The 55,147-nt window shown below is 72.0% G+C and carries 52 protein-coding genes and 1 pseudogene (2 of these 53 only partly in view); 28 read left to right on the top strand and 25 right to left on the bottom strand.

All coding sequences use genetic code 11. The features are described from left to right. Positions 1 to 17, top strand: partial view of a lysophospholipid acyltransferase family protein gene (locus ABZ956_RS07350; protein ID WP_361888297.1) — the 3' end only. It extends 712 nt beyond the left edge of the window; 17 of the gene's 729 nt are visible here — the last part of the coding sequence; its start codon lies beyond the left edge, outside the window; its stop codon occupies positions 15 to 17. A 90-nt stretch (positions 18 to 107) separates the two neighbouring features. Here ABZ956_RS07350 and ABZ956_RS07345 read toward each other — a convergent pair whose 3' ends face one another. The 3 genes from ABZ956_RS07345 to ABZ956_RS07335 are packed head-to-tail and all read right to left on the bottom strand — an operon-like array spanning position 108 to position 3,393. Beyond that, positions 108 to 1,175, bottom strand: a complete 1,068-nt coding sequence (locus ABZ956_RS07345) for a low specificity L-threonine aldolase (protein WP_361889382.1) — start codon at positions 1,173 to 1,175, stop codon at positions 108 to 110. A 20-nt stretch (positions 1,176 to 1,195) separates the two neighbouring features. Next, the gene (locus ABZ956_RS07340) at positions 1,196 to 1,957 is read right to left on the bottom strand and encodes an SDR family NAD(P)-dependent oxidoreductase (RefSeq protein WP_361889379.1); all 762 of its coding nucleotides are present in this window, start codon (positions 1,955 to 1,957) and stop codon (positions 1,196 to 1,198) included. A 38-nt stretch (positions 1,958 to 1,995) separates the two neighbouring features. Further along, positions 1,996 to 3,393 carry a DUF6421 family protein gene (locus tag ABZ956_RS07335; protein WP_361888294.1) on the bottom strand — a complete coding sequence of 466 codons (1,398 nt, stop codon included), beginning with the start codon at positions 3,391 to 3,393 and terminating at the stop codon, positions 1,996 to 1,998. Positions 3,394 to 3,753: 360 nt separating this feature from the next. Here ABZ956_RS07335 and ABZ956_RS07330 point away from each other — a divergent pair, with 360 nt between their 5' ends. The 3 genes from ABZ956_RS07330 to ABZ956_RS07320 are packed head-to-tail and all read left to right on the top strand — an operon-like array spanning position 3,754 to position 6,343. After that, on the top strand, positions 3,754 to 4,653 hold the full coding sequence (locus ABZ956_RS07330) for an ABC transporter substrate-binding protein (RefSeq protein ID WP_361888291.1): 900 nt from the start codon (positions 3,754 to 3,756) through the stop codon (positions 4,651 to 4,653). After that, positions 4,650 to 5,585 (top strand): amino acid ABC transporter permease, encoded by a 936-nt coding sequence (locus ABZ956_RS07325; protein ID WP_361888288.1) that lies wholly within the window; start codon positions 4,650 to 4,652, stop codon positions 5,583 to 5,585. Before ABZ956_RS07330 ends, ABZ956_RS07325 begins: the two co-directional genes overlap by 4 nt. After that, positions 5,582 to 6,343: an amino acid ABC transporter ATP-binding protein gene (locus tag ABZ956_RS07320; protein ID WP_361888285.1), complete on the top strand. Its 762-nt coding sequence runs from the start codon at positions 5,582 to 5,584 to the stop codon at positions 6,341 to 6,343. The genes ABZ956_RS07325 and ABZ956_RS07320 overlap by 4 nt, the downstream gene beginning before the upstream one ends. A 20-nt stretch (positions 6,344 to 6,363) precedes the next feature. Here the strand turns inward: ABZ956_RS07320 and ABZ956_RS07315 are convergent, their stop codons facing one another. Continuing rightward, a complete protein-coding gene (locus tag ABZ956_RS07315; RefSeq protein ID WP_361888282.1) occupies positions 6,364 to 6,912 on the bottom strand; it encodes a GNAT family N-acetyltransferase in 549 nt (182 codons plus the stop codon). Positions 6,913 to 7,001: 89 nt separating this feature from the next. Here ABZ956_RS07315 and ABZ956_RS07310 point away from each other — a divergent pair, with 89 nt between their 5' ends. The 7 genes from ABZ956_RS07310 (at position 7,002) to ABZ956_RS07280 (ending at position 14,227) form a co-directional block, all read left to right on the top strand. After that, positions 7,002 to 7,394: a VOC family protein gene (locus ABZ956_RS07310; RefSeq protein WP_361888279.1), complete on the top strand. Its 393-nt coding sequence runs from the start codon at positions 7,002 to 7,004 to the stop codon at positions 7,392 to 7,394. Positions 7,395 to 7,574: 180 nt separating this feature from the next. After that, entirely contained in the window at positions 7,575 to 8,168 is a 594-nt protein-coding gene (locus ABZ956_RS07305) for a DUF5134 domain-containing protein (RefSeq protein ID WP_361888276.1), read from the top strand. A gap of 82 nt (positions 8,169 to 8,250) precedes the next feature. Further along, on the top strand, positions 8,251 to 9,189 hold the full coding sequence (locus ABZ956_RS07300; RefSeq protein ID WP_361888273.1) for a M56 family metallopeptidase: 939 nt from the start codon (positions 8,251 to 8,253) through the stop codon (positions 9,187 to 9,189). Positions 9,190 to 9,260: 71 nt separating this feature from the next. Next, entirely contained in the window at positions 9,261 to 10,232 is a 972-nt protein-coding gene (locus ABZ956_RS07295; RefSeq protein ID WP_361888270.1) for a pirin family protein, read from the top strand. Between the two features lie 487 nt (positions 10,233 to 10,719). Further along, the gene (locus ABZ956_RS07290; protein WP_361888267.1) at positions 10,720 to 12,009 is read left to right on the top strand and encodes a hypothetical protein; all 1,290 of its coding nucleotides are present in this window, start codon (positions 10,720 to 10,722) and stop codon (positions 12,007 to 12,009) included. A 308-nt stretch (positions 12,010 to 12,317) separates the two neighbouring features. Next, complete coding sequence (locus ABZ956_RS07285) at positions 12,318 to 12,851, top strand: hypothetical protein (RefSeq protein WP_361888264.1); 534 nt, start codon at positions 12,318 to 12,320, stop codon at positions 12,849 to 12,851. Between the two features lie 14 nt (positions 12,852 to 12,865). After that, positions 12,866 to 14,227 (top strand): FAD-dependent monooxygenase, encoded by a 1,362-nt coding sequence (locus ABZ956_RS07280; protein WP_361888261.1) that lies wholly within the window; start codon positions 12,866 to 12,868, stop codon positions 14,225 to 14,227. Here ABZ956_RS07280 and ubiG read toward each other — a convergent pair. Then, complete coding sequence (gene ubiG / locus ABZ956_RS07275) at positions 14,203 to 14,901, bottom strand: bifunctional 2-polyprenyl-6-hydroxyphenol methylase/3-demethylubiquinol 3-O-methyltransferase UbiG (protein WP_361888258.1); 699 nt, start codon at positions 14,899 to 14,901, stop codon at positions 14,203 to 14,205. The two genes, ABZ956_RS07280 and ubiG, sit on opposite strands and share 25 nt — an antisense overlap. 378 nt (positions 14,902 to 15,279) lie before the next feature. Here ubiG and ABZ956_RS07270 point away from each other — a divergent pair. The 3 genes and pseudogenes from ABZ956_RS07270 to ABZ956_RS07260 all read left to right on the top strand — a co-directional run. Further along, positions 15,280 to 15,999 (top strand): annotated as a pseudogene (locus ABZ956_RS07270) (CHAT domain-containing protein); the annotation flags it as partial. A 100-nt stretch (positions 16,000 to 16,099) separates the two neighbouring features. Beyond that, entirely contained in the window at positions 16,100 to 16,963 is an 864-nt protein-coding gene (locus ABZ956_RS07265; protein ID WP_361888256.1) for a WD40 repeat domain-containing protein, read from the top strand. Positions 16,964 to 17,143: 180 nt separating this feature from the next. Further along, the gene (locus tag ABZ956_RS07260) at positions 17,144 to 17,719 is read left to right on the top strand and encodes a hypothetical protein (RefSeq protein WP_361888253.1); all 576 of its coding nucleotides are present in this window, start codon (positions 17,144 to 17,146) and stop codon (positions 17,717 to 17,719) included. On the opposite strand, the gene ABZ956_RS07255 is transcribed toward ABZ956_RS07260, so the two are convergent. The 3 genes from ABZ956_RS07255 to ABZ956_RS07245 all read right to left on the bottom strand — a co-directional run bounded on the left by ABZ956_RS07255 (position 17,688) and on the right by ABZ956_RS07245 (position 19,164). After that, positions 17,688 to 18,284, bottom strand: a complete 597-nt coding sequence (locus tag ABZ956_RS07255; protein WP_361888250.1) for a hydrolase — start codon at positions 18,282 to 18,284, stop codon at positions 17,688 to 17,690. The two genes, ABZ956_RS07260 and ABZ956_RS07255, sit on opposite strands and share 32 nt — an antisense overlap. 27 nt (positions 18,285 to 18,311) lie before the next feature. Continuing rightward, positions 18,312 to 18,437, bottom strand: a complete 126-nt coding sequence (locus ABZ956_RS07250; protein ID WP_361888248.1) for a hypothetical protein — start codon at positions 18,435 to 18,437, stop codon at positions 18,312 to 18,314. 364 nt (positions 18,438 to 18,801) lie between these two features. Next, complete coding sequence (locus ABZ956_RS07245) at positions 18,802 to 19,164, bottom strand: MarR family transcriptional regulator (protein WP_361888245.1); 363 nt, start codon at positions 19,162 to 19,164, stop codon at positions 18,802 to 18,804. A gap of 120 nt (positions 19,165 to 19,284) precedes the next feature. Here ABZ956_RS07245 and ABZ956_RS07240 point away from each other — a divergent pair, with 120 nt between their 5' ends. Beyond that, positions 19,285 to 19,986: an HAD-IA family hydrolase gene (locus tag ABZ956_RS07240; RefSeq protein WP_361888243.1), complete on the top strand. Its 702-nt coding sequence runs from the start codon at positions 19,285 to 19,287 to the stop codon at positions 19,984 to 19,986. A gap of 27 nt (positions 19,987 to 20,013) precedes the next feature. On the opposite strand, the gene ABZ956_RS07235 is transcribed toward ABZ956_RS07240, so the two are convergent. From ABZ956_RS07235 to ABZ956_RS07200, 8 genes are all read right to left on the bottom strand, one after another. Then, positions 20,014 to 20,631: a GH25 family lysozyme gene (locus ABZ956_RS07235; RefSeq protein ID WP_361888241.1), complete on the bottom strand. Its 618-nt coding sequence runs from the start codon at positions 20,629 to 20,631 to the stop codon at positions 20,014 to 20,016. Positions 20,632 to 20,731: 100 nt separating this feature from the next. Then, positions 20,732 to 21,562, bottom strand: a complete 831-nt coding sequence (locus ABZ956_RS07230; RefSeq protein ID WP_361888238.1) for an alpha-L-glutamate ligase — start codon at positions 21,560 to 21,562, stop codon at positions 20,732 to 20,734. Continuing rightward, complete coding sequence (locus tag ABZ956_RS07225; RefSeq protein WP_361888235.1) at positions 21,559 to 22,434, bottom strand: hypothetical protein; 876 nt, start codon at positions 22,432 to 22,434, stop codon at positions 21,559 to 21,561. The genes ABZ956_RS07230 and ABZ956_RS07225 overlap by 4 nt, the downstream gene beginning before the upstream one ends. A gap of 113 nt (positions 22,435 to 22,547) precedes the next feature. Next, the gene (meaB, locus tag ABZ956_RS07220; protein ID WP_361888232.1) at positions 22,548 to 23,537 is read right to left on the bottom strand and encodes a methylmalonyl Co-A mutase-associated GTPase MeaB; all 990 of its coding nucleotides are present in this window, start codon (positions 23,535 to 23,537) and stop codon (positions 22,548 to 22,550) included. A gap of 13 nt (positions 23,538 to 23,550) precedes the next feature. After that, positions 23,551 to 25,752: a methylmalonyl-CoA mutase gene (scpA, locus tag ABZ956_RS07215; protein WP_361888229.1), complete on the bottom strand. Its 2,202-nt coding sequence runs from the start codon at positions 25,750 to 25,752 to the stop codon at positions 23,551 to 23,553. Beyond that, positions 25,752 to 27,638: a methylmalonyl-CoA mutase small subunit gene (mutA, locus tag ABZ956_RS07210; RefSeq protein WP_361888227.1), complete on the bottom strand. Its 1,887-nt coding sequence runs from the start codon at positions 27,636 to 27,638 to the stop codon at positions 25,752 to 25,754. The genes scpA and mutA overlap by 1 nt, the downstream gene beginning before the upstream one ends. A gap of 115 nt (positions 27,639 to 27,753) precedes the next feature. Further along, positions 27,754 to 28,779, bottom strand: coding sequence for a CinY protein (locus ABZ956_RS07205; RefSeq protein WP_361888225.1), 1,026 nt, complete (start codon positions 28,777 to 28,779; stop codon positions 27,754 to 27,756). Positions 28,780 to 28,873: 94 nt separating this feature from the next. Further along, entirely contained in the window at positions 28,874 to 30,961 is a 2,088-nt protein-coding gene (locus ABZ956_RS07200; RefSeq protein ID WP_361888222.1) for a SpoIIE family protein phosphatase, read from the bottom strand. Between the two features lie 80 nt (positions 30,962 to 31,041). Here ABZ956_RS07200 and ABZ956_RS07195 point away from each other — a divergent pair, with 80 nt between their 5' ends. Then, positions 31,042 to 32,478: a lipase maturation factor family protein gene (locus ABZ956_RS07195; RefSeq protein ID WP_361888219.1), complete on the top strand. Its 1,437-nt coding sequence runs from the start codon at positions 31,042 to 31,044 to the stop codon at positions 32,476 to 32,478. Positions 32,479 to 32,495: 17 nt separating this feature from the next. Here the strand turns inward: ABZ956_RS07195 and ABZ956_RS07190 are convergent, their stop codons facing one another. Next, the gene (locus ABZ956_RS07190) at positions 32,496 to 33,920 is read right to left on the bottom strand and encodes an FAD-dependent monooxygenase (protein ID WP_361888217.1); all 1,425 of its coding nucleotides are present in this window, start codon (positions 33,918 to 33,920) and stop codon (positions 32,496 to 32,498) included. 112 nt (positions 33,921 to 34,032) lie between these two features. Between ABZ956_RS07190 and ABZ956_RS07185 the strand changes: the two genes are divergently transcribed. After that, positions 34,033 to 35,040, top strand: coding sequence for a PHP domain-containing protein (locus tag ABZ956_RS07185; protein ID WP_361888214.1), 1,008 nt, complete (start codon positions 34,033 to 34,035; stop codon positions 35,038 to 35,040). Further along, positions 35,022 to 35,996: a non-homologous end-joining DNA ligase gene (ligD, locus tag ABZ956_RS07180; protein ID WP_361888211.1), complete on the top strand. Its 975-nt coding sequence runs from the start codon at positions 35,022 to 35,024 to the stop codon at positions 35,994 to 35,996. The genes ABZ956_RS07185 and ligD (ABZ956_RS07180) overlap by 19 nt, the downstream gene beginning before the upstream one ends. A 3-nt stretch (positions 35,997 to 35,999) precedes the next feature. On the opposite strand, the gene ligD (ABZ956_RS07175) is transcribed toward ligD (ABZ956_RS07180), so the two are convergent. Beyond that, the gene (ligD, locus tag ABZ956_RS07175; RefSeq protein WP_361888208.1) at positions 36,000 to 36,923 is read right to left on the bottom strand and encodes a non-homologous end-joining DNA ligase; all 924 of its coding nucleotides are present in this window, start codon (positions 36,921 to 36,923) and stop codon (positions 36,000 to 36,002) included. A gap of 32 nt (positions 36,924 to 36,955) precedes the next feature. Between ligD (ABZ956_RS07175) and ABZ956_RS07170 the strand changes: the two genes are divergently transcribed. After that, positions 36,956 to 37,969 carry a Ku protein gene (locus ABZ956_RS07170; protein ID WP_361888206.1) on the top strand — a complete coding sequence of 338 codons (1,014 nt, stop codon included), beginning with the start codon at positions 36,956 to 36,958 and terminating at the stop codon, positions 37,967 to 37,969. A 23-nt stretch (positions 37,970 to 37,992) separates the two neighbouring features. On the opposite strand, the gene ABZ956_RS07165 is transcribed toward ABZ956_RS07170, so the two are convergent. Then, positions 37,993 to 40,722, bottom strand: coding sequence for an AAA family ATPase (locus tag ABZ956_RS07165; RefSeq protein ID WP_361888203.1), 2,730 nt, complete (start codon positions 40,720 to 40,722; stop codon positions 37,993 to 37,995). 380 nt (positions 40,723 to 41,102) lie between these two features. Between ABZ956_RS07165 and ABZ956_RS07160 the strand changes: the two genes are divergently transcribed. From ABZ956_RS07160 to ABZ956_RS07140, 5 genes are read left to right on the top strand one after another with little or no spacing between them, the layout of a single operon-like run. After that, on the top strand, positions 41,103 to 42,677 hold the full coding sequence (locus ABZ956_RS07160) for an ATP-binding protein (protein ID WP_361888200.1): 1,575 nt from the start codon (positions 41,103 to 41,105) through the stop codon (positions 42,675 to 42,677). 28 nt (positions 42,678 to 42,705) lie between these two features. Continuing rightward, a complete protein-coding gene (locus tag ABZ956_RS07155; protein ID WP_190109753.1) occupies positions 42,706 to 43,092 on the top strand; it encodes a roadblock/LC7 domain-containing protein in 387 nt (128 codons plus the stop codon). Further along, the gene (locus ABZ956_RS07150) at positions 43,089 to 43,463 is read left to right on the top strand and encodes a DUF742 domain-containing protein (protein ID WP_361888197.1); all 375 of its coding nucleotides are present in this window, start codon (positions 43,089 to 43,091) and stop codon (positions 43,461 to 43,463) included. Before ABZ956_RS07155 ends, ABZ956_RS07150 begins: the two co-directional genes overlap by 4 nt. Then, positions 43,444 to 44,067 carry an ATP/GTP-binding protein gene (locus tag ABZ956_RS07145; protein WP_361888194.1) on the top strand — a complete coding sequence of 208 codons (624 nt, stop codon included), beginning with the start codon at positions 43,444 to 43,446 and terminating at the stop codon, positions 44,065 to 44,067. The genes ABZ956_RS07150 and ABZ956_RS07145 overlap by 20 nt, the downstream gene beginning before the upstream one ends. Further along, entirely contained in the window at positions 44,064 to 45,500 is a 1,437-nt protein-coding gene (locus tag ABZ956_RS07140) for a cytochrome P450 (protein ID WP_361888191.1), read from the top strand. The genes ABZ956_RS07145 and ABZ956_RS07140 overlap by 4 nt, the downstream gene beginning before the upstream one ends. A 105-nt stretch (positions 45,501 to 45,605) precedes the next feature. Here the strand turns inward: ABZ956_RS07140 and ABZ956_RS07135 are convergent, their stop codons facing one another. Next, a complete protein-coding gene (locus ABZ956_RS07135; protein ID WP_361888188.1) occupies positions 45,606 to 46,628 on the bottom strand; it encodes a hypothetical protein in 1,023 nt (340 codons plus the stop codon). Positions 46,629 to 46,743: 115 nt separating this feature from the next. Further along, positions 46,744 to 47,544 (bottom strand): polyprenyl diphosphate synthase, encoded by an 801-nt coding sequence (gene uppS / locus ABZ956_RS07130; protein WP_361888185.1) that lies wholly within the window; start codon positions 47,542 to 47,544, stop codon positions 46,744 to 46,746. A gap of 755 nt (positions 47,545 to 48,299) precedes the next feature. On the opposite strand from uppS, the gene lnt reads away from it, so the two are divergent. Then, positions 48,300 to 49,847, top strand: coding sequence for an apolipoprotein N-acyltransferase (lnt, locus tag ABZ956_RS07125; protein ID WP_361889376.1), 1,548 nt, complete (start codon positions 48,300 to 48,302; stop codon positions 49,845 to 49,847). On the opposite strand, the gene ABZ956_RS07120 is transcribed toward lnt, so the two are convergent. Both ABZ956_RS07120 and ABZ956_RS07115 read right to left on the bottom strand, forming a co-directional pair. Continuing rightward, positions 49,822 to 50,724, bottom strand: a complete 903-nt coding sequence (locus ABZ956_RS07120; protein ID WP_361888182.1) for a Gfo/Idh/MocA family oxidoreductase — start codon at positions 50,722 to 50,724, stop codon at positions 49,822 to 49,824. The genes lnt and ABZ956_RS07120 overlap by 26 nt on opposite strands. 34 nt (positions 50,725 to 50,758) lie before the next feature. Continuing rightward, the gene (locus ABZ956_RS07115; protein WP_361888180.1) at positions 50,759 to 51,934 is read right to left on the bottom strand and encodes an FAD-dependent monooxygenase; all 1,176 of its coding nucleotides are present in this window, start codon (positions 51,932 to 51,934) and stop codon (positions 50,759 to 50,761) included. Positions 51,935 to 52,005: 71 nt separating this feature from the next. On the opposite strand from ABZ956_RS07115, the gene ABZ956_RS07110 reads away from it, so the two are divergent. The 3 genes from ABZ956_RS07110 to ABZ956_RS07100 all read left to right on the top strand — a co-directional run bounded on the left by ABZ956_RS07110 (position 52,006) and on the right by ABZ956_RS07100 (position 54,054). Further along, positions 52,006 to 52,611 carry a TetR/AcrR family transcriptional regulator gene (locus ABZ956_RS07110; RefSeq protein WP_361888177.1) on the top strand — a complete coding sequence of 202 codons (606 nt, stop codon included), beginning with the start codon at positions 52,006 to 52,008 and terminating at the stop codon, positions 52,609 to 52,611. A 43-nt stretch (positions 52,612 to 52,654) separates the two neighbouring features. Next, complete coding sequence (locus ABZ956_RS07105; protein ID WP_361889374.1) at positions 52,655 to 53,167, top strand: DinB family protein; 513 nt, start codon at positions 52,655 to 52,657, stop codon at positions 53,165 to 53,167. Between the two features lie 152 nt (positions 53,168 to 53,319). Continuing rightward, positions 53,320 to 54,054 (top strand): hypothetical protein, encoded by a 735-nt coding sequence (locus ABZ956_RS07100; protein WP_361888174.1) that lies wholly within the window; start codon positions 53,320 to 53,322, stop codon positions 54,052 to 54,054. Positions 54,055 to 54,151: 97 nt separating this feature from the next. Here the strand turns inward: ABZ956_RS07100 and ABZ956_RS07095 are convergent, their stop codons facing one another. Then, on the bottom strand, positions 54,152 to 54,838 hold the full coding sequence (locus ABZ956_RS07095; RefSeq protein WP_361888171.1) for a uracil-DNA glycosylase: 687 nt from the start codon (positions 54,836 to 54,838) through the stop codon (positions 54,152 to 54,154). 121 nt (positions 54,839 to 54,959) lie between these two features. Beyond that, positions 54,960 to 55,147, bottom strand: partial view of an SDR family oxidoreductase gene (locus tag ABZ956_RS07090; RefSeq protein WP_361888168.1) — the 3' end only. The gene runs 574 nt beyond the window's last position; 188 of the gene's 762 nt are visible here — the last part of the coding sequence; the start codon falls outside the window, past its right edge; it ends in the stop codon at positions 54,960 to 54,962.

Raw genomic sequence — 55,147 nt, 5'->3', positions numbered from 1 at the left:
CCACGGACCGGCGCTAGTACGCAGAACGCGGATGAGCCCCCGGCCGCTCGATGAGCGGCCGGGGGCTCTGGCGTCTCCACGGTCGTACGTCGCCGGGGGGAGGGCTGCTACTGCTTGGCCATCTCCTCGGCGATGGCCGCGGTGAAGGCGTCCACATCGGCCTCGGTGGTGTCGAAGGCGCACATCCAGCGCACGTCGCCGGCCGCCTCGTCCCAGAAGTAGAAGCGGTAGCGCTTCTGCAGGCGCTCGCTCACGTCGTGCGGCAGCCGGGCGAAGACGGCGTTGGACTGCACCGGGTGCAGCACCTCGACGCCTTCCACGCCCCGTACGCCCTCGGCCAGCCGCGCCGCCATGGCGTTGGCGTGCGAGGCGCTGCGCAGCCACAGGTCGCCCGAGAGCAGGGCCTCGAACTGGACGGAGACGAAGCGCATCTTCGAGGCGAGCTGCATCGACATCTTGCGCAGGTGCTTCATCGCCCGCACCGCGTCCGGGTTGAGGACGACGACGCACTCGCCGAAGAGCAGGCCGTTCTTGGTGCCGCCGAAGGAGAGCAGGTCCACGCCGGCGTCCGTGGTGAAGGCCCGCAGCGGCACGCCGAGGGTGGCCGCCGCGTTGGCGATGCGGGAGCCGTCGAGGTGGACCTTCATGCCGCGCTCGTGGGCGTGGTCGCAGATCTCCCGGATCTCCTCGGGCGTGTAGCACGTGCCCAGCTCGGTGGTCTGGGTGATCGAGACGATCTGCGGCTGGGCCCGGTGCTCGTCGTCCCAGCCGAAGGCCTCGCGGTCGATGAGCTGCGGGGTGAGCTTGCCGTGCTCGGTGGGCACGGTCAGCAGCTTCAGGCCGCCCACGCGCTCGGGAGCGCCGCACTCGTCGACGTTGATGTGCGCGCTGGCGGCGCAGATCACCGCGCCCCAGCGCTCGGTGGCGGCCTGGAGGGCGACGACGTTGGCGCCCGTGCCGTTGAAGACCGGGAAGGCCTCGGCCGTGGGCCCGAAGTGGGCCCGCATCACGTCCTGGAGGTGGGCGGTGTAGTCGTCCTCGCCGTAGGCGACCTGGTGGCCGCCGTTGGCGAGGGCGAGCGCCGCGAGGATCTCGGGGTGCGCGCCGGCGTAGTTGTCGCTGGCGAAGCCGCGCACCGCGGGGTCGTGGCGGCGTATCGCGTCGGTGGTCGGCACGGTGGTGCCGGGGTTCTCGGTCAGACGTGCGGGGTGAGCCACTGACGGGTTCCGTTCACTTCCTGGGCGGGCTTGTCCCAGAGGCCGGTGATGGCCTGGGCGAGGTCCTTGACGTCGGTGAAGCCCGCGAACTTGGCGGTGGGTCGTTCGGCCCGCATGGCGTCGTGCACCAGCGCCTTGACCACCACGATGGCGGCCGCGGCGGGCGGCTCCTGGTCGCCGCCGGCCTTGCGGAAGGAGTCCGCGAGGGCGAGCGTCCACGCCTCGGCGGCGGCCTTGGAGGCGGAGTAGGCGGCGTTGCCCGCGGTGGGCTTGCTCGCGCCGGCGGCGCTGACGAGCACGTAGCGGCCGTTGCCGCTGCGGGCCAGGGGGGCCTCGAAAGCCAGCGAGGTGTGCTGGACGGTGCGGATGAGGAGCTTCTCCAGCAGGTCCCAGTCCGCGAGGTCGGTCTCGGCGAAGGTCGCCGAGCCGCGCCAGCCGCCCACCAGGTGGATCAGGCCGTCGATGCGGCCGAATTCCTTCTCGGTGCGGTCGGCCCAGGCGCGGGCGGCGTCGAGGTCGAGCAGGTCCACGGTGTCGCCGGTGACGGTGGCGCCGCCGTGGGCGTAGCGGGCGGCGTCGACGGCCTCGGCGAGGCGGGCCGCGTCCGCGTCGGCGGCGACGACGGTCGCCCCGGCCTCCGCCAGGCGCAGCAGGGTCGCCCGGCCCGCCGGGCCGGCCGCTCCCGCCACCGCCACGACGGCACCCTCCAGCGGGCCGTTGCCGTTGGTCGGAGTGCTCATGCTCGTCGCCTCCTCCTGTTGCCCGGTCTCGTTCTCGCTCACGCTGCCACCTGCGCCATGTCCGCAGCCGTGATCCCCTTGGTCGAGGCGATCACGCCACGCAGCTTCTTGGCAAGGGCCTCGTAGAACATGCTGAGCGGGAACTCGTCCGGAAGCACGTCGTCCACCAGCTTGCGCGGCGGAAGGGAGAGGTCGAGGGCCTCGGGGCCCTTGGCCCACACGGATCCGGGGTGCGGGGCGAGGTAGGTCGAGACGAGTTCGTAGGCGGCGAACCAGTGGACCAGCTTGGGGCGGTCGATACCGTCGCGGTAGAGCTTCTCGATCTCGCCGCACAGCTGGTTGGTGACCTGCGGAGCACGCTCCCAGTCGATGTGCAGAGTGTTGTCCGTCCAGCGTACGACGTCGTGCTTGTGGAGGTAGGCGAAGAGCAGCTGGCCGCCCAGGCCGTCGTAGTTGCGGACGCGCTCGCCGGTGATCGGGAAGCGGAACATCCGGTCGAAGAGCACGGCGAACTGCACGTCACGGGCCTGGGCGTAGCCGTCGGCCTCCAGCTTCACGGCCTCCTTGAAGGCCGTGAGGTCACAGCGCAGCTCCTCCAGGCCGTACATCCAGAACGGCTGCCGCTGCTTGATCATGAAGGGGTCGAACGGCAGGTCGCCGTGGCTGTGGGTGCGGTCGTGGACCATGTCCCACAGGACGAACGCCTGCTGGCAGCGGTCCTGGTCGCCGATCATCTCGGCGATGTCGGCCGGCAGCTCAAGACGGAGCGTCTCGACGGCGGACTCGGTGATGCGGCGGAAGCGGGCCGCCTCGCGGTCGCAGAAGATGCCGCCCCAGGTGAAGCGCTCGGGGGCCTCGCGGACGGCGATGGTCTCGGGGAAGAGGACCGCGGAGTTGGTGTCGTAGCCCGCGGTGAAGTCCTCGAAGGTGATGCCGAGGAAGAGCGGGTTGTCGTAGCGGGTGCGCTCCAGCTCGGAGAGCCACTCGGGCCAGACCATGCGCAGGACGACGGCCTCGAAGTTGCGGTCGGGGTTGCCGTTCTGGGTGTACATGGGGAAGACGACCAGGTGCTGGCGGCCGTCCTCGCGGTGGGCGGCGGGCTGGAAGGCCAGCAGCGAGTCGAGGAAGTCCGGCACGCCGAAGCCGGCGTCGGCCCAGCGGCGCAGGTCCCTCACCAGCGCCGCGTGGTACTCCGCGTCGTGCGGTACGAGCGGCGACAGCTGCTCGACCGCGGCTATGACCGTCTCGACCTGGGCGCGGACCGTCGCGCCCGGTGGTGCGCCCTCGGTCTCGAGGTCGATGGAGCCGTCGGCGGACTGCCACGGCCGGATCGTCTCCACCGCTGCCTTGAGCTCGGCCCAGGCCGGGTGCTCCACGACGCGATCAACAGACAAAATGTCGGATTTTGCCGCTGCCGACGTAAGAATTTCCGTCACGACTGCCCCTCCTCGGGAGAACCTGGCGTTAAGACACCGTATCCATGCGGAGTTCTTCACCTCAAGGGTTTGAGCCATAAATTATCCTGTCGAGCCCCCGCCGAACGGCTTTTTTTCCTGTTGGCCTGGGCCGTTCAGGGGACTGCCACCGCTCAACCCTCACTCGTGGCGCCACAGGCCCTCCCGTCGCACCGGCTGTTTCCGGCCATCCCCGCGGCCCTTCCGCCGGGCCGTACGCAGGCGGTCCCTCGCATCGTCCCGCCCGCGGCGCGTTCACGCACCCGCAACAACCATCCGCCATTCGGACGGTTCATGGCCTTGACCTGGACAGATCACAGCGCGCGCTGCCAGTCTCACGCCATGCCCGTCGCCACCAGGCCCAGACGTCCGGCCGCAGCCCTCGCCCTCCTCCTCGCCGCGGCCGCGGGCTGCGCCCCGCAGGAGGACACCGACACCGCGAAGCCCCCCGGCTCCCCCGCCGCGCAGGCGGCCGCCTGCGCCAAGGGACGGCTGGCGACCCGTACCGCCGGGAAGCTCACCGTGGGCACGGACAAGCCCGCCTACGCCCCCTGGTTCTCGGGCGACCCCGCGAACGGCAAGGGCTTCGAGTCGGCCGTCGCCTACGCCGTCGCCGACAAGCTCGGCTACGGCCGGTCCGAGGTGGTCTGGCAGACCGTGCCCTTCAACACCTCCGTCGCGCCCGGGGCGAAGAAGTTCGACTTCGACATCAACCAGGTCTCCATCAGCGACGAGCGCCGCCGGGCCGTGGACTTCTCCTCCGGCTACTACGACGTACGCCAGGCCGTCATCGCGCTGAAGACCTCGGACGCGGCCAAGGCCACCACCGTCGCCGGCCTGCGGCACGCCAGGCTCGGCGCCCAGGTGGGCACCACCAGCCTGGACATCGTCGACGACGTCATCAAGCCCGACCGCAGGCCCGCCGTCTTCCAGAAGAACGACTACGCCAAGACCGCGCTCAAGAACGGCCAGGTCGACGCGATCGTCGTCGACCTGCCCACCGCCTTCTTCATCACCTCCGCGGAGGTCCCCGAGGCCAAGATCGTCGGCCAGTTCGACCCGAAGGACGCCCAGCGCGCCGCAGGCGGACGGCAGGAGCGGTTCGGGCTCGTCCTCGACAAGGGCAGCCCCCTCACCGGCTGCGTCAGCAACGCCGTCGACGCGCTGCGCGAGGAGGGCACGCTCGCCCGGCTGGAGAAGCGGTGGCTGGCCGAGAGCGTCGGCGCGCCGGTGCTCTCATGACGGCCGGAGAGACGGTGCCCCAGCCACACGGGACAAAGGGGCCGCGGAAGGCACAGGACGCACCGCCCGCACCGGCGGCCGAGGACGGGTACGTGCCGTCCGCGCGCCGCCTGGAGCGGGAGCGGTTCAAGCGGGCACGGGCCCGCCGGGCCACGGCCGTCGCGGCCGTCAGCACCCTGGTCACCGGCGTCGTGCTCTTCCTCGTCATCGTCAACTCCCCCGGCTGGCCGCGCACCCGCGAGACGTTCTTCAGCGTTCATTACGCGCGCGAGGCCCTGCCGGAGATCCTCGACGGGCTCTGGCTCAACTTCCGGCTGCTCCTCGTCTGCGGGGCGGCCGTGCTCGTCCTCGGCATGCTGATCGCCGTCGCCCGCACCCTGCGCGGCCCGGTGTTCTTCCCGCTGCGCGCCCTGGCCACCGCCTACACCGACTTCTTCCGCGGGCTGCCGCTCATCATCTGCCTGCTCATGGTCGTCTTCGGCATCCCGGCGCTGCGGCTGCAGGGCGTGACCACCGATCCGGTGCTGCTGGGCGGCACGGCTCTGGTGCTGACGTACTCCGCCTATGTGGCCGAGGTGTTCCGCGCCGGCATCGAGTCCGTCCACCCCAGCCAGCGCGCCGCCGCCCGGTCGCTGGGGCTCGGCAGCGGGCAGACGCTGCGCTTCGTGGTCCTGCCGCAGGCCGTGCGGCGCGTCGTGCCGCCGCTGCTCAACGACCTGGTCTCGCTCCAGAAGGACACGGGCCTGGTGTCCATCGCGGGCGCGGTCGACGCCGTGTACGCGGCGCAGATCACGGCGAGCAAGAGCTTCAACTACACCCCCTACGTCGTCGCCGGGCTGATCTTCGTGGCGCTCACCATCCCCATGACCCGGTTCACCGACTCCGTCACCGCCCGGATGGACCGCCGCCGGGCCCAGGGAGGGATCGTATGAGCGAGCGTCCGGACGAGCCGGTGCTGCGGCTGGAGGCCGTGCGCAAGACCTTCGGCCGGACGGTGGTGCTGCGGGACGTGGACCTGGAGGTCGCCCCGCACACCGTCACCGCGCTGATCGGCGCGTCGGGTTCGGGGAAGTCGACGCTGCTGCGGTGCGCGAACCTGCTGGAGGAGATCGACGACGGTGCGATCTTCCTCGACGGCGAGGAGATCACCGATCCGCGCGTGGACCCCGACACCGTGCGCCGGCGCATCGGCGTCGTCTTCCAGGCGTACAACCTCTTCCCGCACATGACGGTGCTGGAGAACATCACCCTCGCACCGCGCCGGGTCCACGGCGTGCCGCGCGCGGAGGCGGAGGAGCGGGCGGGCGAGCTGCTGGCGCGGCTGGGCCTGGGCGGCAAGGCCGGCGAGTACCCGGACCGGCTCAGCGGCGGCCAGCAGCAACGGGTGGCGATCGTCCGCGCGCTGGCGGCCCGCCCCCGGCTGCTGCTGCTCGACGAGATCACCGCGGCCCTCGACCCGGAGCTGGTCGGCGAGGTGCTGGGCGTCGTGCGCGACCTGAAGGACGAGGGCATGACCATGGTCCTGGCCACGCACGAGATGGGCTTCGCCCGGGACGTCGCCGACCAGGTGTGCTTCCTGGACGGCGGGGTGGTGCTGGAACGGGGCACCCCGGGCGAGGTCTTCGGCGAGCCGCGGCAGGAGCGGACGCGGCGCTTCCTGCGACGGCTCGTGGAGGCGGGACGGCTGTAGCGGCCGTCCGCCGCCTCGCCTTACGCCAGTTCCTTCACCAGCAGTTCGAACTCGAGGTCGTCGCGCCGCGGGATGCCGAACCGCTCGTCGCCGTACGGGAACGGGCTGGTCCGCCCCGTGCGCCGGTAGCCGCGGCGCTCGTACCAGGCGATCAGCTCGGTGCGCTGCCTGATCACCGTCATGTGCATCGCCTCGGCGCCCCACTCGGCGCGCGCCAGGCGCTCGGCCTCGGCCATGACGAGCTTGCCGAGGCCGCCGCCCTGGACCGTCGGACGGACCGCGAACATGCCGAAGTAGACGTGGTCACCGCGGTGTTCGAGGTGGCAGCAGGCCACGGTCTCGCCGTCCCGCTCGGCCACCAGCAGCCGGCTGTTCGCGTCGGTGACCACGGCCAGGACGCCCTCGGGGTCCGTGCGCTGACCGTCCAGGATGTCGGCCTCGGTCGTCCACCCCGCGCGGCTGGCGTCGCCCCGGTAGGCCGACTCGACCAGCTCGACCAGAACGGGCACGTCGGCGACGGCCGCGGTCCGGAAGACCGGCTCCGTGGTGCGGGTCGTGGTGGTCTCCATGTGCTGCCAGGTTCCTCTCCGTGGGCGGTTTCGGGCGCGCGTACGACCCTAACGGACGTGGCAGGGGGGCAATGCGTACAGTCGCGGGCATGGTGCACGTACTGAGCAGCAGGGTGTTACTGAGACCGACCGATCCGGAGCGGTCGCGGGCCTTCTACGGCGGGGCCCTGGGGCTCGCGGTCTACCGCGAGTTCGGCACGGGCCCCGAGCGCGGGGTCGTCTACTTCCTGGGCGGCGGCTTCCTGGAGGTGTCGGGCCGCTCGCCCACGCCACCGGGGCCGGGCCTGGAGCTGTGGCTCCAGGTCGCGGACGCCGCCGCGGCGCACGCGGAGTTCCTGCGGCGCGGGGTGGAGGTGCTGGAGCCGCCGGAGACCAAGCCGTGGGGCCTGATCGAGATGTGGATCGCGGACCCGGACGGGGTGCGCATCGCGGTGGTGGAGGTGCCCGAGGGGCACCCAATGCGGTACCGGCCGGGCATCTGACGGGGCCCCCGCACCGGGGCGTGCTCCGGCGCGCCCCGGCGCCGGCGACGCCTGTGCCCGCGCTGCGCCGGGGCACGATCCGGATGGACCTACGCCCCCTTGTGCGCCTGTGCGCTCCCGTGTGAGACGGCCGCGGCGGGCATTCTCCGGGGGTGGACGCGCGTCCCGGGGAGGTGTGCCGTGCACGGACCGCCGCTGGTCGGGTGGTTGCTGGTCGTGCTCTGCACCACCACGGGCGCGTACTGCCTCTTCAGTACGCGGGCCGGCGCGGCGGGGGAGCGCCGGGCCGCAGGAGGCGACGCACTCATGGGGCTCGGCATGGCCGTCATGGCCGTGCCGGCCACCGTGCTGCACACCCGGCCCTGGGGGTACGCCCTGTTCGCCGTGGTGTTCGGGGTGGCGGGGCTGCACACGCTGGTGCGGGCCCGTAAAGAGCCCGAGGCCCATCACCTGCACCACGCGGTGGGGGCCTTCGCCATGGTCTACATGGCCCTGGCGATGGCCGAATCCCCGGCGACCCCGGCCGCCCAGGCCGCCCACGCCGGGCACGCGGCGGCCGCGCACGAGCCCGCGGGCACCCCCCTGCTCACCGGCCTGCTGCTGGTGTACTTCGCGGTGTACGTCGTGCGCGGGGCGGCCATGATGGTCCCGGTTCCGGCGGGCGCGCCGGGCCGGTCCTGTGTGCGGGGACGGCCGCCGGGCGGGCGGGAGCTGACCCACGCGTGCCGGCTGTCCATGGGCATAGGGATGCTGGCGATGCTGCTCACCATGTGAGCGTCGCGCGGCTCGCGTGTCCTGCGTCACTTCGCCGCCGGGAACGTACCGGCCGTGGCGCCGCGCTCATAGGCTGCTGGCCATGATGGTCCCGCTCGCGCTGCTGGCCCTCGGTGGACTGGCCGCGGCCATGGCGCCGCGCGTGCTGACCCGTGCCGACTGGCCCCGCCGCGAACCCGTGCTCGCGCTGTGGGTGTGGCAGTGCGTCGTGGTCGCCGTGCTCCTGTGCTGTGGGCTCGCGATGTCGCTGAGCGCCTCCGCCGCCTGGGAGGCCGTGCGGGGCAACATCTTCGCCCCCGCGCCGCACGGCGTCGTGGAGGCGTACGCCTTCGCCGCCTACGGATCCTGGGCGGCCCCCCTGGCCGTCTCCCTCGCCGCCGGGGCCCTGTGGACGGCGGCGATGCTCACCCGCGAGGTCCGCGACGCCCGGGCCTGCCGCCGCCGTCGCCGCGCCGACCTGCTCCTGCGCTCCCCCCTCCTGCCCGGCGAGGAGCGGGGCGGGGAGCGGCTGGTGGTCCTGGAGGGCGACCGTCCCGAGGCCTGGCTGCTGCGGGCCGGCGCCGCACCGCAACTGGTGATCACCACGTCGGCGCTGCGCCGGCTGAAAGGCTCTCAGCTGGACGCGGTGCTGGCGCACGAGCAGGGCCACGCGCGGGCCCGCCACGACTGGCTGCTGCACTGCTCGTCGGCGCTGGCGAACGGCTTCCCGCAGGTGCCGGTGTTCGCGGCCTTCCGCGATCAGGTGCACCATCTGGTGGAGTTGGCCGCCGACGACGCGGCCTCCCGCCGCTTCGGCCGGCTGACCACCGCCCTCGCCCTGGTGGAACTCAACGAGGAGCGGGGCGTGTTCGGCCCCTGCCCCTCACTCTCCCAGGTACCGGACCGCGTCGAACGCCTGCTGGCCCCCGCTCCCCGCCTGACGGCGGGCCGGCGCCTGCGGCTGACGGCGGTGGCGTCGCTGGTGCCGTTCGTCCCGCTGCTGGTGACGTTCGTTCCGGGACTGAGCGCCCTGGGCGGCTGACCGCGCCGCCACACCGGGAGTTCCCCCCTTCCCTCATGGTCACCGCGCCCGGAACGCGGCAGAGTGCCCCCATGAGCAATCTCGATCTCCACCCGGCACCGACCCGGTGCGGCGGCCGACAGGACGTCACCGCCCAGCCTGTGCAGGAACTGTTGCCCGCCAAGGACGTACGGCTCGGCGAGAGCACCATGGTGCGCCGACTGCTGCCCAGCATGGGCCGGCGCATGATCGGCGCCTGGGCCTTCGTCGACCACTACGGCCCCGACGACATCGCCGACGAGCCGGGCATGCAGGTGCCGCCGCACCCGCACATGGGGTTGCAGACCGTCAGCTGGCTGCACGCGGGCGAGGTGCTGCACCGCGACAGCCTCGGCAGCGAACAACTGCTGCGCCCCGGCGAGCTGGGACTGATGACATCAGGGCGGGCCATCAGCCACTCCGAGGAATCGCCCCGCGAGCACGCGCCCTCGCTGCACGGTGCGCAGCTGTGGGTGGCCCTGCCGGACGAGCACCGGCACACGGCGCCGGCATGGGAGCACCACCGCGAGCTGCCGACGGTGACGGGCGGCGGCCTGCGCGCCACCGTACTCATGGGCGACCTGGACGGCTCGCTCTCCCCCGCGACAACCTTCACACCGATCGTCGGCGCGGACGTCTCCCTGACCGCCGGCGCCTCCGCCCGCCTGCCGGTGCGGCCGGACTTCGAATACGCGGCCCTGACCATGTCCGGCGAGCCGGAGGTGGACGGCACCCGCCTCGCACCGGGCGCCCTGCTCTACCTCGGCTGCGGACGGTCCGAACTGCCGCTGCGGGCGGACGTGGACAGCGCGTTCATGCTGCTGGGCGGGGAACCGTTCGAGGAGCGGATCGTCATGTGGTGGAACTTCGTGGGCCGCTCCCACGAGGAGATCGCCGAGGCCCGCACGGACTGGATGACGGGCTCCGGCTCCCGCTTCGGCGAGGTGCGGGGGTACGCGGGCGACCGCCTGCCCGCGCCCACGCTGCCGCCGGTGGCACTCAGGGCACGGGGGCGGGTGCGCTGAGCTGGGCGAACGCTCCTGGGACAGGCCCTTCAACCAACCCTGGCGTTTCGGCCCGGGTCCTCGCCGATCCGGTCAGGTGGCCCGCGACTCGACCGCGGCGCCGACTGACCCAGCCATCGAAAACGCACAGTGGGCCGGGAGCCCCGCAGGCCCCGGCCACACCCCCTGGACCGTGCCCGATCGACTGTTCAGGTCATCGACTGACGGGCCCGCGCCGAGCGCGACCACCCGCCACCTGGTTCTCGCGCACACTTCCTGGGGGCAGGCATGAGCAGCGGCGAGACGTGGGCGTCGACCAAGCTCTTGTCCGCAACGGAGCCGGCGGTCTCGTAGCGTGCGTCGGGCCTCCCGTGGGGAGCGCCTGGCCAGGGGCGGAATAAGCCCCTCCTTGATCATTTGTGGCCCGTTCCGGCCTCACGCCACCACCTCCGTGGCCGTTACATTCACCTCCGACCGACACACACACGATCAGGGGAAATAGGCAAAGATGCGCCGCATAGGACCCGTCAGCCGCATCGGCAGATCACTCATGGCGGTGACCGCTACGGCGGCCGCCGGGGCAGTCACCGTCATGGGCCTTGCCGTCTCACCGGCTGCCGCAGCACCCACCAACACGACGGCGCCCCAGCCCGGCGACACCTGTACGGCAGCCGACCTCGGCACACGCCACCCGTACATCAAGACCACCGAAGTGTCCCCGACGATCACCCACTTCAAGGGCTGGTACGTCACCGAGGGCACAACCGGCAACCAGACCGTCACCACCAGCACCCAGACGACCATCGCGGTCTCCGTCGGCCTCAACGGCAATGTCGAGGGCGGTTTCGCCGTCGAGACCCTCGGCAAGGTCGGCGCGAGCCTGGGCCTGAACGTCAAGGTCGACTACTCCTCCACCAGCAGCGTGTCGAATGCGCTCACGTGGAACTTCAGCCAGCCCGGCTACTACGGCCTCTACAAGGGCACCAAGAAGGTCACCGGTACGTACGGAAGCCTCAACTGCAACCGCGCCCAACAGAACGGCGGCAGTTGGGCGTTGAAGTGGATCGAGGGGCCCGGCAGCGGCAGCTTCACCACCTACACCACCCTCGAGGAAGGCGCGGTGCGCTGCCAGGACAAGGTGCCCGCAAGCAGCATCATGGCCAAGGCACAAGACCTCCTCGACTGCGGCTCGGCCGCCGCGAAGGCCGAGCACCCGGCGGGTGCGGTCGCGCCGACGGCGAAGCAGGAGCAGGACCGCCTCGTGCAGCGCCCGGCTCTCACCAGCGGCACGTCCGCCGAACAGCCCAAGGCCAAGGCCAAGGCCGCCGGGCTCAGCGCGCGGGCCGCTCTCAACTGCGAGACCGGCGCCTACAAGATCGCCGTACCCGACAAGCCCCTGTCCTGGGGCGCGCCGCTCCTGGCGACCGACGGTGTCCGCCTGCGGCCCTCGTCGATCTTCAGTGCCCACCTGGACAACTGGCGCCTGTGCAACGTGACGGAGCGCGACGGGGTCCTCGAGGCGTCCCTGTGGAACTGGGGCAACGGCGGGTGCGCGACCATCGCCGCGCAGAACGCGGCCACCGAACGGGCGGTCCTGATGACGGCCCCCTGCGCGGAGGACGACCTCCAGCGGTTCTACATCTACCGCGACGTACCCGGCAGCTCGAAGGTCGGTGTGCAGAACAAGTACACCGGCTCCATGATGGGCCACGACCGGTACGCGGACGGGGAGTTCATCCGCCAGTACTCCAGCGGCAGGCAGGACGGTACGGGCACGTACACCCTGATCGGAGTCTGACGGCCCACACCCCGTGAGCGGCCCCGCACGTGAACCCCCGACCTCCGGGTTTCGTGCGGGGCCCTCCGCGTCCCTGCTCCGAGCAGTGGAGCAGCCGATGTCGGCTCCGTGACCGGCCCGTCGTACCGGAGCGGATCAGCAGTTCGGCGCGAACCGTACGGCGCGCGCGGCGTCTGCGCGCGCCGGGTGGTGCGGTGGCGTGGTGAGCGGTGTGGGCCTGCTGCGGCTGGGCATCGGTGTGCGCGGTATCAGCTGCCGTAGAGGGTACGGATGGCTTCCGGAGCGTTCCGGACCGGGGAGGCACGAGGATGCTGGCCAGGAGATTCGTGGGGATGGTGGCCGGTGGGCTGCTGGTGGCCGCCACATCGTTGACGTGCGCGCCGCCGGCAGCGGCGCACGACGACGAGGCGATTTCCTGCCACGGCCGGGAGAGCACGCATTTCTCGCCCGGGAAGACGCTTCTGCCTCGTCTGGTGCACGCAAGGGCGCACATCGACTACACGTGTACGGATGAGTCGGGTGAAGCCGGGCGAGCGACGGGCCGGATCACGGGGCAGACCCGGACGTCGTGTGTGCACGTCAGCGGCGGTCTGACCCGGGAGGTCGTCACCTACGCCGATGGCAGGCGGTCGGTGATCCTCTACACCGACGACACCGTGGCCCAGGTCGCCAACGCCAACGTCGTCCTCTTCCGCGGCCGGGTCCTGGAAGGCCGTGGACAGGGCCAACGGGCTGTGCGGACGCTGTTCCTGCTGGACAAGGGGCTGCCCACCGCCTGCCTCACGCCCGGAGGGCTCACCGACGCCAGTGGTGTGGTCTCCCTGCGCATCGAGCCCGTCTGACCGGGGGAAAGCCGGTGCCGGACGCGTGGTGTTCCCGTGGGCGTGCTGTGGTGTGCGGTGGCGGCCTGGCCGGACTGCTGGCCGCCTGTGTGCTGGCTGAGGGCGGGTTCGCTGTGACTGTCGTCGAGCCCGACCCTGAGGGCGCGTCAGCAGGGCCGCGACCGGGGGCGCCTCAGGGGCATCACGCGCACGGCCTGTTCGTCCGGGGTGTGCGGGTGCTGGAGGAGTTGTTGCCCGGCATCGTGGGTGAGCTGACCGCCCGGGGCGCGATCGCGGTGGACGTGGGGGCGCAGTACGTGCTGGCGAGCCGGTTCGGGTGCGGCGCCTCGTTCGTGGCCGGCAAGCACATGCTGGCCGCCGGCCAGCCGCTGCTGGAGGCAGCCGTGCGTCGCCGGGCCCTGGCCCGGCCGGGTGTCACCGTGCTGGCCGGGCACCGGGCTGACCACCTCACCGGCTACGACGGGCGTGTCACCGGGGTGGTGGTGCGCGAGGCCACCGGTGGGGCGTGCCGGCTGCTGGAGGCCGAGCTGATGGTGGATGCCACCGGCAGGGCTTCGCGGGCCGACCGGTGGCTCACCGCATTGGGCTACCCCGCTGTGCGGGTCAGCGTGGTGGACGCCGGCTTCGCCTTCGCCAGCCGCCTCTACCGCCCACCGGCCCGCCGCCCGCCCTGGCAGGTGTGCCATGTAATGATCACCCCGCCTCTGACCCGCGGGGGCATCATCATGCCCATCGAGGACGACCGCTGGCTGGTGACCCTGTGCGGCGTCGGCGCCGACCGGCCGACCAGAGGCCGGCACGACTTCCTGCCCTACGCCCGCACTCTCCACCAGCCCGAACTGGCCGATGCCCTCGAGGAGGCCACCGAGCTCAGCGGCGTCACCGTCACCCACGCCGGCGCCAACCGCCGCCGCCACCTCGACCGCCTCACCCCGCAGCCCCACAACCTGATCCTCGTCGGCGATGCCGCCTGCTGCTTCAACCCCCTGTACGCCCAGGGCATGACGGCCGCTGTCCTCACCGCCCGCACCCTGCGCGGCCACCTGGCCCGTCACCGGTCCGCGGAGGGCTTCGCACCCGCCTTCCACCGCGCTCTCGCCCCGCTGCACGACGCCTGCTGGGCCCAGGCAGCCACCGCCGACGCCCTCCTGGCCGGCACAGCCGCCCCCGGCCTCACCCGCCGCCAGCGACTGCTGGCCCGCCACTCGCAGAACGTGATGGCGGCCGGCACCCGCGACCCGGTGGCGCAGGAAGCGTTCCTCGACGTCGTCCACATGCTCTGCCCGCCCACCACACTCCTCACCCCACGCGTCCTCGCCCGCCTCGTCCGCCTACGGTTCAGCCCGGTGGCTCAGCGCCGGGCGACACCGAGGTAGGTACAGGACAGATCGCGGGTCAGGCGGGTACGGAAGCTGCCATCGCGGCGCCGGCCTCCCAGCATCAGCCCGGCCATCCGGCCCACGGGTGTGAGCCCCGCAGCACCGAGGTAGCCGGCCATCTCGGCGGGGGTGACGAAGTCGTGCCAGTCGTGCGCCCCACGCGGGATGATCCGCAGCACCCGCTCCAGCCCCCAGATCATCACCGCTCGCGAGAGCCACGTCCGGTTGATCGTGTCGAACAGGAAGAGCCCGCCCGGCGCCAGCACACGGCCGATTTCCGACACCACCTCACCGGGGCTGGCCACGTGCTCAAGCACGTCCAGACAGGTCACCACCATGAACACACCATCGGCGAACGGCATCCGCTCGCCCGCCCCCACGACGTAGTCAATGCCCAGGCCGGACTCCACCGCGTGCCGGCGGGCCGTGGCCACCAAGGACTCGGAGAGCTCCACGCCCGAGACGACCGCGCCACGGACCGCCAGGTACTCGGCGGTGAACCCACCGCCACACCCCACGTCCAGCACCCGCTGGCCACCCCAACCTGCCGGTAGGTACCGGTCGAAGAACGCGAACCTGGGCCGGTTCAACGCCCGCAAGGAGGCCGCCGGAGACGCCGGCGCCCACCAGTCACGGGCCAGATCCCCGAAGATCTCTGTGTCACCAGCCATCGCACCCTCCCCTGCCCGGCGGCCGACATGCACTCACAGACAACGAGCACCCGCCCTACAGGCAACGGAGCGTCCCGGAGCACACGACAACTGGCCAAGTAGCGAGCAAAGGTGCCAACTCCGCGAGGAGATCGCCGAGGCCCGCGCGGACTGGGTGACGGGCTCCCCCTCCCGCTTCGGCGAGGTGCGGGGGGGGGCACGGGCGCCCGCCTGCCCGCGCCCACGCTGCCGCCGGTGGCGCTCAGGGCACGGGGCGAGTGCGCCGAGCCGGCTGCCTCTGGGAGGCCCTGACCAGCGCTGTACTGCCGTCTCGTAGCACGGACTCGGCGAGTCGGATTAGCCCGCGACGCCCACGCAAAACCCCTAGAGCGTTGCGCCATGTCGAAGGACTTCGACTTCGTGGTCGAGATGGGCGAGGCGCCTGGCGGCTACAGCATCGAGGTGTCGTCGCCGTCGGGTGAAGACCACGCCATCGCCGAACTCGATGCCCACGCTGCAAGCCGCGGTTCTCGGGTCCGCGGCGCGTTCGCGGGGGTGGGCGACGAGCTCGAGGTGCCGGTCCGGCAGATCGGCGGGGCCTTGTTCAACGCGGTGTTCCAGAACGCAATCAAGGCTCTTTACCTTTCCAGCAGGCAGAAAGCGCAGGAGCGAGGCCAGCGGCTTCGCCTTGTTCTGCGGGTCCGTTCGCCGGAGCTCGCCGCGCTGCCATGGGAGCTTCTGCATCATCCGATCGTTCGCCATGTCGAAGTCCTGGAGCCTGTTTCACCACTGTGCGTGGAGCCGCCTCTTCGCATCCTGGGCATGGAGGCTCTTCCCGGCGCGCTGGGCGCGCTGGACGCAGAGACCGAGCGCCAGTACCTGAGTACCGCGCTGAAGCCGCTCATCGATGAGGGACTGGTGCGGCTCGACTGGGTCCCGGGCCATACGAAACAGCATCTCTTCGATGCTCTCCTACGGGGCGGCTGCCATGTGTTCCACTTCGTCGGGCACGGGAAGTTCGACGAGAACCGGCGCCAAGGAATGCTCATCTTCTCGGATGAGCAGGGGCGGGAAGACGTGCTGCACGCGGACGCTCTGGGCTCGCTCATCAGCATCGCCGAGCCCTCGCCGCGCCTCGTCGTGCTCAACAGCTGTGAGACAGGAACGTCGCACGCCAAGGATCTTTTCTCCTCCCCTCGTCGAAGTCACACCGCGACCGGTGATCGACACGGATCACTGGGTCGTGAGCATGGCCGTGCATCCGGACGGACGGCTGCTGGCCACCGGAGCCCGCAGACTCGTGCAGGTATGGGACGTTGCCACCGGCCAGGTGACGTGGGACCGCCGGCTCGGCGGTTGGAGCACCATGGTGAACGCGATCGCCTTCAGTGGCGACGGTCGAAAGCTGGCCACCGGCAGTACGGACAATGTCGCCCGCGTCTGGGACATGGCCGCCGGCTACAGCTCCTTCGAGTTGACGCACGAGCATTTTGTGAATGCGGTGGACTTCGACCGCAGCACGAGATATCTGGCCACCGGGAGTGCGGATGCGATGGCATCTGTCTGGGATCTCGACACCAGATGCAAGGTATTGTCTCTGCGCCACGCCCGCGCGGTCAGAGACGTCAAGTTCAGTCCTGACGGTCGGCTCCTGCTCACGGCATGCGAGGACAGAAGCGCCTACGTCTGGGACACGAGCACCGGTGAACAAAAGGCGCGGATTCCCCACAGGGAATTCGTCCTCCGCGTCGCGTTCTCCCCCGATGGTCGAAAAATCGCGACCTGCAACGAAGACCGGACCGCCCAGATACGGGAAACGGAAACGTGGACCCCGCTCTTCCAGGTCGAGCACCACAGCGGCCTGAGGGCCGTGGCGTTCAGCCCGGACAGCAGCCTGCTCGCCACCGGGAGCGAGGACGGTGCCGTATGCGTGTGGGGGGCCGACACAGGACGGTCACTGCTACAGATCAAACACAAACGCTCGGCGAATGCGGTGGCCTTCTATCCGGACGGCCGGTTCCTCGCGAGTGCGGGTGAGGACAAGCTGGTGCACAGCACACGGCTCCCGGCCTCGCGGGGGTGACGTTCGACCGGATGGCGGTCATGTGGGGCGTCCCGGATAGCAGGGAGGGCCCACACGCATCACTATCACCATATGTCGCTAAAACGACACACTGTCCGGCGCCGGCGCCCCGGCCCCGCCGAGGGCGCCGGCGGGCGCGCGATCGGCGGCGGGCCCGGGCCGCCGGCTTCGCGTACGAGGATGCCCTGGCACCTCACCTCCGCCGTGACCGCCGCCGCACTGTTCGGGGCGTTCTTCCTCCCGGACGTCCCCTCGGCCGGGGCGGCACGGGTCATCACCTGTGACCACACATGGACGATGACCTTCGAGCCGGCTCTGACGCTCGCACCGCGGTCCCGGGTGTCGGCGACGGTCGATGCTTCCGACGGGGCGCTGCGCCGTTGCACCGGTGACGCCGCCGTCTCCCGGGCGAGCTTCGTGACGCGGGGCGTCGGCACCGATGCGACCTGTTCGGCCGGTACGTACGGCGATCGGCCGGGGGAGGCCAATCACATCGTCTGGGACGCCAAGAGCGGTGAGCCCACCATGGATTACAGCTGGTCGATGCGGCCCGTCGCCGACCTGCTCACCGTGAGGACTCCGTTGAGCGGGGGCATCACCGAGGGCCGGTACAAGGGTGGCACCTGGAGCGCGACGCTCGATCCGCTGCGCTCGGCCATCAGCCTCGCGGACTGCTCGGCCCCCGGCGGGCTGAAGTCCATCACGGTCGCCGGCACGTTCTCCATCAACCCTCCCCGGCAGCCGACCGGTACGTGAGCGCGGTGAGCACGGCGTCCGTGGAGTCGATGCGGGCGATCATCGGGAGGATCCTCCTGATCGCGAAGTCCTGGTGCTCGGCGGAGAAGGTGCTGGTGGCGTCCTCGGCGACGACGACGTGATACCCGTGCTCGTACGCGTGACGGGCGGTGGACTCCACCGCGAGATTGGTGGCGACGCCGGTGAGCACGAGCTCGTCGATGCCGCGGCGGCGCATCTGGAGGTCCAGCTCGGTGCCGGTGAAGGCGCCCCACTGGCGCTTGGTGATCAGCAGGTCGCCCGGGTGTGCCGCGAGCTCCGGCGCGAGAGCGGAGTACCGCGGGTGCAGGACGGGCGGGTTGTGCGGCACATCGGCGCGCGGCCGCAGCGCGGCCCCGCCGTCCGGGCCGTGGGCCACGTTGACGAGGACGACCGGGAGCCCCGCGGCGCGGAAGGCGCGGGCGAGGCGGGCGCTGTTGTCGACCACGCGGTCGGCCGGGTGCGGCTGCAGGGGGAGGCCGAGGATGCCCTGCTGTACGTCGAGCACGACCAGGGCGGCCTTCGGGCTGAGATCCAGAACGGGCATGGCGGTTCCCTTCGGTAACGGAGTGGGTCAGCCGCGGGGCCCGGCGCCGCACAGGGCCGCGGAACCGATGACGAGGACGGGCCGGAGCCCGCGGCCGACCAGCCGGGTGGCCCGCATGGTGGTGGTGAAGCCGAGGGTCGCCACCGGCAGCATCACCAGGCCGGACCGCGTCTCGGACAGGCCACGACCCTGCTGGAGCCACTGCGGCAGGGCATAGGTGACGGAGTAGACGACGACATAGGTGGCCGCGCAGCGGCACAGGTCGCGGCGAGCGGCCGGTTGCGCACGACCATTCGGACGTCCACGAAGGGCCGCGCGACCCGCAGTTCCCGTGTGATCAGCGCGGCGGTCAGCACGACGAACGCGGCCGGCGCCCACCACCTCGGGTGGTCCGGCAAGGAGAGCAGGAAGAGCATCAGTGCGCACAGCTCGCCGACGAACAGGGCCATGCCGAGCACGCCCCGGCGCACCCCGTGGTCTGCGCGGTCGGTAACGCCACGGTGCCCTCTTGGGTCTTCTAGGTTTCGGACAACAGGTCCAGCAGTTTGTTCGCGGCGGCGAGTACGTCCCGCTCGACGGGTGTCAGGCGTTCGGCGATGGCTCGGGCCAGCCACTGATCGCGCGTCAGCCGGTCGTCCTCGACCAGCCGGCGGCCGGCGTCGGTGATCTCGACGACCACCTGTCGGCCATCGTGCGCATGCGGTCGGCGGGTGATGATGCCGCGCTCCTCCAAGGTGGCGAGCTGGCGGGTCAGCGACTGGGACTGGACGCCCTCGCGTGCGGCCAGTTCCTTGGGGCTGAGTGGGCCGGTGCGGACCAGGTGGCTCAGCAGCGAGGCGCTCGCCGGCCCCAGGCCGTGCGCCGGGCGTGCCTGACGCATGCGCCGGACCAGCGCGGACACGCTTTCGCGGGTCTGCCGGGCCAGGTCGGCGGTTTCATGATTGTAGGCTCCTGGCCCGTGAGGACGACAAAGGCGACACAGACGACAGAGCTGGGGAACATGAGCCGGAACCTCAAAGGCGTGCTGTTCGACTTCTCCGGCACCCTCTTCCGCGTCGAGTCCACCGCGTCCTGGCTGCGCACCGCCCTCGAGCGGTCCGGCATCACGCTGCCGGAGGAGGAGTTCGCGGAGCTGGCGCGGCGGCTGGAGGAGGCCGGGGCGCTGCCCGGCGGAGCGCCGCCGCGGACCGTGCCGCCGCACCTTGCGGAGGTGTGGGCCGGGCGCGACAGCAGCCGCGAGCAGCACCGGGCCGCCTACGTGGGCCTGACCCGGCAGGTCGCGCTGCCGGACCCGGCCCTGTACGACCTGCTGTACGCCCGGCACATGGAGCCCGCCGCGTGGCGGCCGTACGCCGACGCCGCCGAGGTTCTCGGCGAGTTGCGGCGGCGGGGCGTACGGACCGCGGTGGTGAGCAACATCGGCTGGGACCTGCGTCCGGTCTTCCGCGAGCACGGTCTGGACGACCTGGTGGACGCCTACGTCCTGTCGTACGAGCACGGGGTGCAGAAGCCCGATCCGCGGTTGTTCCGGGCGGCGTGCGAGGCGCTCGGCGTGCCGCCCGGGGAGGTGCTGATGGTCGGCGACGACCCGCGTGCGGACGCGGGGGCGGCCGGGATCGGGTGTGCGGTGCGGTTGGTGGAGCATCTGCCGGTGGAGGAGCGGCCTCGGGGGCTGTTGCCGGTGCTGGAGCCGGCCGGCTGACCGCGGGCCGCGTGGGGGGGGCGGGGCTTACTCGGGGTCCGTCGACTCCGGGTCCGTCGACTCCGGGTCCGTCGGTTCCGGGGCTTCGGCCTCCCTCGGGGCGCCCGCCCAGGCGCGCAGCGCGGCCCGGTTGGCGAACCGTGCCACGTTGCGGTCCAGTCCGCCGGCCCAGCTGTACTGGTGGAAGGTCCACGGGTGGCGTACGGCCGGGTGGCCGGGGGCGCGGTCGGGATCGGCTATCCACAGGCCGTCGCCCGCGTTGTTCGTCGTGTCCCGGTTGAACCAGTAGTCGCGGTTGCAGTAGAGGACCACCTTGTGCCCGCGCGCCTTGGCCCGTACGTGGGCCAGCCAGCGGTCCTTGTCCACGCAGGGCACCTTGGGGTGCTCCCAGTCGAGGGCGAGGATGTCCCCGGCGCGTAAGGCGATCTTGCCGAGGAAGTAGTTGCCCTGCGCGGACATCGAGCCCGGTGTGACGTAGTGGTAGTAGCCGACGACGAGCCCCGCCCGCCGGGCCCGGTCGCGCTGGACGACCCATTTGGGGTTGGTGTACGAGGTTCCCTCGGTCACCTTGACGAAGACGAAGTCCAAGCCCTTGAGGGCGTAGTTCTCGCTGTTGTGGCTGCTGACATCGATGCCGTGAAGCATGCCGGTCTCCTTCGATACTGCGCACGACAGGCGTCCGCAGTATCGAGGGGAACGGGCGCGGCGGCGAGGGTTTTGGCCACAGTTCTTCCGCGGAGCCCTGCTACGGGCCCACCGCGACGCGCGGCGGCCGGCTGCCGGCCGCCGTGCGCAGGGCCAGAGCTGCCAGGGCCTCGGGGGCACCGGCCTGTCCCCGTATGCCCGGAAAGGCGTTGATGTCGACGATCACGGGCGTGCCGCCGCCCGCGTCGAGCAGGTCGACCCCGTAGACGTCCAGGGCGAACACCTCCCCCACGCGCAGCGCGAGCGCCGGCCACCCCGCCGGCAGCGCGTCGGGCGCGAGGGGGCGGGTCCGCTTGTCCGTGCCGCCGGCGGCCAGTTCGGAGCGGCGGAGTCCGGCGAAGACCTGGTCGCCCACGACCCACAGCTTGTGGTCCCAGCCGCTGTTGGGAGTGAAGGGCTGGATCACCACCGGCTCGTCCGCCCAGCGCTCGGCGAGCTCGCGCAGCCGCGTGGCGTCGTCGACGCGGGCGACGAGGTCGTGGCGGCGGCTGGTGCGGCTCTTGACGACCACCGGCCCGGCGAGCTCCCCGGCCGCCTCGAACCGCCGCAGCGAGGGCTCGGTGCGGGTGGCCACGAACGGCAGCCCGGCACGCAGCGCGACCTGGGCCATGAGGGTGCGGTCCTGGCAGAGCCCGGTGGACGCGGCGGAGTTCAGCACGGGGGCGCCGTGCTGTTCGAGGAAGCGGGCGAGGGCCAGGGCGCGCGGGGTGCGGGTCTTGAGCAGATAGACGTCGGCGAGGCCGTCCGGGTCCGGGAAGGAGTCCGTCGCGCCCGGGTCGAGCCATTCGACCTGGTGGCGGGGCTTCAGCAGGGCGGTCGTCGCGGCCAGCAGCGGGTGGTCGGGAGCGGGTGTCAGCAGGCAGATCCTCACGCGCGACCGCCGATGCGGGGGGCCTGTGCGGCCAGCATCGTGGGCGGGGTCTCGGCCGCCCGGTCCGCCCCGGCCAGGCGCAGGACGGCCCACGCCACCTTGGCCACCGCGTCGGGCACCTGCCGGAAGCTGGGGAAGTCGTTGACGTCGACGACGACCGGGCCGTCGGGGCCGAAGACGATGTCCACCCCGTACAGGTCGAGGCCGTAGACCGCGCCGATCTCGGCCGCGATGCCCGCGACCTCGGCCGACAGCGGCACCTGGCGTTCGCGCACCGGCTGGTCGGGGTGCAGCGGGCTGCGCCGCTCGGTCGCGTACAGCTCGCCGTCGACGCAGTACACCTTCAGGTCGACGCCCGAATTGGGTATGTACGGCTGGGCTATCAGCATGCCGTCGCCCGCCGGCCGCTCCCCCGGGGCCGTCAGCCGCTCCGGGTCCGGTACGAGCCGCACCGCGCGCCCCGAGCTGCCGTCGGCGGGCTTGACCACCAGCGGGAAAGCGCTCGCGGGCAGAGCGGCGAACTCCTCGGCGCGTATGGCGGCGTAGGTGCGCGGCACGGGAAGGCCGCGGGATTCGGCGATCACCGCGGCCAGTGCCTTGTCCCGCACCCCGCGTATGGAACGGGCGTCGTTGACCGTGGTCAGCCCCACGGCCGCCGCGCCCTCCAGGAGGGTCAGGCCCGGACCGCCGGAGACCGTCTTGAGCACCCACGCGTCGTGCTGTCCGGCGCGTACCGCCTCGGAGAGCCGCATCAGCTGACCGCCCGGCCGCAGCACGTCCACCCGGTGTCCCCAGGCGGTCAGTTGCCGGATCACGTCCACCGGCATGCCGTCGTACCGGTACTGCTCCTCCACCAGGAAGCAGAGTCTCATCTGCTGCATCATCCTCGAAATCCCGGACATCCGCCGATCCCGCCCGGCAGAACTCTGACGGCTCAGGATGTCATGGGCGTGAGGCAGGCACGTACCGCGGCGCCTGTCACCGGTCAGCTCTGCGCGCGGAAGGCCTCCAGGAGTCGCTCGGCGGCCAGGCTGGCCGTCAGCGTGCCCTCGCGCACCTGTTCTTCGAGGTCGGGGGCCAGGCGGCGCACTTCGGGGTGGCCGCGCAGCTCGGCGAGCAGCTGTTCGCGGACCATGGTCCAGGTCCAGTCGACCTGCTGCTCGCGGCGGCGGGCGGCGAGCTGGCCGGTGGCCTCGAGGACGCGGCGGTGCGCTTCCACGCGTTCCCACAGCTCCCGGAGTCCGGTGTTCTCGCGGGCGCTGCAGGTCAGGACGGGCGGGTTCCAGGCGGCGTCCGGGGACTGCATCAGGCGCAGCGCGCCCGCCAGTTCGCGGGCCGCGGCCTTGGCGTCGCGTTCGTGCGGTCCGTCCGCCTTGTTCACGGCGACGAGGTCGGCGAGTTCCAGTACGCCCTTCTTGATGCCCTGCAGCTGGTCGCCGGTGCGGGCGAGGGTGAGCAGCAGGAAGGTGTCGACCATGTTGGCGACGGCCGTCTCGGACTGGCCGACGCCGACGGTCTCCACCAGGACCACGTCGTAGCCCGCGGCCTCCATCACCACGATGGTCTCGCGGGTCGCCTTGGCCACCCCGCCGAGTGTTCCGGCGGTCGGCGAGGGGCGGACGAAGGCGGCCGGGTCGACGGCGAGGCGCTCCATGCGGGTCTTGTCGCCCAGGATGCTGCCGCCGGTGCGGCTGGAGGAGGGGTCGACGGCGAGGACGGCGACGCGGTGGCCGAGGCCGGTGAGCATGGTGCCGAGGGCGTCGATGAAGGTGGACTTGCCGACGCCGGGCACGCCGGTGATGCCGATGCGCCGTGCCGCGCCGGCGTGCGGCAGCAGCTCGGTGAGCATTCGCTGGGCGAGGGCCCGGTGGTCGGCCCGGGTGGACTCGACGAGGGTGATGGCGCGGGCGACGGCCGCCCGCTTCCCGTCGAGCACGCCCTTGACGTACGCGTCGATATCGATCGGGCGGGCCATCAGCGCCGCGGCCTCACAGCTCGTGGCCGAGGACCCCGGCGAGGGTCTTCAGCAGGTCGTGGGCGGCGTCGGGGATGACCGTGCCCGGTGGGAAGACGGCGGCCGCGCCCATCTCCAGCAGGGTGGGCACGTCCTGCGGCGGGATGACGCCCCCGACGACGATCATGATGTCCTCGCGGCCCTGCTCCTCGAGTTGTTCGCGCAGCGCCGGGACGAGCGTGAGGTGGCCGGCGGCCAGCGAGGAGACGCCGACGATGTGCACGTCCGCCTCCACCGCCTGCCGGGCGACCTCGGCCGGGGTCTGGAACAGCGGGCCGACGTCGACGTCGAAGCCGAGGTCGGCGAAGGCGGTGGCGATGACCTTCTGGCCGCGGTCGTGACCGTCCTGGCCCATCTTGGCGACCAGGATGCGCGGGCGGCGGCCGTCCTCCCGCTCGAACGCCTCGACCAGCGCACGGGTGCGCTCCACTCCGGACGACGGTCCGGCCTCTTCGCGGTACACACCGGAGATCGTACGGATCTGCCCGGCGTGCCGGCCGTAGACCTTCTCCAGGGCGTCGGAGATCTCGCCGACGGTGGCCTTGGCGCGGGCCGCGTTCACCGCCAGGGCCAGCAGGTTGCCCTCGAGCCCCTGGCCGGGGCCGGCCCCGGCGGCCGCGGTCAGGGCGCGCAGCGCGTCCTGGCAGGCGCCCTCGTCGCGCTCGGCGCGCAGCCGGCGCAGCTTGTCGATCTGCTGGGCGCGCACGGAGGAGTTGTCGACCTTGAGGACCTCGATCTGCTCGTCGCTGTCGACCCGGTACTTGTTGACGCCGATCACCGGCTGGCGGCCGGAGTCGATGCGCGCCTGGGTGCGGGCGGCGGCCTCCTCGACGCGCAGCTTGGGGATGCCCGCGTCGATGGCCTGGGCCATGCCGCCGGCGGCCTCGACCTCCTCGATGTGCTGCCAGGCGCGGCGGGCGAGGTCGTGGGTGAGGCGTTCGACGTAGGCGCTGCCGCCCCAGGGGTCGATGACGCGGCAGGTCCCGGACTCCTGCTGGAGCAGCAGCTGGGTGTTGCGGGCGATGCGGGCGGAGAAGTCGGTGGGCAGGGCCAGCGCCTCGTCGAGGGCGTTGGTGTGCAGGGACTGGGTGTGGCCCTGGGTGGCGGCCATGGCCTCGACGCAGGTGCGGGCCACGTTGTTGAAGACGTCCTGGGCGGTCAGGGACCAGCCGGAGGTCTGCGAGTGGGTGCGCAGGGAGAGCGACTTGACGTTCTTCGGCTCGAACTGCTTGACGAGTCTGGCCCACAGCAGCCGGGCGGCCCGCAGCTTGGCGATCTCCATGAAGAAGTTCATGCCGATCGCCCAGAAGAACGACAGGCGGGGCGCGAAGGCGTCCACGTCCAGCCCGGCGCCGAGCCCGGCGCGCAGGTACTCCACGCCGTCGGCGAGGGTGTAGGCCAGCTCCAGGTCGGCCGTGGCACCGGCCTCCTGGATGTGGTAGCCGGAGATGGAGATGGAGTTGTAGCGGGGCATCTTCTGCGAGGTGTACGCGAAGATGTCGGAGATGATCCGCATCGAGGGCCGGGGCGGATAGATGTAGGTGTTGCGGACCATGAACTCCTTGAGGATGTCGTTCTGGATGGTCCCGGCCAGCTTCTCGGGCGGTACGCCCTGCTCCTCGGCGGCGACGATGTAGAGGGCGAGGACGGGCAGCACGGCGCCGTTCATCGTCATCGACACGCTCATGCGGTCCAGCGGGATGCCGTCGAAGAGCTGCCGCATGTCGTAGATCGAGTCGATGGCGACGCCGGCCATGCCGACGTCGCCGGTGACGCGCGGGTGGTCGCTGTCGTAGCCGCGGTGGGTCGGCAGGTCGAAGGCGACGGACAGGCCCTTCTGGCCGGCCGCCAGGTTGCGCCGGTAGAAGGCGTTGGACTCCTCGGCCGTGGAGAAGCCGGCGTACTGCCGGATCGTCCAGGGCTGGTTGACGTACATCGTGGGGTACGGGCCGCGCAGGTAGGGCGCGATGCCCGGGTAGGTGCCCAGGAAGTCCAGGCCGTCGAGGTCCTCGGCGGTGTAGAGCGGCTTGACGTCGATGCCTTCGGGCGTCTGCCAGAGCAGGTCCTCGGCGCTTTTGCCCGTGCTCTCCTTCAGGGCCGCGCGCCAGGCCGCCAGGTCGGCGGGGGCGTCGGCCGCGGGTCCCAGGTCGATGCCGGAGAAGTCGGGGATCGACATCACGCCACTCCCATGCGGTCGAGGACGGAGGAGAGGACGGCGACGGCGTCGCCGCCCGCGAAGACGAACTCGTCGACTCCGGCTCGTAGGTACGCTTCCCGCTGTTCTCCGGCCGGCCGGCCGGCGAGGAAGACCCGTGCGGCGCCCGCGGCCTTCAGGGCGGCGGCGACGGCCTCGGCCTGTTCGGCGTAGAGCTTGTCGCTGGAGCACAGGCAGGCGATGGCGGCGCCGCTGCGGGTGAACGCCTCGGTGGCCGTGTGCGGGTCGACGGTCGCGGGCTCGTGCACGGGCTCGATGCCGCCGGCCTGGAAGAGGTTGGCGGCGAAGGTGGCCCGGGCGGTGTGGGCGGCGGCGGGGCCGAGCGCGGCGAGGAAGACGCGGGGGCGGCTGCCGGTGGCGGCCAGGTGGGCGTCGGAGCGGGCGCGCAGCTCCTCGTACGCCTCGTCGCGGCGGACCCGGGGCAGGCCGCCGGACCGCGGCTCGGGGGCGGGGTCGCGCTCCAGGGGCTTCTCGGTCAGGTGCGGGAACTCGCTGACACCGGTGATCGGCTCCCGCCGCTTGGCGAGCCTGTCGCTGCGCGCTTCCCAGGCGTTGGCCAGGTCCCGGGCCAGGTGCCCCTCGCGCAGGGCCACCGCGTGGCCGCCCAGGCGCTCGATCCACTGGAAGAACTCCCAGGCCGCGTGGGCGAGTTCGTCGGTGAGCCGCTCCACGTACCAGGAGCCGCCCGCCGGGTCGACGACGCGCGCCAGGTGGGACTCCTCCAGCAGGATGGAGGAGGTGTTGCGGGCGATGCGGCGGGCGAAGGCGTCCGGCAGGCCGAGCGCCTCGTCGAAGGGCAGGACGGTCACGGCGTCCGCGCCGCCCACCCCGGCGCCCAGGCAGGCGATGGTGGTGCGCAGCATGTTCACCCACGGGTCGCGGCGGGTCATCATCACCGGTGAGGTGACCGCGTGTTGACGCTGGGCCCCTGCGGAGGGCGAGGCTCCGCTGACCTCGGCGACCCGGGCCCACAGCCGGCGTGCGGCGCGCAGCTTGGCGATGGTCAGGAACTGGTCGACGGTGGCGGCGTAGCGGAACTCCAGCTGGGCGCACGCCTCGTCGACGCTGAGCCCCGCGGCGGTGAGCGCGCGCAGGTAGGCGACGCCGGTGGCCAGGGAGCAGCCCAGTTCCTGGGCGGCCGAGCCGCCGGCCTCGTGGTAGGGCAGCGCGTCGACGGTCAGGGCGCGGATGCCGGGGTGTTCGCGCAGGCACTCCCCGGCGAGGGCGGCGGCCGCCGCCAGGGCGTCGGACGTGCGGGCGTCGTCGCCGGTGCGGGCCAGCGTGCCCAGCGGGTCGGCGCCCAGGTTGCCGGCGGCGGCGGCGCGGGGCACGCCGCGCTCCCGGTGGAGGTCGAACAGGCCGCGGGCCGCGGCTTCGAACTCGGCGCCCGCGTCGAGGACGACGGGCGCCAGGTCGAGGTAGACGCCCTCCAGCGCGGCCGGGAGGGCGTCGAGGGGCAGGCCGGCGTCGCCGACGGTGAGCCAGAGGGAGGTGACGCCGTTCTCGAGGTCGGCCAGGACGGCCTCGTTGGCCTGCCGCGGGTCGGGGCGGCCGTGGTGCTGGCGTACGTCCCAGCCCGTCACGGCGGTGCCGGCCGCCCGCCCGCCGCGCACGAAGGGCGGGAAGCCGGGGTAGCCGGCCGCGGGGGCGCTGTCCTCAGCCGTGTAGAGCGGGCGGGTGGCGAGCCCGTCCTGGAGTGCGGTGGACAGCGCTTCCTCGGCCGCCTGGCCCTCCGCCACGGTGCCCGCTTTGCTCAGCACGCCTTCGACAAGGCGCTGCCACTGCTCGCGGGTCGCGTCCGGGAACTCGGCGGCCAGGGAGAAGCCATCATCAGGCAGGACCGTCATGGGGGGAAGGCTAGGGGAGCGAGTGCGCCCGACAGCAGAGGAAGCGGCTGTGACCTTGGCCTCTTCCTCCGTGTTCCGCCGTGCCCTGCCGTGATCCTCCGTGCCGGCCCCGGGCTCAGCCCGTCGGCGCGCAGTCGCGGACGGGATCGTCGTGGGTGAGGGCGCAACCGATGCGCTGGGCACGGTCCTTGCCGTAGCGGGCGGTGAGGGCGGCGCGGAAGTCGGACCACTGGCGGCGGGTGTCGGCGATGGCGGCCCGCACGGCGCGGTCGAAGTTGTCGGCGGTCTTGCCGCGGCCGGTGGTGGGGTCGCTGGTGGCGCCGGTGGCCGGGTCGATGAGGCCGGTGTCCTTGTTGAGGCCGCTGTGCTGGACGCGCTTGGAGCAGCCGAGGGGAACGAGCGAGAAGCAGCCGGTGGTGAGCTCGCCGGGGACGGCCGAGGCGGCGGGCGGCCGGCCGGTGGACAGGGCGAGCAGCGGGGAGGGGCCGGGCAGGTTCAGGCCGGGCGGATTGTCCGTGCCCAGGGGGCGGTCGCCGGCGGCGTCGGTCCAGTTGCTGTGCGAGTAGAAGTCCTGTACGCCGTGCAGGGCGCGGCCGAACCCCTCGATGGCCTCGCACTTGTTGCGGCCGGGCAGGCCCAGGGTGAAGGTGCAGTCCTTGGAGAGGTCGCTCTCGCCCGGGGCGATGGTGCCGTCGGACTTCAGGGTGGCGCCGGCGGCGTCGACGCCTTCGGCGAAGCGGGTCTGCAGCTTGGCGACACAGGCCTGGAGCCGGCGGGTGGCCTCCTCGCGGCTGCGCGGGTAGCCGGGGGCGGCGAGGAAGTCGGCGTTGTCGCAGTGGGCCTCGGGGGTGGCGACCTCGTCGGTGTCGGGGGCCCCGACGGCGCCGAAGGTGCCCTGGTGACCGGCGAGCTGGTCCAGGGAGCGGGGCTCGAAGCAGGTGCCGTCGGAGCGTGTGCCCGGTGCGCAGGCCAGGGCGGCGCGGGTGATGCGCTCGTGCTCGGCGCGCTGGCCGAGGGCGTTGACCGTGCCGAACGCCTGGGCCGGCGGTGCCTGGGCGGTGAGCAGCATGGCGGGGGTCACGGTGGCGGCGCCCAGGAGCAGTGTGGCGCGGCGGGCGGTGTGGCGTCTGGAGGTCCACATGGTTCTACGGCCTTTCCGACGGTTCGTCAGGGAGCAAAGCCGCAAGTGGAACCGGAGAAGAGCGTACGGCGCAAATCGTCGGCGGGGCGGGCGCTCAATCCGAGCCATCGGGGGTGCGGTGGCGGTCGGGCACGATGAACTCGCACCACACGGATTTGCCGCCGCCGCGCGGCTCCGTGCCCCAGACGTCGGCCAGCCGGTCCACCAGCAGCAGCCCCCGGCCCGAGACCCCCGACTCCCCCGGCTCCCTGCGGCGCGGCAGGGCGCTGGACTTGTCCTCGACCTCGACCCGTACGCGGCGTTCGGGGCCCGGGAGCATGCGGATGGTGACGACGGCGGCGCCGTCGGTGTGGAGCAGGGCGTTGGTGACCAGCTCGTCGGCGACGAGCTCGATCTCGTCGGCGCGCTCGCGGGCGCCCCAGGCCCGTACGGCGGCGCGGATCATGTGCCGGCCGGCGGAGAGGGCCTCGGGGTCGGCGGGGGCGATGTGCTGCTGGAGCTTGCCGCCGCCGCGGACGGCCGCGCCCTGGCGGCGCAGCAGCAGGACCGCCATGTCGTCCTCGCCGACGCGCTCCCCGACCGTCTCGCACAGCAGGTCGGCCAGTTTCTGCAGCTCGTACGGGCCTTCGCGGACGATGCCGCTGAGCTGCTGCATCCCCTGGTCGAGGTCGGCGCCGGGCACTTCGACCAGGCCGTCGGTGAACAGCATCAGGGTCTCCCCCGGGTCGAGCTCCACGGTGGTGACCGGGTAGTCGAGGCGGCCGAACTCCGCCGACAGGCCCAGGGGCAGTCCGCCGGAGACGGGCAGCCGGCGGCAGGTGCCGTCGGTGTGCCGCAGCATGGGATCTATGTGGCCGGCGCGCACCAGCTGGACGACGCCGGTGGTGAGGTCGGCCTCGGCGTAGGTGCAGGTCGCGAAGCGGTCGGTGTCGAGTTCGTGGAGGAAGGCGGAGGCGCGGGCCATGACCGTGGCCGGGGCGTGGCCCTCGGTGGCGTACGCGCGCAGCACGATGCGCAGCTGGCCCATGACGGCGGCGGCGTGGGTGTCGTGGCCCTGGACGTCCCCGATGACCGCCCCGACCCGGCCGCCGGGCAGCGGGATGGCGTCGTACCAGTCGCCGCCGATGTCGCGGCCCATGCGGGCGGAGCGGTAGCGCACCGCGATGTTCGCGCCGGGCACGTCGGGGATGCGGCGCGGCAGCATGGACTGCTGCAGGCCCTCGGCGAGGTCGTGCTCCTGGTCGAAGAGCATCGCGCGGGCGATGCTCTGGGCGAGGCTGCTGCTCAGGGCGATGAAGAGGTTGCGTTCCTGCCGGGTGAAGCCGCGCGCGTCCCGGTAGAGGAGGCCGAGGGCGCCGATGGGGCGGGCCTGGGCGATCAGCGGGAGGTAGGCGGCGGAGGCGATGCCGATGTCCTTGATCCGCTCCCACAGCCAGGGGTAGGAGGAGGCGAACTCCTCCCGGGACTCGATGAAGCGGGGGGAGAGCGTGCGGATGACGTCGCTCATGGGGAAGTTGTCGTCGATGCGGGTGTAGCGGGTGCCCGGGATGAAGTGCACGGACGGGCCCTCGGCGACGAGGTGGATGCGGCCGGACTCGACGAGGCCGAGGACGAGGAGGTCGGAGCCGAGGTGCTCGACGGCCTGGGCGTCCTTGAAGAAGTCGATGACGTCCTGGACGGTGCGGGCGTGGGCGAGGGCGGCGGTGATGGTCTCCACCACGGTGGTCTGGTGCCGGCGCTCCTCGTCCTGCATGCGCGGTCCGGCCTGGTCGAGCTCCAGCGTGGCGTCGCGGATGATGCCGATGATGCGGCAGGGGCGTCCGTCCGGGTCACGCCGGATGTGTCCCTGGGTGTACGTCCAGCGCAGGCTGCCGTCGGTGGTGCGGACGCGGTAGTAGGCGCCGTAGCTCTCGCTGCCGTCCTTCAGGGCGCTGGAGACCAGGGCGTCGAGGTGGGTCGCGTCCGCGCGGGGCAGCCGGCCGGCGAGGTCGGTGATGCTGCCGTGGAAGGTGCCCGGCGGCACGTGCAGGATCTCCAGGGCGGCCTCGTCCAGGTGGAGCCGGCCGCTGTCGAGGTCCCAGTCGAAACCTCCCGTGCGGTTGAGGGCGAGGATGAGCTCCGGGCGAGCGGGCCAGTCGTCCGGCGGCGGTACGGCGGCAGGCGTCGCTCCCCGATCAACCATAGAGCCACTCTGCCATCTTTTGTCCGTTTCTTCGATGTGACTGCGCGGTTCTCCGGGGCGCGAGTGGTACGGATACGGCCATGGAGTGGTTCACGGCATCCGGGTACTGGCTGAGCCGGCTGGTCCTCCAGCGGGCGCTCGCCGCCCTCTACCTGGTCGCCTTCGTCTCGGCGGCCCTGCAGTTCCGCGCGCTCATCGGCGAGCGGGGCATGCTGCCGGTGCCCCGGTTCACGGCGCTCGCGCCGCTGCGCAGGGCGCCCAGCGTCTTCCAGTTCCACTACTCGGACCGTTTTTTCGCCGCCTGGACGTGGGGCGGCGCGCTGCTGTCGGCCGCGGTGCTGGCCGGCGCCGCGGACGCGGTGCCGCTGTGGGCGGCGATGGCGATGTGGGCGGCGCTGTGGGTGCTGTACCTCTCGGTCGTCAACGTGGGCCAGACCTGGTACAGCTTCGGCTGGGAGTCGCTGCTGCTGGAGGCCGGGTTCCTGGCCGTCTTCCTGGGCAACGCCCGGACGGACCCGCCGGTCCTGGTGCTGTGGCTGATGCGCTGGCTGCTCTTCCGCGTGGAATTCGGCGCCGGGCTGATCAAGATGCGCGGCGACAGCTGCTGGCGGGACCTGACGTGCCTGTACTACCACCACGAGACGCAGCCCATGCCGGGCCCGCTGAGCTGGTTCTTCCACCGGCTGCCCAGGCCCCTGCACCGCGTCGAGACGGCCGCCAACCACGTCGCCCAGCTGGTGGTGCCGTTCGGCCTCTTCGCACCCCAGCCGTTCGCGAGCGTGGCGGCGGGGCTGATCATCGTCACCCAGCTCTGGCTGGTAGCCTCCGGCAACTTCGCCTGGCTGAACTGGGTGACGATCGTGCTCGCCTTCTCCGCCGTCGACGGGACGGCCATGGCCCGGCTCTTCTCCCTGCCACCGCACACGCCCCTGGGCGCGGCGCCGCTGTGGTTCGAGGTCCTGGTCCTCGCCGCCACGGCCCTGGTGGTGACGCTCAGCTGGTGGCCGGTGCGCAATCTGCTCTCCTCGCACCAGCGGATGAACATGTCCTTCAACGCCTTCCATCTGGTCAACACCTACGGCGCCTTCGGCAGCATCAACCGCCGCCGCTACGAGGTGGTCGTCGAGGGCACCGACGAGGACGTGCTCACCCACGGCACCGTCTGGAAGGAGTACGGCTTCAAGGGCAAGCCGGGCGACCCACGGCGCCTGCCGCGCCAGTTCGCCCCGTACCACCTGCGGCTGGACTGGCTGATGTGGTTCGCCGGCATCTCGCCCGGCTACGCGCGCGAGTGGTTCGGCCCCTTCATGGAGCGGCTGCTGACGGGCGACCGGGCGACCCTGCGCCTGCTGCGGCACAACCCCTTCCCCGCCGCCCCGCCCACCCACGTCCGCGCCCGACTGTATCTGTACCGCTTCACCACATGGCGGGAGCTGCGCGAGACCGGTGCCTGGTGGCACCGGACCCTGGCGGGCGAGTACCTGCCGCCCACCCGACTGGCCGCGCGCGAATCCTGAGCCGAGGGCCGGGCCCGTCAGCCCGGCGTCGGTCCCACGTGGGCCCGCTCGGCGGCGGTCAGGGGCGGCCCCGGCGGCACCGGACGGCCCGAGGCACGCGCCACGGCCAGCAGCACCCCCGGTCTGACCAGGGCGTTCACCGGCGCCGACAGCGTCATGACGCCCGTCAGGGCCCGCAGGACGGCGGGATCCACGAGCGCGGCCCGCATCATGTGGGTGACGTAGCCGCGCAGCAGCCGGGCCGGCAGCGGCGGCCGGGGGCCGATCGCGCCGGGATAGTTGATGTCCTCGCCCGCCGACAGGTCCCACGCGCCGGCCGCCGCCCGGGCGACCGCCCGCTGGGCCTCGCGCGAGAGGCCCGGCGCGCCCACGCCCCGCCGCCGCAGGACCCCGCGCAGCGCGACGGCGCCCTGGGCGGCCACCGACATGCCCTGCCCGTAGATCGGGTTGAAGGTGGCGACGGCGTCGCCCAGCACGACGAACCCCTCGGGCCAGGAGGGCAGGCGCTCGAAGAACCGGCGTCGGTTGACGGTGCTGCGCGTCAGGTGCACATCGGTCAGCGGCTCCGCCCGCGCTATGAGGTCCGCGACCAGGGGATGGCGCAGGCCGCGCGCGAACGGCTCGAAGTCGGCGGCGTGCCGGGTGGGTTCGCCGCCCCGGGTGCCGGAGATGGTCACCAGCCAGCGACCGCCCTCGACGGGCATCAGCGTCGCGGCCCGGCCGGGGCGCGGGACGCCGGAGTCGGGCTGGACGGTGACCACGGGGAAGTCGCCGGCGCCCGGCGGGGCGCGGAAGATCCGGGTGGCGTACACCAGCCCGGAGTCCACGGTCTGCTCACGGACGGCCGGCAGCCCCAGGTCGGTCAGCCGGCGCACGGCCCGCGAGCCGCGCCCCGAGGCGTCGACGACCAGATCGGCCGGCAGCTCCTCGTCCCCGTGCGTACCGGTCCGGCGCAGCAGCACCCCGGTGACGCGGCCGGGACCGCCGAGGAGCGCCAGGCTCTCGGTGCCGTCGCGCAGCGTGACGCGCGGGTGCGCCAGGACCTGTTCGCGGACCACCAGGTCCAGCAGGTCGCGGGTGCACGCCACCATGAACTGCGTCTCCGGCCGGCGCGGCAGCCAGCCGGGCGGCGTGAAGACCACCAGGTCCGTCGGCATGGCGATGCGCCGGGCGCCCGCGGCGATCCAGCGCCCGAGCGTGCCCGGCAGCAGCGACTCCACGGCACGGGCGCCGCCGGACATCAGCAGATGCGCGTGGCGGGCCTGCGGCAGCCCGGTCCGCGGCACGGCCCGGGCCGGCAGCCGGTCCCGCTCGACGACCACCACCTCGTCGGCGTGGTCCGCCAGGACGGACGCGGCCAGCATCCCGGCCATGCCGCCGCCCAGCACCACCGCCCGGCGGGCCCTGGGCGCGGTGCGGTCCCGGCGCTGCGGATCACTCATCTGCGACTCCTCTTCTCGGCGGGTAGGAGGTGATCTGCCCGTACCGCGCGCCGCCCGAACACGTGCGGGGGCCCGGCCCGTGGCGCACGGTGGTGAGGTGGAGGTGGGTGCCATGGAGCCGGTGGAGGCGCTGGAGCGGATCGCGTTCCTGCTGGAGCGCGCACAGGCGCCGACGTACCGGGTCAAAGCCTTCCGTACGGCCGCCGCCGTGATCGCCGCCATGGAGCCGCAGGACGTAGGGCGCCGCGCGGCCGACGGCTCGCTCACGCGGGAGAAGGGCATCGGCCCCAAGACCGCCGCCGTGATCGCCGAGGCGGCGCGCGGCGAGGTGCCCGCCTACCTCTCCCGCCTGGAGGAGGAGGCCGGCGGGCCGCTCGCCGAGGGCGGGCTGGCGCTGCGGGCGGCCCTGCGCGGCGACTGCCACCTGCACTCGGACTGGTCGGACGGCGGCAGCCCCATCGAGGAGATGGCCCGCGCGGCCCGCGCGCTCGGCCACGAGTGGGCCGTCCTGACCGACCACTCCCCCCGGCTGACGATCGCCCGCGGCCTGTCCCCCGAGCGGCTGCGCGCCCAGCTGGAGGCCGTCGCGGAGGTCAACGAGCGCCTCGGGGACGGCTTCCGGCTGCTCACGGGCATCGAGTGCGACATCCTGGCCGACGGCTCGCTGGACCAGGAGGAGGAGCTGCTGGAGCGGTTGGACGTGGTGGTCGCCTCCGTGCACTCCAAGCTGCGGATGGACGCCGCGAGCATGACCCGGCGCATGGTCTCGGCGGTGGCCAGCCCGCTCGTGGACGTCCTGGGCCACTGCACGGGACGGATCCTGGGGCACCGGCCGGAGTCGGAGTTCGACGCGGAGATGGTCTTCGCGGCATGCGCCCGCTTCGGCACCGCCGTCGAGATCAACAGCCGGCCCGAGCGGCTCGACCCGCCGCGCCGGCTGCTGCGCACGGCACTCGACGCCGGAGTGCTGTTCTCCGTCGACAGCGACGCCCACGCCCCCGGCCAGCTGGACTGGCAGATCCACGGCTGTGCCCGCGCCGAGGAGTGCGGCGTGCCCGCCGACCGGGTCATCACCACGTGGACGGCGCGGGAGTTGCTGGAATGGACCACATCGAAGTGACCTCGGCGCACGCTCTCCCCGAGATCAGACCCATGCTGGCCACCCCGGCCCCGCTGCCCGCCGAGGACGACGAGGCTTCCTGGGGCTTCGAGGTCAAGTGGGACGGTGTGCGCTGCGTCGTCTACGCGCCGGGCGACGGCGGCCTGCGGCTGGTCACCCGGGCCGGCAACGACGTCACCGCCACCTACCCCGAGCTGCGGGGACTGGGCGAACGGCTGCCCGGCCGGCCCGCGGTGCTCGACGGGGAGATCGTGGTCGTGGACGAGCGGGGGCGGCCCGACTTCGGGCTGCTGCAACGCCGGATGGGGGTCGCCAATCCGCGCCGCGCGGCGCACCTGGCCATGGAGTACCCGGTCCACCTGATGCTCTTCGACGTCATGTACCTAGACGGCGCCCTGCTGACCGGACTGCCGTACCAAGAGCGCCGCGCCCTGCTGTACGGGCTGGGCGTCGGCGGCCCCAACTGGTCGGTGCCCGCGCATGTGGAGGGGCACGGCCGGCAGGCGTGGGACGCCACGCTGCGCAGCGGCTTCGAGGGCGTCCTGGCCAAGCGGCTGTCGTCCCGCTATCTGCCGGGCGTCCGGTCACCCGACTGGCGCAAGACCAAGCACCTGATCACCCTCGACGTGGTCATCGGCGGCTGGGCGGAGGGGCGCGGCCGGCTGGCCGGGCTCCCCGGTGCCGTCCTGACCGGCCTGCGCGAGCCGGCCGGCCTGCGCTACGTGGGCTCCGTCGGGTCCGGGCTCTCCGAGCGCGAACGCGAGGACCTCGCCCGCTATCTGTCGGTGATCCCGCGGGCCGACTCCCCCTTCACCGGCCCGGTCGACGTTTCCGGCGCCCACTGGGTCGAGCCGCGTCTGGTCGCCGAGATCGTCTTCACCGGCTGGACGGCCGCCGACCGGCTGCGGCACCCGACGTGGCACCGGCTGCGCCCGGACCTGACCCAGCTGGGGTGAGGGTCAGGGCAGCCGCCCCCGGGTGGCGCCCTCGCCACCGAGGCCGGCCAACCGGTCGCCGTGCGCGTCGAGGCGGTCGAGGACCTCCTCGGGGCTGAAGGAGAGCTCGTCGGGGCCGGTGCAGGCGGCGACCTCGTCCCAGGTGACGGGGGCGGCGACGCCGGGACGCTCCGGCAGCAGGCGCACGGTGTAGGGGGCGGCGGTGGTCTTCGCGCTCGCGTTCTGCGACCAGTCGATGAGCACCTTGCCCTGGCGTTCGGCCTTGGTCATGGAGACCACCACCAGGCCGGGGTGCTCGTTCATCATCCGGGTGGCCAGCCCCTTGGCGTAGTGCCCGGTGGCCCGGCCGGAGGCGGCCTCGACGGGCGCGTACAGGTGCAGCCCCTTCGCGCCGGAGACCACCGGATAGGCCGTGAGCCCGTCGTCGGCGAGCAGCTGGCGCAGCCGCTGGGCGATGCGGCAGCAGACGACGAGGTCGGTGCCGGGGCCGGGATCGAGGTCGAGGACCAGGCGGTCGTGGCCGTCGGGGCCCGCCTCGGCGGTCCACTGCGGGACGTGCACCTCGTACGCGCCGAGGTTGACCATGGCGATCAGGGCCGCCGTGGAGTCGATCATCACCTGTTCGGCCACCCCGTCCTTGTGCCGGACCGGCACCCGGGGCACCCACCTGGGTGATCCGTTGGGCGGGGTCTTGGCGATCCAGCTCTCGCCGCCCGCGCCCTCGGGGGCGCGGACGAAGGAGGCGGCCCGGCCCGCGGCGTGCGGCAGCATCGCCGGGGCGACGCGGGCGTAGTACCGCAGGATCTGGGCCTTGGTGTGCCCGGACGCGGGAAAGAGCACCCGGTCGAGATGGGACAGGGAGAGCCTGCGGCCCTCGACCTCCACCACCTGCCGTTCCGGGGACTGCCGCTCCGAAGAAGTGGACATAAGCTAATAATTCCCACGGAGGGACGAGAGCTATGCGGAGCATGTGGAAAGGCTCGATCGGCTTCGGGCTGGTCTCCGTGCCCGTGCGGCTGTACGCCGCGACCCAGGAGCACGGCATCCGGCTGCACCAGGTCCACGACCAGGACGGCGGCCGCATCCACCTCAAGCGCGTCTGCGACGCCTGCGGCAAGGAAATCGACTACGAACACGTCGCCAGGGGCTTCGAGGACGAGGAGGGCCGCACCGCCGTCGTCACCAAGAACGACCTGGCGGGCCTGCCCCTGCCGAGCAAGAAGCTCATCGACGTCCTGGCCTTCGTCGACGCCGGCCTCATCGACCCCCTCCAGCTCTCCGGCGCCTACTACCTGGCCCCCGAGAGCGCGGCGGCGAACAAGCCCTACGTCCTGCTCCGCGAGACCCTCAAGCAGACCGAGCGGGTCGCCGTCACCAAGATCGCCCTACGGACCCGGGAGTCGCTGGCGCTGCTGCGCGTCCACGAGGACCTGATGACGCTGCACACCATGTACTGGCCCGACGAGATCCGCGACGCCGGCGACCTCGCCCCGCCCTCGTCCGTCACCGTGCGGCCGCAGGAGCTCAAGATGGCCACGAGCCTGATGGACACCCTCTCGGAGGACTTCGACCTCGACTCCCTGGAGGACGAGTACGAGGTGGCCCTCGACGAGCTCATCAGCGCCCACCTGGACCACCGGCCCACCCCCCGCAAGAAGACCACCCCCGCGCCCGACAACGTCATCGACCTGATGGCCGCCCTGCAGGCGTCCATCGACACGGCGGGCAAAAAGGGGGAGACGAAGAAAGAGGCGGCGGCCGGAGGCACCGCGCCCAGCCGCGCCAGAAAGAGCGCCGAATCGAATAAAGGCGCGAGCAAAAAGGCGGCGGCCAAGAAGACCACGGCCAAAACCACCGCCGCGAAGAGCACCGCTTCGAAAAGCACGGCCGCCAAGAGCACGACGTCGAAGAGCGCCGCGTCGAAGACCACGAAAAAGGCCACCGCCAAAAAGGCGGGCCGCCGCGCCTCCTGAGGGCCGACGACCCGCTGCCTCCGTCAGTCCTTCTCCTCACCGTCCTTGAACGCGCACGCCGCGATCCCGGCCCGGGCCTGCTCCACCAGCCCGTCCGCGCCACAGCGCTCCGCGATGGCCAGCCCCGTCTGCAGCTGCTCGACCGCCTCGACCTCACGGCCCACCGCACGCAGCGCGGAACCGTGGTCGACCAGAGCCGCCGCGTACTCGAACTGGCAGGGCGACTGACTCAGCTGTCCGACCGCCTTGTCGAGCCGGGCGAGCCGCTCCTGCGGCCCGTACAACCGGGCGGAGCGCCGCAGCGCCTCGCCGATCGCGGTCTCCGTGCCGAACCGGTTGGCATGCCGGACGGCCTGGTCGGCGAGGTCCCGGGCACGCTCGGGCTCCTCGTCCACGAGGGCGGCCGCCAGGTCGAGCGCCCAGGGAGCCCAGAGCGTGTTGTGACGGCCGCGCTCCTCCAGTCTGCGCCCGGCCGCCTCGAGTTCGGCGACGGCCTCCTTCACCCGGCCCCGCTCCAGCAGCAGCCGACCGGCCAGGCACGCGGCGTCCGGCAGGACGATCACCGGGGAGTAGGGCGGGTAGAAGAGGTTCTCCTCCGCCACGACCTGCGCTTCGTCGATCTTGCCGCGCGCGATCAGGGTGTCGATCAGCAGACAGGTGCCGTCCCACTGGGTGGGCAGCCCCGGGCCGAGGCGGTAGGCCAGCTCCAGACCCTTGCGCAAGGTCTCCTCGGCGCGGGCCAGTTGGCCACGGCGCCGCTGGACCAGGCCCAGGAAGTCATGGGCCAGGGCCAGATGGGCACCGCTCCAGCCGGAGATCTCGAAGGCGCGCACCGCCTCCGTGAAGAACTCCTCGGCCTGGTCGAGCCGGTCGGTGTAGGCGAAGGTGATACCGATGATGCTGGGGAGCTCGAAACCCCACTCGGTGTTGGTCCACCCCATGCCCTCGGCGAGCCGGCCGTCGACCAGCGCCCGCTCGACGGCCTCGATGACCTCCAGGGCGTTGTCGCCGCGGATCATGCCGTCGAAGCCGCGCAGCGCCAGCAGGGCGCGCTCGGAGTTGTCGCGTCCGCGAAGGGGACGGGCGAGTTCGGCGATGCGCTGGGACCGCCCGTGGGCGTCCTCCTCCTCGACCTGGATGCCCTTCCACAGATAGTGGGCGGCCTGCAGGCGCATCAGGCCGGGGCCCGGTGGCGTACGGGAAGCCTGGTCGGCCACCACCGCGACGGCCTCGCGCAGCTGGCTGTTGTGCGCGTACGCCTGCGAGAGCCGGTAGGTCGCGTCGACGCGCAGCTCTTCGCTGAGGTCCGGCAGGTCCAGGGCGGCACGCAGGTGGTTGACGGTGGTCTGCGGCGAGGTGAGCAGCGCGGCGCAGCCCAGTTCGTAGAGGAGCATGGCGCGCTCCTCCTCGGCGGGCGGCTCCTGCAGCGCCCGCTCCAGGCAGCGACGGGCGGCGTCCGGGGCGCCCACCGCGAGGTGCTCGCGGGCGGCGGCGCGCAGCTGGGTGACCACCTCGGGGTCCCCGTCGGGGTGCACCTCCAGCAGGTGCCGGGCGGAGACGGCCACTCCCTTGCCCGCGTCCGCCGACAGCCAGGCCGCCTGGCCGTGCATGGCGGTACGGGTGGCCCCGGGGATGGCCCGGTAGACCGCGGTGCCGATCAGTGGGTGGACGAACTCCAGCTGCGCGGTGCCCGTGAGGATGCGGGCCTCGCGCAGCTGGTCGGCGCAGTCGGCGGCCTCGGAGGGGCCCATGGCCGCGAGGCTGGCGGCCAGCCGTTCCTCGATCTCCGTGCCGAGGACGGCCGCGGCCCAGGCGAAACGGGTGACCGCCGGGCCGAGCTGCTCCAGGCGGGCCACCAGGCCCTTGCCGCGGGCCGCCGCGCCCAGGTCGCGCAGCAGTGCCGCGGACTCCTCGACCGGCTCGATGTCCCGGTCCTGTGCCTTGGCTATCAGCTCGACGACCTCGTAGGGGTTTCCGCCGGTGACCGCCCAGACCTCCCGGCAGAACGGCGGGTCGGCCCTGGGGCCGAGGGCGTCCTGCACCAGGCCGGCCACGGCCTCAGGGGTCAGGGTCCGCAGCTCGACCGGCCGGACCGACCGGCCCTCGACCAGGTCACGGAAGGCAGGCGTGTGCTCGGGCAGTTCGTTGGGCCGGTAGGCCAGCACGAGCAGCAGGGGCATCTCGCCCAGCCGCACGCTGAAGGAGGTGAGCCAGGACAGGGACTCCGGGTCGGCCCAGTGGGCGTCGTCCACGACGACGACCAAGGGCTGGCGTCGGATGGCGAGTTGGGTGACCACCCAGTCGAGTCCGTCCCGCACGCCCTGGGGGTCGGCCTGCGGTCCGACGGGCGGCGCGATGCCCAGCGCGGGCCCGGCGATGTCGTACCAGCCGCCCAGCAGCTCATGCCGGGCGGGCACGGTCATCGGCGCCAGGGCGGGCTGGAGCAGCTGCCGTACGACGTGGAACGGGACCTTCTCGGCCGACCTGCTGCCGCGCGCGAAGAGCACCGTGCAGGTGCCGCACTCGGCGGACAGCCGCCGCACCTCGGTGAGCAACGCCGTTTTGCCCAGGCCCGCTTCACCGCTGAAGAGGAGTAGACCGCCTTCCTTCGGCTGCTCGCCGCCGTCCTCTGGTCCGTCCGGTCCCTGGCGGCGGCCACAGAGGCCGTGCACCGCCCGTTCGACGACGGCGAGCTCGCGCTCGCGCTCGAACAGGGCGGCAGATGGGTCGCGTTCACGCTGATGCCCCGACATGGCGATGTCTCCCCGGAGAATGTGGTGGGGCGAGCCTAGCCCCGTCCGTCGGCGAACGGGCCCGGTTCGGCGGACGGACCACCCGTGAGCGTGACCTTCACCGCGCACCGAACGCCCATTCAGGGCGTTCGGAAATGCATTCGCACAAGAGGTGAAGGTCATTATGAGGCCATTCGAATTCGCTCGTCAGCCCATCACGCGAATATGACAACTTCACGCCGGAGCATCGTGCGACAAGCTACGCTCCATCTCGCGCAGCGGGCCGCCTGGCTCTGGCACGCTGCGGTCAAGTGCTGTGCTGCCGCCGCCTTTCCGGGAGAACGGAAAACGCCGCGCGCCGGCCCCCACTCCTTTATGTCTCAAGAGTTCCGAGGATCTCGATGGTTGGTACTGGCTCGTCGGCTTCAGGGCGGCCCCCCTCCGCTCTTATATGGGTGGTCTCCCCTCTGGTACTGGCCGTGTGCACGGTCACGGCGTCCCTCGCCGTGACCCCCGAGGCCCGCGCGCCCGTGGCCTGGTGCGGGGCGGTGGCCACGGTCGCGGTGGCGCTGGCCGCCACCGAGGCGGCCCGCCGGGGACGGGTGATCGCCGGGCTGCGCCGGCGCCACGCCGAGCGGGAGGCCCTCCTGCAGCACCGGCTCGACCAGCACGACGCGGAGACCTGGCGCTTCGCACGTGATGTGATGCCCGAGGCGCTCAAGCTGATGCGCCACGGCGCCCCCACCGACCAGGTCCTGCGCGTCACCATCCCCATCCACGAGCTGGAGCCCGGCTTCGCCGCCGCGCACCGCTCGGTGGTGCGGTCCGTGATCGAAGCCGTCCAGGCGGAAGAGGCGCTGCGTGACGCGGCCCACCGCGCGTTCGTCAACATCGCCCGCCGCATGCAGGCCATCGTTCACCAACAGGCGTACGACATCCGGGAGATGGAGCACAAGCACGGCAACAACCCGGACGTCTTCGGTGACCTGCTGCACCTGGACCACGGCAACGCCCTGACCGGCCGGCTCGCGGACAGCATCGCGGTGCTCGGCGGCTCGCGCCCGGGCCGTCAGTGGCGCTCCGAGATCCCGCTCTACAACGTGCTGCGCGGCGCGATGTCGCGCATCCTCGAGTACCGGCGCGTGGACCTGCACTCGGTGGCGGACGTCGCCGTCGTCGGCCCCGCCGTCGAGCCCGTGATCCACGCGCTGGCCGAGCTGCTGGACAACGCCACGCGTTACTCGCCGCCGCAGACCCGGGTGCATCTGACCGCCGTGGACATCCAGTCCGGCATCGCGGTGGAGATCGAGGACGCGGGCGTCGGCCTGACCGACGAGGCCCGTCGCCGCACCGACCGGGTGCTGTCCAAGGAAGGCGGCCTCGACCTGGACGACCTCGGCGAGTCCCCGCGGCTGGGCCTGGCGGTGGTCAGCCGGCTAGCCAACGCCCACGACTTCATCGTCTCGCTGCGGCCCTCGGCGTACGGGGGTGTCCGCGCGGTTCTGGTCATCCCCCCGAACCTGATCACCGCGAGCCGCTTCCCCGGCGGTGACATCGCCCGTGCCCCCAAGCTTCCGCCGTACAAGAAGAAGCGGCGGCCCGGCTCCGGCTCCATCCCCGCCCAGCCCTCGGCGGCGCCGATCATGGACAGCCCCGTTCCCCCGCCGCTGGGTGACAGCGGCCTCCCCCAGCGCCGGCGCCGGCGCGGCCCCGCGCCGCTGCCGTTCGGCCGTGGCGCGGCCGAACGCGGCCGGGCCGGCGCCGACCGCCAGGGCGCGCCGGACCGCCGCGGCCGGGCCGAGCAGAGCCGGACCACCGCCGACCGGAGGCCCCCGGCCCCGTCCGCTCCCGAGGAGCAAACCGTGCAGCCCGGCCTGTGGCTGGCCGCCTTCACCAGCGGCATCAACGGTGAGCTGCCGCAGCAGGACGGGCCCCGGCGGCCGATCAGTGATATCCCGTCAGACAAGGAAGAGTAGCCAAGTGACGCAGCAGCCGCGGTTCAACATGGACTGGATGCTCAAGGACCTGGCAACCAGCGTCCCTCAGACCCGCCACGTGATCGTGCTGTCCTCGGACGGCCTGCGCATGGCCCAACACGGCACCGACACGGAGGTCGCCGACCGCCTCGCCGCCGCCTGTGCCGGACTGCAGAGCCTGTCCACGGCCATCGCCTCCGAGTTCCCGCACGGGGACGGACAGATGCGCCTGGTCGTGATCGAGGTCGACGGCGGCTTCTTCTACCTGATGGCCGCCGGCGCCGGAGCGTATCTGGCGGTGCTGGCCGACGACGATGTGGACGCCGGGCTGATGGGCATGAAGATGCGGGACCTGGTGGCCCGCATCGGCTCCCACCTCACCAGCCCGCCGCGGGTCGGCGGGGCGGTGACATGAGCGAAGCCGCACCCGGCCCCGCGTCCGGTCCCGAGCCCCCGGGCAACCCGGACCGGCTGTACATCCTCAACGGCGGCGAGGGCCACGCGGAGGCGAAGCGAGGGCTCGACCTGGTGACGCTGATCGTCTCCCGGGCCGAGCCCGACCCCGGACTTCAACCGGAGCACGCGGCCGTCGTCAGGATGTGCGACTACCCCCTGTCGGTGGCCGAGGTATCCGCCTACCTGGAGCTGCCGGTCAGCACCCTCACCCCGCTGCTGACCGAGCTCCTCTCCGGTGGACAGGTCGAGGCCCGCCCACCGGTGCCGACGGCCGCGCTGCCCGATGTTCGACTGCTTGAGGCGGTGATGCATGGACTACAAAAGCTCTGACGGCTACGCCGGGCCGCGCAGCGAGGACACCCTTCCGGCCTCCGCCACCGCGGCCGTCAAGGTTGTGATCGTCGGAGGATTCGGGGTCGGCAAGACGACCCTGGTCGGCTCGGTGAGCGAGATCCGTCCACTGACGACCGAGGAGACGATGACCCAGGCCGGCGTCGGCGTGGACGACCTGGCCGGCATCGAGCAGAAGACCGAGACCACGGTCGCCATGGACTTCGGCCGGATCAGCATCAACGACCACCTGGTGCTGTACCTGTTCGGAACCCCCGGACAGCAGCGCTTCTGGTTCCTGTGGAACGGGCTCTTCGAGGGCGCCCTGGGCGCCGTGGTCCTCCTCGACACCCGCCGGATGGAGGTCAGCTACGACGTGATCGGCCGCCTGGAGGAACGCGGCGTGCCCTTCGTCGTCGGCGTCAACGCCTTCCCCGGAGCCCCCAAGTACCCCATGTCGGAACTCCGCGCCGCGATGGACCTGGACGACTCCGTCCCCATGGTCGACTGCGACGCCCGCGACCGCTCCTCCTGCCGCGACACCCTGATGGCGCTGATGCGCTATCTGTACACCCTCACTACCGTCCCCACGGAGTCACAGTGACCGACACCTCTGAACACTCCCGCGCCGAAGGTCTTTCGACGCCGCCGCCTCAGTGCCCGGCGAGCAAACTGGGCCTGGGCCCGGGCCCGGGCGGCAGGACCCGGTTGTACGGGCCGGAGGCGGAGGCGGATCCGTACGGGCTGTACGAGCGGTTGCGCGAGGAGCACGGATCGGTCGCCCCGGTCCTGCTCTCGGGCGACCTGCCGGCGTGGCTGGTACTCGGCTACCGGGAAAACCTCGACGTGACGCGGACGCCTTCGCGGTTCTCGCGTGATCCACGGCTCTGGACCGAGACGCGCGAGGGGAGGGTGCCGCCCGATCACCCGCTCCTGCCGGTGGTCACATGGCAGCCGATGATGTCGTTCGTCGATGGTGAGCAGCACGAGCGCTGGCGCGGGGCCGTGAACGACAGCATCGCGCGCTTCGACCGGCGGGGCATCCGCCGTCACGTCACGCAATGCGCCAACCAGCTGGTGGACCGCTTCTGTGCCACCGGCCACGCCGACTTGGTGCACCAGTTCGCCGAGCACCTGCCCATGATGGCCATGACACAGCTGCTCGGCATGCCCGAGGAGTACAGTCCTCAACTGGTCAATGCCGCGCGCGACATGCTCCGTGGAACCGAGACGGCGATCGCGAGCAATGAGTTCGTCCAGGAGACGCTGCGCAAGCTTGTCGCGCGCAAACACGCGCAACCCGGTGCCGATTTCACCACCTGGCTGCTCGAGCACCCCGCTGGGCTGACGGACGACGAGGTCCAGCAACACTTGCGGCTGGTTCTCATCGCCGCCTTCGAAACAACAGCGAACCTCATCGCGAACACGCTGAAAATGGTGCTGACCGACGTGCGGTTCCAAGCATCACTGGCGGGTGGGCACATGACCCTGCCGGACGCCGTCGAGCAGGTGCTGTGGGACGAGCCGCCGTTCCTGACCGTCCTCGGCCGCTGGGCCGCTCAGGACACGGAGCTCGCGGGAAAGCAGATCAAGGCAGGTGACGCACTGGTCCTGGGGCTGGCTGCCGGCAACGTGGACACCGTGGTCCGGCCCGACCTCGACGCCCCGATCCACGGGAATCGCGCGCACCTGGCCTTCAGTGGCGGCGCCCATGAGTGCCCCGGCCAGGATGTCGGCCGAGCCATCGCCAGTACGGGTATCGATGCCCTCCTGCTGCGCCTTCCGGACCTCGCGCTCGCCGTGGAGGAGTCGGAGCTCTACTACCGCTCCTCACTGCTTTCCCGTCATCTCATCGAGCTTCCGGTGAAGTTCACAGCGCATGAGCCCACTCCACTGGAGCTGACCGTCGGGGCCCCCAGCGCCGATCAGCCGTCCGAGGTCGTCCAGCCCATGGCACCCGCGGTGCCGTCCGGGCAGGCACCCAAGAACCGCACTTCATGGTGGAAGTCGCTGCGGAATCTGTTCCGGCGCCGCTAGGCGGCATTGGGCAAGACACGCCCCTTCACCGCGTCGCGCCACGTTCACACCCCACCTGGGGTAGGTCACGCCCTGCCCCAGGTCACCTCCGCAATGTCCGTGAGATCAGGCCTTTTCGAGCACCGATAGCAGGTCGGTGATGTGTGCCGCCTGGCCCGCCTGCGAGGTGACGTAATCATGGGTGTAGCGCGGCACTTCGAGGTGCCACTGACGGTTGCCGTTGAAGGTGGCCCGGTGGCTGTGTGCGTACCGCAACGCATCAGCACGCTGTCGGCCGGTGGCTCCGGCCGCATCGAGTTGCATCGGCAGCTCGTGTTCGGCCCGTAGGTACCACTGAACGCATTCCCTGGCCATCCTCGCGGCGCTGTCGATCGCCTCGGGCACCGTGCAACCCTCGTGGGTACGGATGACCGTCACGATGTTCTGCGGGCCGTCCAGGGCGAGATCCTTCTCCACCGAGACAAGGTCGTTGACCAGCCCGGCGTAGTCCGACGCCAGGTTGTGCAGGGCCTCGAGCGCCGGGAGGTGCCGAACGTTCTCCGGAAGGTCGACGTGCAGTACGACCTCGAGCAGGTCGGCACAGGGAAGCATCTTGATGTCGTGCCGACGGCGTTCCCTGTACTCCGCCACTGAAGGTATGCGCCCCGACAGACGGTCGATCTGAGCCGAATAGCCGGACTGCCAGCCTCGCCGCCAGTGATCGATGAAGGATCGTTTCCAGCCTTCGGAGCGGTTCGCAGCGGTACGCCGCCACAAGTCGTCCAGGGCACGGATGACGGGGGTGGATGTGAACTCCCCATGCTCCAGGTAGTTCAACGCCTGCCCCATGGCGGTGCGACACACCGCAGGGGCTTCGCCGGCCAAGCCGTCGTCCATCGCATCGTCGACGACTGTCCCCCACAAGATCCATCCGGTGACCAAGTCGAAGGTGTCGGCATCGGCCGTCGGGTAATAGAGTCCGGAAAGGTATTCCATGCAACTCCGGTACATGTGAACACGTACTGCTCCGGGAATCAGTCCAAAGGAATCCGCCCACGCGTACATGCGTTGCCTGGCCGGCTCCAGGTGAGGGTTGACTCCGGTGCCTGACAGTGGCGCAGGCAGCGTGGGCAGACGGTTTTCGTTCATTTCCGCGATCCCTTCCCTTCTGTGGCCGTGACCGGGCACGCCGACGTTTCCCTTGAGCAACTCCGTGAGGAACGACCCTGCGATCAGGGGACTTACCGCCGGTATGGCACGCGACTCAAGTGCCGAACCGGCGCATTCGCCGTGCATAATCGGTCAGCGCGAATTCGAGATGGGACCGGCGGAAGTCGGGCCACAGGGCGGGACAGAAGTGGAGTTCCGACAAGCTTGTCTGCCACGCCATGAACCCCGACAGGCGATGCTCGCCGGAGGTGCGGATGACCAGGTCCGGATCCGGCTGTCCACGCGTCGACAGGGCCTCGGCGATCTGCCTTTCCGTCACTTCGACGGGGAGGCCGGCACCGTGCACGGCCGCCGCCTTCAGGGCCAGTGAGCGAACGGCGGCGACTATGTCCGCACGCCCGCTGTAGCCGATGGCCAGGTTGACCTGCGGACCTCGTATGTCGCAGCTGCTCTCGACCGCCGCCTGCACCTCCGTCGCCAGCCGTGTCGGCAGAACGTCGATGTCACCGAGATGCCGGATCCGCCACCGTCGGCTCGCGGCCAGCGTTCGGACCAGACCGCCGATGATGTCCACGAGTTTGTGCAGCTCGCCCGGAGAACGGTTGAGATTGTCCGTCGACAGCAGCCACCAAGTGGTGATCTGCACACCCGCAGCCTCACACCACTCCAGAGCCCTGCAGATGTTCTCTGCGCCCCGGCGATGCCCTTCCTCCAAGGGCACTTGATGGGCGTTCGCCCAGCGGCGGTTACCATCGACGATGAATGCGACGTGCTTCGGCGCGTGTCCGGTGCCCGCGGTGAATCCGGTACCGAAAGCGGCAGGTGAGTCCGACTGCGCCGGCAAGGTGGACGCGACCGATGTAGCGCTCTGGTTTGTCATGATCGCTCCGCTCATGATGAAGAGACTTGCTGCGACGTTTCCCACCCACGCTCCGGAGACCATCGGGAACTCCGTAAGAATTGCCGGGCGGAATGCGAACCGTGGTGGTACCGATCTCGTGGCGACGGAGACCGGAGCGGCACGGGTGCAGTGGGAGCGGGAAGACCATCTCGATCACCGGGACACAGTGCGCCGGTGTACCACCCCGGGACACTGCGTTCTTTACGGCCCGAACCCATCCCCCCTCCGTAATAGAGCGGCGCCCTGCGGCAGGCACCACACCATCAAGTGACGGACACAATGCAGCGCTCAGGGGCCTGGCGACACCCTGCCGCCGCAGAGGCCGGCACATCTGTCCCAGCGAGCGCATGCGTCGCAGAGCGCGCCGGAGCATACGGCGGCACACAGGATGAAAAACCCAGGCGCTGGCCTATTGTCACCAACCTGGCGACATGGTCACAAGAGCGGGTATGTGACGATGCTCGTGACGTGGGTGAGATAGGACTGCACCAAGAGGAAGCCTGCATACGAAGGGTCATGCTCAACCTACGACTCCGTCGCAGCCGCGGCACTATTGACGCCGTAGCCGACGCCAGCCTGATGATGAGCATCAATACCTAATAATGCGTCGAACGCGCCCTGACCGGCGGAAGAGCCCTCTTAGAGGTGTACCCTCCGCCGGACAGCGAACACCGGACAGTGCGGCGCAAAAGAATCGATCGGGCATTCCCGACATCGGTGGTGAGCGAGGGCGAGGGAGCCACACCATGATGACCATGCCTGCCGACCTTGCACGTCACCCGCTCCTCGCCTCGCCCTGGGCACGGGCCGCCGCGGCCGTTCTCGCCGGGGCGTTGCCCGCGCTCGCGTTTCCCGAGCCGTCGTTGTGGTGGCTGGCCTGGGTGGCGCTCGTGCCGTGGGTGTTGCTGGTGCGGGCGGCGGCTACGGGGCGGCGGGCGGCGGTCTATGGGTGGCTGGGTGGGGCCGGGTTTTTGTTGGCTGCGCATCATTGGCTGCTGCCGAATCTGCATGTGTTCATTCTGGTGCTGGCCGCGCTGCTGGGGCTGTTGTGGGCGCCCTGGGGGCTGCTGGTGTACCGGCTGTTGGGGGGATCGCCGGGGGCGGGGCAGGTGGTGGCGGCGTTGGTCGTGGTGCCGGCCGGGTGGCTGGTCGTGGAACTCGTGCGGTCCTGGGAGTACTTGGGTGGGCCCTGGGGGCTGCTCGGGGCCAGTCAGTGGCAGGTGGCTCCCGCGCTGCGGGTCGCCTCGGTCGGGGGTGTGTGGCTGGTCGGGTTTCTGATCGTCGCCGTCAACACCGGTGTCGCCGCGCTGATTTCGGTGCCCCGGGCCCGTACGGTCGCGGCCATCGGCGTGCTGGCCTGCGCCGTGCTGGTCGGCGGCGTGTGGGTGTGGGCGCCGGTGCCGCAGTACGCCGGGACGGTGCGGGTGGCGGTCGTACAGCCCGGGGTGATCGGCGGCGGGGGCAGTGTGCAGCGGCGTTTCGATCGCGAGGAGGAGCTCACCCGGCGGCTGGCCGGGCAGCGGGTGGAGCTGGTGGTGTGGGGCGAGAGCAGCATCGGCCAGGACCTGCGGAACCGTCCCGATCTGCGCGACCGGCTCGCCGCGCTCTCCCGGGCGGTCCGCGCCGATCTGCTGGTCAACGTCGACGCGCGGCGCTCGGACCAGCCGGGGATCTTCAAGAGCTCGGTGCTCATCGGTCCGGAGGGGCCGACCGGGGACCGTTACGACAAGATGCGGCTGGTGCCGTTCGGTGAGTACATCCCGGCGCGGTCGCTGCTGGGCTGGGCCACGTCCGTGGGCAAGGCGGCCACCGAGGACCGCCGGCGCGGTGAGCAGCCGGTGGTGATGCGGCTGCCGGACACCAGCGGGCGCGGCCTGCGGATCGGGCCGCTGGTGTGCTTCGAGTCGGCGTTCCCCGACATGAGCCGGAGCCTGGCGAAGGACGGCGCGCAGTTGCTCGTCGCCCAGTCGGCGACCTCGACCTTCCAGCGCAGCTGGGCGCCGTCCCAGCACGCCTCGCTCGCCGCGCTGCGGGCGGCCGAGACCTGGCGGCCGATGGTGCACGCGACGCTCACCGGGGTGAGCACGGTGGCGGATCCGCGTGGCCGTACGGTCGGCGCACCGCTCGGCGTGGACAGCAGCTCGGCGGCCGTCTATGACGTCCCGCTGGCGCGGGGTACCAGCCCGTACGTCCGGACAGGGGACTGGGCCCTCTACGGTTCGCTCGTGGTCCTGGCCGTCTACGGTGCCGTCGAAGGCGCCCGGCGGGCCGTCAGGAGTCCGCGGCGATCTCGGTGACGATCCGTTCGCACATTTCGTGGGTGAGCAGGGCGTCCGCGGCGTCCAGGGTCCTGCCGGCCGCCACGGCCTCGAGGAAGGCGTCGACGATCTGCTCGATGCCGCGCTGCCGGGCGACGGAGACCCAGTCGCCGCGGCGGCGGACGGTCGGCTGGCCCTTGTGGTCGATCACGTCGGCGAGGTTGAGGACCTGCCGCTTGGTGTCCTGGCCGGCGACTTCCAGGATCTCCTCGGCGGAGCCGCTCATGCGGTTCATGGTGCCGATGGCGGTGAAGCCGTCGCCGGACAGTTGCAGCACGACGTGGTGGGCGATGCCGTCGCGGACCCTGGCCCGTACGTCGATGTGGTCGACGGTGCCCGGCGCGAGGAAGCGCAGGGTGTCGACGACGTGTATGAAGTCGTCGAGGACGAGCGTGCGTGGGTCCTCGGGGAGGCCGACGCGGTTCTTCTGCATCAGGATCAGGTCGCGCGGGTGCTCCGCGCACTGGGCGTACCCGGGGGCGTAGCGGCGGTTGAAGCCGACCATGAGGGAGACCTGCCGCTCCCGGGCCAGGCGGACGAGCCGCTCGCTGTCGGCGAGGTGGTAGGCGAGCGGCTTGTCGACGTAGACGGGGACGCCCGCTTCGAGGAGGGGGGTGACGATCTCGGGGTGCGCGGCGGTGGCCGCGTGCACGAACGCCGCGTCGAGGCCGGCCGCGAGCAGGGAGTCGAGGTCGGTGTGGCGCCGTCCGTCCGGCACGTGGTGGGTGTCGGCGACGCGGTGCAGGGTGGCCGGGGTGCGGGTCTGGAGGTGGACCTCGAGGTCCGGCCGGGTGGTGAGTACGGGCAGGTACGCCTTCTGCGCGATGTCTCCGAGGCCGATGCAGCCGATTCTCATGTGGCCTCCCCTGGGCGCGCCTACTGCTTCCTGATCAGGCAGCATACGTGCGTACGGGCGGCCGCCAGTCGGCGATGCCGGCGAAGCCGCGGAGCATGAGCCCCGGGGCGAGGCGGCCGGCGGCGCCGATCGCGGCGTCGCGCAGGACGGCGGGGGCGCCGGTGAGCATCGCCGCGCGGCCGGCCCGCGCGGAGCGGCGCACGATGTCCATGGTGCGCGGCAGCCGGTCGCGGGTGTAGGCGGCCAGCGCGGGCGCGAGGTCGTCGTGGGTGGGGGCGAGGTGGTGGGCGAGGACGATCGCGTCCTCGATGGCCTGGTTGCCGCCCTGTCCGAGGTTCGGGGGCATGGCGTGGGCGGCGTCGCCGAGGAGGGCGGTGCGGCCCACGTGGTAGGCGGGCAGGGCCTCGGCCATGAAGTGGACGTCGTGCCGGAGGACCGCTTCGGGTTCGACCGCGGCGAGGATGCCGGGGACGGGGTGGTGCCAGCCGCCGAAGCGGCGCAGCAGTTCGGCCTTCTCGTCGGGGGCGCGGTCGCGGGCGGGGGCGGGGGCGGCCGCGTAGGCGTAGACGCGTCCGTCGTTCAGCGGCTGGCTGCCCCAGAGGCGGCCCGCGCCCCAGGTCTCGTGCGGCGCGAAGGGCCGCTCGGGCGCGGGGACGACCACGCGCCAGGTGGTGAATCCGGTGTAGGCGGGCCCGGGGTGGGTGGGGAAGAGTGCGCGGCGTACGGCCGAGTTGATGCCGTCGGCGCCGACGACGAGGTCCGCTTGGAGGTCCCCGTCCTGGGTGGCGACGCGGGCCGGGCGGCCGGGGGCGCCGGGGTCGGTGAGGGTGGCGGGGGTGCCGGTGCGGACGGCTCCGTCGGGCAGGTGCGCGGTGAGCAGGCCGGCGAGGGTGGCGCGGTGCAGGAGGACCAGCGGGCCGCCGAAGCGGCGGGCCGCGGCCCGGCTGTCGGTACGGGCCAGCCAGCGGCCGTCGGGGGTGCGCAGGCCGGCGTCGCCCTGCCAGGCGGCCAGCGGGCGGACCTCGTCGCCCAGGCCGATGACGTCGAGGGCCCGCTGGGCGTTGGGGGCCAGGGAGATGCCGGCGCCGACGGGTTCGAGGGTGGCGGCCCGCTCGAGAACGGTGACCCGCCAGCCCCGCAGCCGCAGGGCGACCGCCGCGGTGAGGCCGCCGATTCCGGCACCGATGACGACGGCATGGGGCTGTTCCATGACTCCTCCTCGCACTACATCTGTAGTGCGAGGTTACTACGCCCGTAGTGGCACCGGCTAGGTTGGGGTCCATGACCGCAGCACGCAGCGCCCGCACCCCGGGGGCGTCCTCCCGCGCCGAACTGATCGCCGACACCGCCATCACGCTGCTCGCCGAGCGCGGCATGCGGGGCCTGACCCACCGCGCGGTGGACGAGGCGGCCGGCCTGCCGCCCGGCTCGACCTCCAACCACGCCCGTACGCGCGCGGCGCTGCTGGAACTCGCGGTGCGCCGGCACGCGGCCCGCGAGGCGGACGTGCTGACGCCGACGGAGATCGCGGACCTCGCGGGCGGGCCGGACGCGCTGGCCGACGCACTGGCCCTGGCGCTGCACCGCTCGCTCACCGGCCACCGCGAGCTCGTCCTGGCCCGCTACGAACTGGCGCTGGAGGCGACCCGGCGGCCGGAGCTGCGCAAGATCTACGACGAGGAGGGTCGGGCCTTCCGCGAACCGCTGGTCGCGCTCATGACCGCCGCGGGCTCGGGCGATCCGCAGCGGCACGCGTTGTCCCTGCTGGCGTGGTGCGAGGGGCTGATGTTCTCGTGCGTCGCCGGGTCGTTCCACGCCGAGGTGCCGGAGCGGGCGCAGCTGCGCGCCGGCTTCGCCGAGTTGCTGCGCGGGATGCTGGGCCGATAACCCTTGGCGCCGCCGCGCCCCGCCCGCCAGGATGGCGGCCATGATCACTCCCGAACGCATCGAACCGCCCACCATCGCCGGCGAACGCACCGCTCTCGAGGGCTTTCTCGACTATCAGCGCTCCACCCTGGCCATGAAGTGCGCCGGGCTCGACGACGCACGGCTGCGGGAAGCCTCCGTCCCGCCGTCGCAGCTGACGCTGCTCGGGCTCGTACGGCACATGGCCGACGTCGAACGGCACTGGTTCCGGCGGATACTCGCCGGGGAGACGGCGGCCGCGCCGATCTTCTACAGCGACGAGGACCTCGACGGGGACTTCCGTACCTCCGAGCAGGACACGGCCGAGGACGCCTTCTCCGTCTGGCAGGCGGAGATCGCCGCGGCCCGGGAGGCGGCGGGCGGGCGCTCCCTGGACGACGTGAGCGTCGGCATGCGCGCCAACGGCGAACGGTTCGATCTGCGCTGGATCCTGCTCCACATGATCGAGGAGTACGCACGCCACAACGGTCACGCCGACCTCATCCGTGAGCGGATCGACGGCGCGACCGGGGAGTGACCTGGGGAGTGACCCGGGGAGTGACCCGGGTAGTGACCCGGGGAGTGACGGTGTGGCGGACGGCGCGTGGGGGCAGGCCGTGATCCCGTATCACCCCTGCGAGGAGTTCTCAACGGGCGATGAACGCGAGCAGGGTTGGGCAGGTGCATCGAATGCCCGCAGCGGCCTGCCTCGTGGCGGTGGCGATGTCGGCCGCCACCGGCTGCGTCGCCGTCTCCCCGCATGACGACCGGCATGGCGACCGGTCCGTACCGCCCCGCCTCTCCCGTGCCGCGGAGCCGGAGGCCGGGCCCGGCCCTGCCCGCGAGTCCCTGATCACGACCGGGGACGGCCCCGAGCGGGGCAGGGCGTCGCTGGGACGGTCCACGGATCCGCCCCTGGTCCTGACCGGGGACCCTCCTTGGGGCCCTTCGTGGGGCCCGGGCCGGGAGCCCGTGTGGCGTACGGCAGAGGGTCCGGGAGGAGGCCCGTCCCAGGACGCGGCGTGGGAGCCCTCATGGCGGCCGTCATGGGGCCCGCCCGCGAACCGGGGGCAGGGCGCGGCCGGTTCGGCCCGTCCCGCCGGCCCCGGCGAGCGGCAGTCGGCGGAGCCGCCACGGACGGCCCGACCGCCTGCGGCCGACGGCCGTTCCGCCGAACCGCCCGCCTCGGCCCCCGTCCACCGTCAGGCTCCCGGGGCACCGGCCCCGCCCGCCCACCGGCACGGGGAGTCCCACAGCCGGTCCGCTCCCCAGTCCCACGGGGAAGCACCGGCACCCGCGCCGGCCGCGCCCGCACCGCCGCAGGGTCGCAAGGGCAACGGCGTCTGCGCCATGGGCGACACCTACGGCAAGTGGCAGAAGGGCGGCGACGCCTCGCGGATCTGCCGCCAGGTGTACGGGAACTGATCCGCCCCGCCCCCCCGCCACCGGGGCGGGGCCGCCGTCCGACCGCCGGCGGGCGGGCCGGCCATAAGGACCAGCCGGGCCAGATGGCCCGGCCCGGTCAGACGGCGAGGTCCGGGATCCGCCAGTCGACCGGCTCGTGGCCCTGGGCCGCGATGGCCTCGTTGATCTGGCTGAAGGGACGGCTGCCGAAGAACTTCTTCGCCGACAGGGGCGAGGGGTGAGCGCCCTTGACGACGGTGTGCCGCTCCTCGTCGATGAGCGGCAGCTTCTTCTGGGCGTAGTTGCCCCAGAGCACGAAGACGGCCGGGTCGGGCCGGGAGGCCACGGCGCGGATGACCGCGTCGGTGAACTTCTCCCAGCCCTTGCCCTTGTGGGAGTTGGGCTCGCCGCCGCGCACCGTCAGGACGGCGTTGAGCAGCAGGACGCCCTGCTCGGCCCACGGCTGGAGGTAGCCGTTGTCCGGGACGTCGTAGCCGAGCTCCTCCCGCATCTCCTTGTAGATGTTGCGCAGCGAGGGCGGCGTCTTGACCCCGGGGCGCACCGAGAAGGACAGGCCGTGCCCCTGGCCCGCCCCGTGGTACGGGTCCTGGCCGAGGATGAGGACCTTGACCCGGTCGAACGGAGTGGCGTCCAGGGCGGCGAACACCTCGCCGCGCGGCGGGTACACCGGCGCCTTCGTCCGCTCCTCCTCGACGAAGGCGGTGAGGTCCTTGAAGTAGGGCTTCTCCAGCTCCTCGCCGAGGACTGCGTGCCAGGACTCGGGCAGCACGTCGGTGACACTCACGTCGACAACCTCCGGTGGTTCGTTCCGTTCTCGTGTGAGAACTTACCGGCCACCACTGACAACGCCCTCCGCCCGGTCGCCGGGGGCCGCGGACCCCGGCGGCCGGGACCGTCGGAAGCCGTCAGACCCCGGCGTTGAGGAAGAGCCCGCCGTCGACGACCAGGGTCTGTCCCGTGATCCAGCCCGCGGCCTCGGACAGCAGGAACGCCGCCGCGCCCCCGATGTCCTCCGGCACGCCGAGCCGCCCGAGCGGGTAGGGGGCCACGGCCTCCTGCTCGCGCCCTTCGTAGAGGACGGCGGCGAACTGGG

Source organism: Streptomyces sp. NPDC046261, from assembly GCF_040646235.1.
Taxonomy (GTDB): Bacteria; Actinomycetota; Actinomycetes; order Streptomycetales; family Streptomycetaceae; genus Streptomyces.
Note: the sequence above shows the minus strand (reverse complement) of the source record. Positions and strands in the feature narration are given on the sequence as shown.

Excerpts from the sequence above, each read along its gene's own strand:
- lnt (WP_361889376.1), top strand. The coding sequence starts at position 48,300 with ATGACCATGCCTGCCGACCTTGCACGTCACCCGCTCCTCGCCTCGCCC.
- ABZ956_RS07240 (WP_361888243.1), top strand. The coding sequence starts at position 19,285 with ATGAGCCGGAACCTCAAAGGCGTGCTGTTCGACTTCTCCGGCACCCTC.
- ABZ956_RS07310 (WP_361888279.1), top strand. The coding sequence starts at position 7,002 with ATGGTGCACGTACTGAGCAGCAGGGTGTTACTGAGACCGACCGATCCG.
- ligD (WP_361888208.1), bottom strand. The coding sequence starts at position 36,923 with ATGTCCACTTCTTCGGAGCGGCAGTCCCCGGAACGGCAGGTGGTGGAG.
- ABZ956_RS07290 (WP_361888267.1), top strand. The coding sequence starts at position 10,720 with ATGCGCCGCATAGGACCCGTCAGCCGCATCGGCAGATCACTCATGGCG.
- ABZ956_RS07110 (WP_361888177.1), top strand. The coding sequence starts at position 52,006 with ATGACCGCAGCACGCAGCGCCCGCACCCCGGGGGCGTCCTCCCGCGCC.
- ABZ956_RS07340 (WP_361889379.1), bottom strand. The coding sequence starts at position 1,957 with ATGAGCACTCCGACCAACGGCAACGGCCCGCTGGAGGGTGCCGTCGTG.
- ABZ956_RS07325 (WP_361888288.1), top strand. The coding sequence starts at position 4,650 with ATGACGGCCGGAGAGACGGTGCCCCAGCCACACGGGACAAAGGGGCCG.
- ABZ956_RS07245 (WP_361888245.1), bottom strand. The coding sequence starts at position 19,164 with ATGCGTCAGGCACGCCCGGCGCACGGCCTGGGGCCGGCGAGCGCCTCG.
- ubiG (WP_361888258.1), bottom strand. The coding sequence starts at position 14,901 with ATGGCTGGTGACACAGAGATCTTCGGGGATCTGGCCCGTGACTGGTGG.
- ABZ956_RS07315 (WP_361888282.1), bottom strand. The coding sequence starts at position 6,912 with ATGGAGACCACCACGACCCGCACCACGGAGCCGGTCTTCCGGACCGCG.
- ABZ956_RS07160 (WP_361888200.1), top strand. The coding sequence starts at position 41,103 with ATGGTTGGTACTGGCTCGTCGGCTTCAGGGCGGCCCCCCTCCGCTCTT.
- ABZ956_RS07260 (WP_361888253.1), top strand. The coding sequence starts at position 17,144 with ATGCCCTGGCACCTCACCTCCGCCGTGACCGCCGCCGCACTGTTCGGG.
- ABZ956_RS07170 (WP_361888206.1), top strand. The coding sequence starts at position 36,956 with ATGCGGAGCATGTGGAAAGGCTCGATCGGCTTCGGGCTGGTCTCCGTG.
- ABZ956_RS07250 (WP_361888248.1), bottom strand. The coding sequence starts at position 18,437 with ATGCTGCCGGTGGCGACCCTCGGCTTCACCACCACCATGCGGGCCACC.
- ABZ956_RS07235 (WP_361888241.1), bottom strand. The coding sequence starts at position 20,631 with ATGCTTCACGGCATCGATGTCAGCAGCCACAACAGCGAGAACTACGCC.
- ABZ956_RS07115 (WP_361888180.1), bottom strand. The coding sequence starts at position 51,934 with ATGGAACAGCCCCATGCCGTCGTCATCGGTGCCGGAATCGGCGGCCTC.
- scpA (WP_361888229.1), bottom strand. The coding sequence starts at position 25,752 with ATGTCGATCCCCGACTTCTCCGGCATCGACCTGGGACCCGCGGCCGAC.
- ABZ956_RS07100 (WP_361888174.1), top strand. The coding sequence starts at position 53,320 with ATGCCCGCAGCGGCCTGCCTCGTGGCGGTGGCGATGTCGGCCGCCACC.
- ABZ956_RS07195 (WP_361888219.1), top strand. The coding sequence starts at position 31,042 with ATGGAGTGGTTCACGGCATCCGGGTACTGGCTGAGCCGGCTGGTCCTC.
- ABZ956_RS07330 (WP_361888291.1), top strand. The coding sequence starts at position 3,754 with ATGCCCGTCGCCACCAGGCCCAGACGTCCGGCCGCAGCCCTCGCCCTC.
- ABZ956_RS07320 (WP_361888285.1), top strand. The coding sequence starts at position 5,582 with ATGAGCGAGCGTCCGGACGAGCCGGTGCTGCGGCTGGAGGCCGTGCGC.
- ABZ956_RS07145 (WP_361888194.1), top strand. The coding sequence starts at position 43,444 with ATGGACTACAAAAGCTCTGACGGCTACGCCGGGCCGCGCAGCGAGGAC.
- mutA (WP_361888227.1), bottom strand. The coding sequence starts at position 27,638 with ATGACGGTCCTGCCTGATGATGGCTTCTCCCTGGCCGCCGAGTTCCCG.
- uppS (WP_361888185.1), bottom strand. The coding sequence starts at position 47,544 with ATGAGCGGAGCGATCATGACAAACCAGAGCGCTACATCGGTCGCGTCC.
- ABZ956_RS07285 (WP_361888264.1), top strand. The coding sequence starts at position 12,318 with ATGCTGGCCAGGAGATTCGTGGGGATGGTGGCCGGTGGGCTGCTGGTG.
- ABZ956_RS07185 (WP_361888214.1), top strand. The coding sequence starts at position 34,033 with ATGGAGCCGGTGGAGGCGCTGGAGCGGATCGCGTTCCTGCTGGAGCGC.
- ABZ956_RS07120 (WP_361888182.1), bottom strand. The coding sequence starts at position 50,724 with ATGAGAATCGGCTGCATCGGCCTCGGAGACATCGCGCAGAAGGCGTAC.
- ABZ956_RS07300 (WP_361888273.1), top strand. The coding sequence starts at position 8,251 with ATGATGGTCCCGCTCGCGCTGCTGGCCCTCGGTGGACTGGCCGCGGCC.
- ABZ956_RS07295 (WP_361888270.1), top strand. The coding sequence starts at position 9,261 with ATGAGCAATCTCGATCTCCACCCGGCACCGACCCGGTGCGGCGGCCGA.
- ABZ956_RS07155 (WP_190109753.1), top strand. The coding sequence starts at position 42,706 with ATGGACTGGATGCTCAAGGACCTGGCAACCAGCGTCCCTCAGACCCGC.
- ABZ956_RS07255 (WP_361888250.1), bottom strand. The coding sequence starts at position 18,284 with ATGCCCGTTCTGGATCTCAGCCCGAAGGCCGCCCTGGTCGTGCTCGAC.
- ABZ956_RS07165 (WP_361888203.1), bottom strand. The coding sequence starts at position 40,722 with ATGTCGGGGCATCAGCGTGAACGCGACCCATCTGCCGCCCTGTTCGAG.
- ABZ956_RS07150 (WP_361888197.1), top strand. The coding sequence starts at position 43,089 with ATGAGCGAAGCCGCACCCGGCCCCGCGTCCGGTCCCGAGCCCCCGGGC.
- ABZ956_RS07190 (WP_361888217.1), bottom strand. The coding sequence starts at position 33,920 with ATGAGTGATCCGCAGCGCCGGGACCGCACCGCGCCCAGGGCCCGCCGG.
- ABZ956_RS07225 (WP_361888235.1), bottom strand. The coding sequence starts at position 22,434 with ATGAGACTCTGCTTCCTGGTGGAGGAGCAGTACCGGTACGACGGCATG.
- meaB (WP_361888232.1), bottom strand. The coding sequence starts at position 23,537 with ATGGCCCGCCCGATCGATATCGACGCGTACGTCAAGGGCGTGCTCGAC.
- ABZ956_RS07205 (WP_361888225.1), bottom strand. The coding sequence starts at position 28,779 with ATGTGGACCTCCAGACGCCACACCGCCCGCCGCGCCACACTGCTCCTG.
- ABZ956_RS07200 (WP_361888222.1), bottom strand. The coding sequence starts at position 30,961 with ATGGTTGATCGGGGAGCGACGCCTGCCGCCGTACCGCCGCCGGACGAC.
- ABZ956_RS07135 (WP_361888188.1), bottom strand. The coding sequence starts at position 46,628 with ATGAACGAAAACCGTCTGCCCACGCTGCCTGCGCCACTGTCAGGCACC.
- ligD (WP_361888211.1), top strand. The coding sequence starts at position 35,022 with ATGGACCACATCGAAGTGACCTCGGCGCACGCTCTCCCCGAGATCAGA.